This is a genomic window from Nostoc sp. MG11, assembly GCF_014904695.1.
Lineage (GTDB): Bacteria > Cyanobacteriota > Cyanobacteriia > Cyanobacteriales > Nostocaceae > Komarekiella.
In genome coordinates, this window is record NZ_JACXXN010000008.1 from 1 (window position 1) to 57,671 (window position 57,671).

Below are 57,671 nucleotides of genomic sequence, written 5' to 3' on the forward strand. Positions count from 1 at the left end.
CTGATTCCTTCCCGAACTCAGAGGTGAAACGCTGCTGCGGCCACGATAGTTTAGGGGTTGCCCTACGCAAAAATAGCTCGATGCCAGGTTTATTATTGAAATAACAAAGAGCTTCTCTGTGATATTCAGGGAGGTTTTTTGTTTGTGGCAATTTTTAAGTCACAGCATCAGTTTCAACTTCAACTCTTATAAATTTTGTTTTTTATTTTTATGTTTCTATGTCTCTAGGAAGAAACAACTGATATTTGCTGTAGGTGGTCTACCCAGTTTATTAGTTTTGACTTTGATACACTGTCGAGAAGAGGTATAACCTGTTCCCGTTCACTTCCATTGGCTGGTGTGGTGCAGTTTGCTAATGGCATACCATTACCGTCAGTGAGCGTGTGTATCAAAATCCCTTTACCTTTATGACCTATCCAACATCTTCACCGCCACCTTTGCAGGGGAACAAGACCCGTCTACCGCGCCGTAACTCGAGTCGATTAATCCTCTTTCTTCTGCAATACCCAATATTCGTGCTTATAACTTTTCTAACGTTCCATCACTCTCCTAACGCTTTAGCCACCTGTGCGCTGAACTTTTTGATGCCCAGTTTTCTCCCCTGGGAACATCACACCAACGACATCCTGTTATCAGTATATACAGCAAGCTGTTAAGCACATGACGAAACGCAGCGTGTAGCATTCCGCGTTAGCGAAGCTTATCGAAGGTATCGCGCTTTTCTGGTTGTTTAGGGAATATATCTTCAAACAACCTCCATTCTAAGTCCGTTAATCTTTCAAACCGCCCAGCCATACTGTGATACACCCTTATGTTTTGAAAAGCAAATTGTCACATTTCTGGTATTAGTGGGATAGACTCATATTGGTGTGGGGATGAAAGTCGTGTGGGATTAAAAACAGAACCAGGAAGACTAATTACGCTACGTGGTATCAAGCCTATTAGCATAATACAATGGATGCATAGAAAATTTCTATTTATATGGTTTGGTAGAACCACTAACTGGATTTTATTAATTGCTATTGCCTATACTTCTGCTGTGTTAGCTGGTCGTAAATCCCATCAGATGGGTTTAGAAAAATATGTTGGTGCCTGAAAGAATTAAACAGAGAAAGAGACTATATATCCCTACCTTCGGCTGTAAACTACTTTTACAGCGTTTCAAGAGGCAAGACAAGCATTGAAGAAATTATTAAGATTATCAATAATTATTGATAGTTGCACTGAACGCATCGGTCGATTTACTAGTTGGCTGGTGTTAGTAATGGTGATACTTGGTGTGTGGAATGTTGTAGGACGGACGATATCTTGGGCGGATTAGTGGTAACAATTTCACTTCTAATGCTTACATAGAAGCTCAATGGTATATTTTTGATTTAGTTTTCTTGTTGGGAGCAGCTTACACCCTCAAGCATAACGAACACGTCCGTGTTGATATTTTTTACAGTAATTGGTTGCGTCAGCGCCAGGCCCTTGCAGACTTGGTAGGAACGATATTTTTCCTGATTCCATTCTGTATCATAGTGATTATCTTTTCTTGGGATGCGATCGCCGCTTCGTGGCAAATTCGTGAAGCATCATCTGATCCTGGTGGTTTGCCTCGTTATCCTATTAAAGCCATGATCATCATTGGCTTTGTCTTATTAATTTTCCAAGGAATTTCTGAAGCGATCAAAAACTTAGCAATTCTCTTACGAGTAGCGTCTCGTAGAGAAGGCAGATTAGAACCCCAGGAGGAACATGATGACACTAGCTTATGAATGGCTGGGGCCATTAATGTTTGCGGGTGCGTTGGTGTTGCTGTCATTGGGATATCCAGTAGCCTTTTCATTAGGTGGTGTAGCGATCGCATTTGGAATCCTGGGGATTGGACTGGGTATATTTGATCCAGTATTTCTCACTGCTATGCCACAGCGGATTTTTGGCATTATGGCAAACTATACCCTGTTAGCGATCCCTTACTTCATCTTTATGGGGGCAATGCTGGAGAAATCCGGGATAGCAGAGAGGCTGTTAGAAACGATGGGGATTTTGTTTGGACGCTTGCGGGGTGGACTGGCTTTAGCTGTGGTCGCTGGTAGGTGCGTTGTTGGCAGCAACTACTGGTGTAGTAGCGGCGACAGTAGGTAGTGGCCATGGGTTTGATTTCCCTACCGATTATGTTGCGCTACAGCCATAACAAAGAATTAGCCACTGGTGTGATTGCTGCATCGGGAAGTTTGGGACAAATTATCCCGCCGAGTGTGGTGTTGGTGGTACTGGGCGATCAGTTGGGTGTATCGGTGGGTGATTTATTTCTCGGTTCAGTGATTCCCGGTTTGATGATGGCGATCGCTTTTGCTCTACATATGCTGATTGTGGCATTTTTGAAGCCAGATTTAGCACCAGCTTTGCCTGCCGAAGTACGAGAAATTGGTGGTAAAGCCTTGACAAGGCGGGTGATTCAGGTGATGATGCCGCCTTTGATATTGATTTTATTGATACTGGGTAGTATCTTTTTTGGCATTGCCACCCCGACAGAAGCAGGTGCAGTGGGTTGTGCTGGAGCGATCGCTCTTGCTGGTGCTAACCGTAAACTTACCTTAGAATCTTTGCGTCAAGTTTGTGATGCCACCTTGCGAATCACCAGCATGGTGATTTTTATCCTGTTTGGTTCCACAGCCTTTAGTTTAGTCTTCCGGGGATTGAATAGCGACAATTTATGTTTGATGTTCTTGCCAATCTTCCCGGTGGCAAAACTGGTTTTTTGGTTGTTAGCATGGCAGTGGTATTCATTCTCGGCTTTTTCATCGACTTTTTCGAGATCGCCTTTATTGTCATCCCTCTGTTTGTGCCAGTTGCACAGCAATTAGGCATTGACCTGATCTGGTACGGTGTAGTACTGGGAGCAAATTTGCAAACTTCTTTCCTGACGCCTCCCTTTGGTTTTGCCTTGTTTTACTTGCGTGGTGTTGCACCGTCGGAAGTCACCACAGCAGATATCTATCGTGGTGTAATACCGTTTATTCTATTACAACTATTAGTACTGGTATTAATTATTGTTTTCCCTGGTATTGTCAGTTTCTTACCTTCTTTGGCAGGTTGAAAATGTGGGAATGAGCGATCGCTAATGAATAAATTCTTTTAAGTTTCTATGTACGCAACCGGACAGATCAAACTTTGTCTGTATGTGTAACCTGGAGAAAGATGTAAATTTTAATTCTATTCACAAGAGTGGGCATTAAAATGATGCATTTGCTATTTCAGTGTTAGAACCATAAAAAGGCAAGATTAATCTATAGTTAATTTATCTTACTTGATAGACTACCTTGTCGATGATTGATAAGAACTCACAAGGTAATCTATGTTTGATAATCGGCGAAAAAGTTAATTTAAAACTTCCTTGTTTCCAAATAGATAAAATTTCAAAGCCACATAGTCCTAGTCAATAATCTTTGAATTCAAAAAGCTTTTATTTACCCCTTATTAAACTTAAAGTATTTCTTTGGTCTTACGCTAAATACACTAAAAGAAAGAAGTTATTACTTCTAAGAAAATCAATAATATATAAAACACTATTTGCAACCTGTGAAAATTAGACAGTTACCGTTATGTTTACTATTGATGAGTATGTGATACATCAGAAAACTGGGCAAGTAGGGAAAGTAGTTGGTTACGGACACGAAATCATCAATAACGTGTATACCGTAACGCTGAAGGTTCTGGTAACTGAAACTGCTAGTTCTTCAAAAAGAATATGCCTAGTGGAAGATAAAATTTCAGCGTGGAATCGGTGCTCTATAGCTTCAGATCCGCACTCAGTTGTCAACAACAAAGTCTAGTTCTAAAAGAAAATTTTAATGTTAATAAAACTAGCTTTTTTGACATTAAAGTTTATTGCTTTTGAAAGCATAAGTTTAGCAATTTGTTAAACCTCCTTGCCTTAAACCAAAGTTCAACTCTGTCTCTCTCCGGCTCGGAGAGGGACAATTTTCTTTAATAAAAAATGCTACTGCCGATAAAATAATTACAATATGTGGTAGTGTAAACGATCGCAGTTGAATGAGGATATAAATTATGCGATCGCAAAATTAACTTCTTGATTATCCAAATTACTGCTCAGGTGCTACTAGTTGTAACAAAATTTGCAAAGCTCAACTCATTAACGCGATTCCAGTTATACACACTCTGCCGAAACGCTTTCCATTGTTCATAAACTTGTTTAAAAGTTGCGTCTTTGTTGGCATTTTCATTGAATAGCTCAAAGGATATTTTTTGTGCTGCTTGCATAATCTCTGGGCTGTAGGGAGTAAGCTTAGTACCGCCAGCCAACAATCGCGAAAGTGCTTCCCCATTCAAAGCATCATATTCACTGAGCATATTCAAATTAGTCTCTAAAGTCGCTGTCTTAAAAAATTTCCTGGTATTCTTTGGGCAGCCGTTTCCAAGCATTCAAGTTAACTAACACATCTAGAGTTGGCCCTGGTTCCCACCAGCCAGGAAATAGTAGAATTGCGCGGCTTTATTTAGACCGAGTTTCTCGTCATCGTAAGGGCCTACTCACTCGGCTGCATCAATTGCTCCCCGGTCAAGTGCTAAATAAACTTCGCCTCCAGGTAATACTTGCACATTCACCCCCAAACGGGACATCACTTCTCCACCCAATCCGGGAATTCGCATTTTCAACCTTTTGAGGTCAGAAAGAGACTTGATTTCTTTTTTGAACCATCCCCCCATCTGTGCGTCAGTACTGCCGGCAGGAAAATTAATCACGTTGAAGTTAGTATAAATTTTCTGTATAGCTGCTAATCCACCACCATGATAAAGCCAAGCATTTTGCTGTTGGGCATTTAAACCAAAAGGTACGGAGGTGGCGAAAGCTAAGGCCGGATTTTTGCCGATGTAATAGTAGCTGGATGTGTGACCACATTCAACAGTCCCGGCTTGCACAGCATCGAGTACTTGCAATCCTGGTACCAACTCCCCAGCAGCAAATGGCGTAATCTTGAAACGTCCGTTAGTCATTTCCTCAACCCGCTTAGCAATTGTATTCGCACCGATAAAAGTGCCCAAAGACTTGGGCCAGCTGGTCGCCATCCGTCAACAGATATTTGGCAGTCCAGCTTGAACATTAGGAGATGTACTAGTTCGAGTACAAGAAACTAGGGTAGCAGCAGTTGCCGTGGCGATCGCAGCTGTGTTGAGAACCTCTCGGCGTTTCATCATTATTAATTATTTAAAGTAGTTAGGATTTTAAGCTAATACTGCTCCTAACAACACCTTGTAAACTTGATAGAAATTAGTTAACGAGGATAGATGTCATCTAGGCGAAGTCGGAGACGCGACAAAAAGAGTAATGGGTAACGGATATTGAAAATTATCCATCACCCATTATTAAAAGACTATTAACCAACTAATTAGCTTAATTTTTAATTCAAGTTTCGCTTTTTTGTTAACGCCAATGTTTGGGTACTTGAAGATTTTCTGGCAAAATAGTTGTGCGATCGCCAATTGCCAATTCAATCTGCTCTAATTCTAAATGTTCAGATCTGCTCAAGTTTGCTCCTGACAGGTTCGCTTTTTGCAAGAATGCTTCTAGTAGGTTAGTTCCAGTCAGGTTTGCCTCTTGTAGTTTCGCCTCATACAGGTTTGCTTCTTGTAAGTTGGCTTCTTGCAGATTGGCTGTACTGAGTAAGACATTTTCTAGGTTCGCTCCAATCAGTTTTGCCTTTTGCAAGTTACTTCCAATCAAGTTTGCTTCTTGGAGATTGCTACCCTCAAAATTTACTCCGCAGAGGTTAGCATCACAAAGAATTGCTCCTTCTAAATTGGCATTATAAAGAATTGCTCCTTCCAAATTGGCATCATAAAGAGTTGCTCCTTCTAAGTTGGCATCATTGAGGATGGCCTTAGAGAGGTTAGCTTTTCTAAGGATTACTCCTTGCAGATTTGCTTCTGGAAGAATTGCTTTTTGTAGGTTGGCTTCATAGAGAATAGACCCACAAAGATCAACTTCAGATAAGTCTGCCTCAGAGAGGTCTGCTCGTATTAAGTTGACCCATTGTAAGTTAGCTCCTATCAGGATTGCCTTAGAGAGGTTGGCATCCATTAGGTCTGCACCAGTGAGGTCTGTATTACGTAAATCTAGTTTCTGATTTATGGGATCATTTTGTGAATCGCGTCGTCCAATAACAGTCAGCGCTGTTTGAATATCTGTGGGAAGTTTTGATGATTCCTGCGACTCAACCTCGTCTTCATCTTCTTGTCTGACTGGGGCATTCTCTCGGATAAAAGCAGCGAGTATTTCTATAATTGTCCAATGGTCTTTGGGGGAATCTTTAGCGATTCTTTCTAAGGCATAAATAGCGGCGAATCGCGTTTCAATCTTTTCATTCCCCAACTGTTCAATTGCTTTAGAAAATCGCTCTGGAGCAAATTCTTCTAGATTTGGTTGTTTGTAGTTGACGCCTATTGCAATATTTTTATCCCAACCTAGCACCCCATTCAGGTGTTTCGTGAATACACTCTGATCCATGCCCAGAGAGAGTCTAGAGGTAAAGTAAGCATTAATGCTAACGGCTAATCCTCCAAATATTATGGCAATAATTGTTAATAGTTGAGTGACATATTCTATCTTTTGCTGATTTGATACTCCTTGGATATCTGAAAACAATGAGTAAGTTAAAGTTAATGGAAAAATAAATATAACTGAAATAATTAGCAACAAACTTGTGATTTCATTGGTCTTGATCAAGGACATGTGATGAGTCCTCATATCTGACTCCTTAAGTAAGTTAATTTAGGTTTATCCTATGAGGTTAATTCGATATTTGATACCGTACAAACACTGATAAAATCACCCATAAAAAATCTGTTGCATAAATAATTATCTATTGATTCTGAGAAATTATTTCTATAAACAATATGAATTAGACAAGTTCGCAGAGTTAAAAAGCCTTTGATAGCAAATGTGGTAACTAGAAGTAGCAGAACTATCTAAAAAAAGTCTACAAGGTAAGGACTTTAGGAAGTACGGGTATTTCAACCAGTTTGGATATTAAAAAATGTTGAATTAAATACATAGCCTTTCTCGTTTGCCAGCATCACTCAGTGGGCGTACAAAAATGTTGCATCTCTATGAAGAATCTATGTTCCACGCAGTTTAAAACGGTGAGAAGATTTGTATAACTGATCACAAAATACCAGCAATAAATCTTAACAATTACTAGTTACCTAGATTGAAAAGTCGATGAGGTTTAAGTAATTAGCCAGATTAGTGCCAATGTGTTGGAGCTTCAAGATAATCTGGTAGGAAATCAGGCATATTATGAATATTTTTCATCTCGATAACAATTCTGGAGATTTTTGGTAGAAAGTATAGGATTTTGTGAAAACGGTAGAATGCGCCCAAGTAACTAATTGATGCTCAGGTAACTTAACTAGATTGCCGCCAATGTGTTGGTGGTTCCATGTAATCAGGTAGGCGAGTTGTGCGATCGCCAAGTGCCATTGTAATCTGGTGTAATTCTAAGTTTTTAGCTCCTGTCAAAACTGCCCCTTCAAGTTTGACATCCCCAAGGTTTGCACCAGAAAGGTTAGCTCCCATGAGGTTTGAGCGTGTTAGGTTGGCTTGATAGAGGTTTGCCCTCTGGAGATTGGCTCCGATGAAGTTGGCCTGATATAGATCAGCTTCAGTTAGGCTGGCTTCCGAGAGGTTAGCAAAATAGACATCTGTTTGCTTAAGTTTGGCTGCATTCAGATTTGCCCCTGAAAGGTCAGCTCCATTCAGGTTTGCTCCATTCAGGTTTGCTCCAATTAAACCTGTTAGATGCAAGTTGGCTTTACCAAGCTTTGCTCCTTGCAAGTTAGCTAAGAATAGCTTCGCCCCAGAGAGGTTAGCGATTTTCAAAGTTGCTTGTTGCAAGTTAGCTTTATAAAGGTTTGCCCCTTGCAAGTTGGCTGCACGCAGACTTGCTGCTTGCAAGTTGGCTGAACGCAGGTTTGCGCCAGAGAAATCGGTGCGATTGAGATTTGCCCTTTGTAGGTTTGCTCCAATTAGACTGGCTTTTCGCAATTTGGCTTCGTAGAGAATAGACCCAACGAATTTAGCGCCATCAAGGTTTGCTTCAGATAAATCAGCTCCACGCATGTCGGCTGCACTCAGGTCAGAGCCGCGTAAGTCTGCTTGTTGGAAGTTGACTCCTAATAAATCTGCTCGCCTAATGTCTGTATTACGTAAATCAAGTTTCTGATCTTTGGGATCTTCGAGTGAATTACGCCGTCCGATGACAGCTAAGGCTGCTTGAATATCAGTGCGAAGTTTTGGTAATTCTTCATGAAGATTCTGATCTGAATATGGTCTAGGACGTGGCCCACCTCTACGCCTACTTGTGTAGACTGCTGGCGAGTATTCTAGCTGTTGTTGGATCTCCATTGACTGGGTTGATGCATTCTCTCGCACAAAGGCAGTCAGGATTTCCATGATTGTCCAGTGTTCTTTAGGAAAATCCTGAGCAACTCGTTCTAATGCATAAATTGCACCTGTTCGAGTTTCGATTTTCTCATGTCCAAGCTGTGCGATCGCCGCCATAAAACGCTCTGCAACCAGCCTATCTTGATTGAGTTTGGCATTTTGAATGCCAATTTCCAGGTTTTTTTCGGTTGCGATCGCATTTTTATGCATGGATTGGGCACGCTTTGCCGCATAGTAAGCATTAAACATTACTGCCGATGCCAGGAAAACTATTGCAGTAGTTGTTAATGCTTGGTTTCTGTACTGTATTTTTTCCTGTACTGACAATTCCTTAATACTGGACAATGCGAAGAAAATTACAGTCAATGAGAGGGCAAATATAACTGTTATGGCTATTAACCAATTCAACAGAGCGTCTGTCTTATTAGCAGACATGGCAGAAATATTCCTCACAATCCAGAATTATTACTTAGATGTTAGGGTAAAACAGTATATCATTTAGCTGATAATTTTACTACGTCTCAAAAGACTTATTTAAATTTAAGATGGCATCTAATCTACTAGTAGCTTGATATTATTTTTAGTATCTCAATACCTTTCGGCTAAAGGTAAAAGACTGAGATTACCCCTTACCCTTTACCCTTTACCCAGACCACAAAGGAGATAAGAAGTGTTTATGAAGGAAAATATTATTTAGTATCTTACTCAGAGAATTTGGCTTCTCTAAGGTTTGCGCCATTGAATATGGCATTATCAATAATTGCTCCATGCAGGCTAGCTAGATATAAGTTTGCTTGATAAAGATTTGCCCCAGAGAGGTTTGCTTTTTCTAGGTTAGCTGCACTAAGGATTGCTCCCTCTAAATTGGCTCCACAAAGGTTAGCTTCACAAAGGTTAGCTGCGCTAAGGATTGCTCCCTTTAAATTTGCTCCAGAAAGGTTAGCCCCAGAAAGATTAGCTAGGTAAAGATTTGTATCTTCTAGATTAGCGCTATTCAGATTAGCTCCCCTCATGTCAGTATGACTCAAATCAAGTTGCTCATCTTTAGGGTCTTTTTTTGCATCTCTTCTACCAATAACTGTAAGAGCTGCTTGAATATCTGTAGGAACTTTTACTAATGGGTTGCTTATTAATTCTAATTGGATCATGTAAGGAGAATTTTCTCTCACAAAAGTAGTAAGAGTGTCTATGATCAACCAATGGTATTGTGGATGCTTTTGAGCAATTTGTTCTAAATCATGAACTACAGCCAGGCTGGTTTCTATAGTATTATTCCCCAACTGTTCAATTGCTATTTTTAAGCGTTTTTTCGGGGATTGATATTGAGTATTTTTAACCTTTTCCTGAGCAGCAACTATCTTAAGGAATAGTTTTGATAATAGATTGTCATCCTTAAGTAAAATACTTTTCATAAGACAATAAGCATTAATAATTACTGTCAACATATTTACGGTTTTTTAATATAGCGGTGTATGCTATTGTTCCATACAAGATGGATTTATGAACATTAGTAAATATAGCTAATAATGCAACAAATAAAAGAGAAAAATAACTTTTGTTAAGTAGACATAGATAATGCGCGATCGCTAAGCTCATCAGTTATGAGTTGTATTAACTACTCTTCATTCTTCATCGACAAATGAGGCTGATCATGAAAATTTTTATTTATATTTAATTACTGAACTGTATTGAAAATATCCTTGTATCCTGGATTGCAAGCACTAACTCATGAATTCTCTTGTCAAAACCCTGATTAGTATCCATATTTTTTCAATCTTCTGCTTCGTTGTTATCCCGCCTCAGAATCAGTTTTGAATGTCCAGATGCAACAAAATTTACAGCCGATAGTTAAGAACCTAGTGCTGATTGGTGGTGGTCATAGCCATGCCATTGTCCTGAAAATGTTTGGCATGAAACCATTACCTGGAGTACGTTTAACTTTGATTACTGCAACATTAGATACAGCCTACTCTGGAATGTTACCAGGACACATTGCCGGATTTTACAGTCATGATGAATGTCATATAGACTTACAATCCTTAGCAAACTTTGCTCAAGCAGAGTTGTATATTGATACAGTAATAGGTCTTGATTTAAAAAATAACAAAGTTGTTTGTGCTAACAGACCGGCTGTAGATTTTGATGTGTTGTCCATTGATATTGGCAGTATTCCGGCCACAATATCTGTAGAAGGTGCAGCAGAATATGCAATTGCGGCTAAGCCAGTAACGCAACTACTAGAACATTGGGATAAGTTAGTTGAAACTGTCAGTAAAAATCCCCAAGAATCAATTAGTATTGCAATTGTGGGTGGAGGCGCTGGCGGTGTGGAATTGGCGCTATCAATACGAGCTAGATTACATGGGATTTTGGCTCAAACGCAACAATCAAGGTCAAATTTAGAAATTCATTTATTTCAGCGTGGCACAGAATTGATGCCGAAATATCATCAATCAGTACGACATCAAATTCAACAAATTTTAATCGAAAAAGGTATTAAGCTGCATCTTGGGGAAACTGTGTGTAAAGTTACACCAAAAAACCTCACCCCTAACTCTTCTTTGCAAATGGAGAGGAGAAATGGAGAAGTATTTGAGGTTGAGTGTGAATCTGGGTTGACGGTAGAGTGCAATCAAATTTTTTGGGTAACACAAGCATCAGCACCCGAATGGTTAAAAACATCTGGACTCAGAACTGATAAGCAAGGCTTTATTTTGGTCGAGGACACCTTACAATCTCAAACGCATCCACACATATTTGCTGCTGGTGACATAGCCACAATGGTAAATCATCCCCGTCCAAAAGCTGGGGTGTTTGCTGTCCGACAAGGTAAGCCTTTATTTGAGAACTTGCAACGGATTTTATTAGCCCAGTCACTTAAACCCTATAAACCACAGAAAGAATATTTGAGCTTAATTGGTACAGGAGATAAACGAGCGATCGCAACAAAGGGTACTTTTAATTTACCACCCCACAAACTATTGTGGTGTTGGAAAGATTGGATTGACCGTCGCTTCATGAAACGCTTCAGCAACTTACCACAGAGAAAACCAAAGAACCACTCTAGCGCTAGTTACAATAATTTGTGTTGACAAACACTTTGAAATTTTGTCTTTGCATGGTCAAATAAAAATGATTTAATAAAATTCTTGCAAAACGTGTATTGTTACCTCCACTATTAGCTTTTCAAGATGTCTAATCACTACATGACTATTTACCGATGAAAGACTCTATTGCTCGTACAACAGCATTATTATCTACTTGCGCTGTGTTGCTTACAGCCTGTGGTGGCGGTACTCAAACGAGTTCAGCAGGTAATACCGCTAATAATACTACAAATAACACCACAGCCACAACAAGTACATCCAGTGTTGTTCCCATTGGTATTGCCGTTGCCCAAACTAGCAACGTCGCATTATTAGGTCAAGAGCAAGTTGCTGGAGCCAAAATTGCTGAGAAGTATTTTAATGATAAAGGTGGTATCAACGGTACTCCAATTAAACTGGTTTTTCAAGATACAAGTGGTGATGAAGCAGGAGCAATTAACGCTTTCCAAACTTTAATTAATAAAGATAAAGTTATTGGTATTGTAGGCCCAACTTTATCACAGCAAGCTTTTAGCGCTGACCCTGTTGCTGAACGTGCAAAAGTACCAGTAATTGGCCCATCAAATACTGCTAAAAATATTCCAGAAATTGGTGATTACGTTGCTCGTGTTTCTGCACCAGTTTCTATTGTTGCTCCTAATTCAGTCAAAGCCGCGCTGAAGCAGAACCCACAAATTAAACAAGTTGCTGTTTTTTACGCTCAAAATGATGCGTTTAGCAAGTCAGAAACGGAGATTTTCCAGCAAACAGTTAAAAATCAAAAGCTGCAATTAGTGACAGTACAAAAGTTCCAAACTAGTGACACAGACTTTCAAAGCCAAGCTACTAATGCTATTAACGCAAAACCAGATTTAATCATTATTTCTGGCTTAGCGGCTGATGGTGGTAACTTAGTGCGACAACTGCGAGAACTAGGTTATACAGGTTTAATCGTTGGCGGTAATGGTATGAATACCTCAAATATATTGCCAGTTTGTAAAGCACTTTGTGATGGTGTATTGATTGCTCAAGCTTACAGTCCAGAGCATCCGGGTGATATTAATGCTACTTTTCGTAAAGCTTATTTTGACCAATATAAGAAAGAACCACCTCAATTCAGCGCCCAAGCTTTTGCTGCGGTACAAGTGTATGTAGAAGCTCTGAAAGCTATAGATACAAAGAGCAAAATCAATAAATTACCGTTACCAAAATTACGAACAGAATTGAATAAACAGATATTATCTGGAAAATACAACACACCACTAGGTGAAATTAGTTTTACACCAGTTGGAGAGGTAGTACAGAAAGATTTTTACGTAGCCCAAATCAAACTTGATAAAGATAAAATTCAGGGCAGATTCACATTCCTCAAATAGTTTTATATGACTATAAATCTGTTTTTGCAGCAATTATTGAATGGGTTATCCATCGGCAGTATCTACGCGATTTTTGCTTTAGGATATACCTTAGTTTACTCAATTTTGGGCATCATTAATTTAGCTCATGGTGCGATTTTTGCTCTGGGTGCATATTTCACTTATGCACTCATGGGTGGTAACTTTGGGTTTAACGGCTTGCTAGCTAATGCAGCTTTGCCTGTCAAATTACCATTTGCCATATCCTTGATTTTAGGAAGTACCTTAGCGGGATTTGTGGGAGTTGTAATGGAACGCATTGCCTTTCAACCTTTAAGGCGTCAAGGTTCTGACCCTTTGCTGACAGTAGTTTCTAGCTTGGGTGTGGCTGTGGTAATTGTGAACTTAATCCAGTATTTAGTAGGTGCAGAAAGTTATACATTTCCAGCCGATACTTACGGTAATTTGCCACCTGCTATTAACTTTGGTACGCCAGAAAATCCAATTCCCATTCGTAGCGTACAGGTGGTAATTTTTGCTGTATCTGTGGTGTTTGTGGCAATTATTACCTATTTTGTTAATCGTACTAAGTATGGTAAGGCAATGCAGGCGATCGCAGAAGACCCAACTACTGCTAGTTTATTAGGAATTAATACTGATCGCTTTATTATCCTAACATTTTTCATTAGCAGTTTTTTAGCAGGATTAGCTGGGACTTTAGTTGCCTCTAGTGTTAGTATTGCCGGGCCATATTTCGGTATTGCTTTCGGTTTGAGAGGTTTAGCAGTAATTGTCTTAGGTGGTTTAGGTAGTATTCCTGGTGCGGTGCTAGGAGGCTTAGTAATTGGATTAGCAGAGGCTTTCGTACCAAGCGAATACTCTGCCTTTAAAGATGCGGTAGCCTTTGGAATTTTGTTTATTATGCTATTAGTTAGACCCCAAGGTTTGCTAGGACGGCGGTTTATTCAGAAGGTTTAAGGAGACGCAGCGCTATGACAACATTCACAAAACAGAAACTAACTTTTGAGCAGTTTCTTGAACAGTGTCCAGAAGAAGGTTTATATGAACTTGTTGATGGAGAAACTGTAGAAGTCCGTTCAACCAGAAATCATGATGATGTCGCCAATTTTATCTTGTTTGTTTTCAACGATGAAATTAGACGCCTTAGCTTAAGCTATGTAGTTAATAACACAGCAGTATTTAAAACTATTACTGATAAAGGAATAGAGCAAGGACGAAAACCTGATGTAAGTGTCATAGATAAAGATGTATGGCGCTCAAATCGTTCTGCTTACTCTGCACTTGAAAAACCTATCCAATTAGCGATAGAAGTGACATCAACTAATTGGGAAGATGATTACATTGATAAATTGGATGAATATCAACGTTTAGGTATTACAGAATATTGGATTGTCAATTATTTGGCGATTGGCTTAAGAGAGTATTTAGGAAATCCAAAAGTTGCAGCAGTATTTGTATTTCTATTAGATGCTGAGGGAAAATACCAGCGTACACAGTTTGGAGGTTCAGAGCAGATTATATCCCGAACTTTTCCTGAACTGGCGTTGACAGCAGAGCAAATATTAACAGCTTAAGAGTTTATTAAAGCGTAAAATGGCTGATTTTTTTGCAACTTATGGTTCTTTAATTGTCTCTATGGTATTGGGGGCATTGCTTGGTTTATCTCTGTATTTGCCATTGATGACTGGGCAATTATCTTTAGCTAGCCCTGGATTTTACGCTGTTGGTGGGTATGTTGCTGCAATTTTATCTACTACTGTTTTTGCTACCCCTGCTGGTAATTTATTCCCCATTCCCCTGCTGTTATTAGAAATGGTGATTGCAGGTATAGTGTGTGGTTTCTTAGGTATAGCAGTAGGAATCCCAGTGCTGAGATTGCGGGGAATTTATTTAGCGATCGCCACCATTGCTTTTGTGGAGGTTTTGCGAGTAATATCATTAAACCTGGATATTACAGGCGGTGCGATCGGCATACCCAATATTCCTCAACCTTTCGACATTCAAATCAGCTATTTGTGGATTGCTTTACCATTACTTCTTATTAGTATGGTATTATTTTACCGCCTAGAACGCATTCGTGTAGGCAGGGCATTTATAGCTATTCGCGAAGATGAATTAGCTGCGGGCGCAATGGGGATTAATCCTACTTATTACAAAGTTTTGGCTTTTACTCTCGGAGCAATTCTAGCAGGGGTTGTAGGCGCAATTAGTGCCCACTTTCTCAACACTTGGAATGCTCGTCAAGGGACTTTTGATGCCAGTATTATATATTTAACTTTTGTATTGATTGGTGGTTCTAGAACTTTTTTAGGGTCGGTAGTAGGAGGCATGATATTTACCGCTTTGCCAGAAATTTTGCGAAACTTAGCTGATACAGGTGGATTACCTACTTGGTTAGCACAGTTTTTACGAGATGGAAGATTAATTATTTTTGGCTTACTGATAGTAACAGGCACAATTTTTTTCCCCCAAGGATTGGTGACTCCAGATATTTTTAAAAGACGCAAAACTAGAGATAGGCAAAGCAGCAAAAACCAAAATTGAATTATTCATAAACTAATATGCAAAATGTCGTACACCATCCCAGTAGCTAATAATAACACTGTTCTAGAAGCAAAAGCACTGACTCGCCGCTTTGGGGGTCTAGTTGCAGTCAATGATGTATCTTTTACAGTCAATAAACATGAAATTTTGGGACTTATTGGCCCTAATGGTGCAGGAAAAACAACCCTGTTTAATTTGATTACCGCTTTCATTCAACCTTCTAACGGTAAATTACTTTATTACGGTGCGGAATCTCAACTGCATCCTTATCAAGTTGCTGCTTTAGGTATCGCCCGTACCTTCCAAAATATCCGCTTGTTTGGAGAATTATCAGCGTTAGAAAATGTGATCATCGCCCGACATTTACATACAAAAAGTAGTATCCTAACAGGGCTATTAGGATTACCACCAGCACCAAGTGAAGAATCTAAAAGTAGACAGAAAGCTTTAGATTTATTAGATTTAATTGGCTTAAGCGATCGCGCCGAAGAAAAAGCCAGAAATTTTCCCTACGGTGATCAACGTCGCTTAGAAATTGCCCGCGCTTTAGCCCTAGAACCGCAAATCTTACTCCTTGATGAACCTGCTGCGGGTATGAACCCCAACGAAAAACAGCAACTCAGTGAATTTATCCGTAGCCTTCGCGATCGCTTCAATTTAACAATCATCCTCATCGAACACCATGTACCTTTAGTAATGGGTTTATGCGATCGCATTGCTGTATTAGACTTTGGGCAATTGATCGCTTTGGGTAAACCATCGATTGTAAGAAATGACCCAGCTGTAATTGAAGCTTATTTAGGAAATGAATAAACCCACTTTTTTATTAAGCAAATCATCGCAAAGAGAGACTCAAGATAGGTGCGGCGATCGCAACTCCAGCCTAAACTACAGATGTAATACCACTCTGATAGGAACCTTTTGTGAAAGCTAGATGGATAATCACAGCAGTTTCGGCAGCACTGTTTTTTGGCGGTAGCTTATTAACATCACTGCGCGATCCCTGGTTTCAGAACTTACAACGTCCCAACTGGTTGACTTTTGAATTCCTCATTCCATTCATCTGGATTTTCGTTTGGGCTTGTGCCACAATCTCAGCAATCATCGTGTGGGAAAGAAGCTCAAAACGCTCACATCCTTGGTACTTAATGGGTATCTATGCAGCGATCGCCCTGCTAACCTCAGTTTACAGCCCCATTGTAGTTGAATTTCGTAGCCTAACAGGAGGACTGATTGTTGGCGGCCTAGCAACAGTTTTGGTATACATCCTGGCTTTTCTGGTTAAGCCTATTTCTCAAAAAGCCTCCTGGCTGTTTTTGCCCTATGCTCTCTGGGGCCCTATCGGCACTTATCTGACTTGGCTATTAATTCAACTCAATCCGGGCGTATCTTAAGTAAAAAACTTGCATAATCAAATGTTATGGGTATATCTTCAGGCAGCTAAACCTAATGCTTGCAAGCCTTAACATCTATCGTTTGCCAGAGGAAGCAACGATTAGATTTTTCTATGCTTTTGGTGATTTAGCACCCATCATCTAATTCCCACTCTACAGAAACCGCTCTAGAAAAAGAGGAATATATGCAAGGTTTTCGAGTAGGTTCTATTTTCGGATTTGAAATCCGAATCGACTTGTCTTGGCTATTAATAGTCTTCCTCGTCCTATGGACTTTAAGTACAGGTTTATTTCCGGCCAACTATCCAGGGCTTTCCAGTGCCACCTATTTTGGCATGGGACTAGTAGCAACGCTGCTGTTTTTCGCCTCACTGCTTGCTCATGAGCTTTCTCACTCCTTTGTAGCTAGGAATAAAGGCATTCCTGTTGAGGGCATCACTCTATTTATCTTTGGTGGTGTCTCACGCACTCGCATGGAAGCCGAAAATCCCGGCGACGAGTTCCAGATTGCCATAATTGGGCCTCTCACCAGTGTGGTGCTTGCTGCTTTCTTTGGCTTGATTTGGTTTATAGGCAGAAATGCTGGATGGAGTGTTGTAGTTACTGGCGTCACTTCTTACCTCGCTTCTATTAATCTCATCCTCGCCATCTTCAACATGCTACCTGGATTTCCTTTAGATGGTGGTCGCGTCTTTCGCTCAATTCTCTGGAAGTATACTGGTAACAAAAAAAAGGCTACTCAAATCGCTTCTAATGGTGGTAAATGGTTGGCTTATTTACTAATTGCTCTTGGTTTCTGGGAATTATTTGGTTCTGCCCTATTGGGTGGACTTTGGTTGATTTTGATTGGTTGGTTCCTATACAATGCCGCAGAAGCTAGCTACGAAGAAATTTTGGTTCGTACAACTCTTGAAGGAGTAAAAGCACGGGAAATTATGACTCCCTACCCAGAAACGGTAAATGCTGACCTAACGCTACAAGATTTAGTAGATAAATATTTTCTCAGTCGTCGCTATCAGTCTTTTCCAGTGACTCAAGATAGCCATCCTATAGGGATTATTACCTTAAATCAGGTCAAAGATGTCCCGCGAGAAGAATGGGTATATCGTACCGTGAAAGACACGATGATTCCCACAGACAAAGAAGTTACTGCCCGTCCAGAAGAAGAAATGTCTCAGGTATTAGAAAAAATGCAAGAGTCAGGAGTTCGTCGCGTGCTAGTGACTCAAAATAGTTCACTCAAAGGCATCATCACCGCCAATGATGTAGCAAGTTGGTTACAGCGACAGCGAGACTTAGGCAGACAGATGGGATAAATAGATGGACAAAATTATCACCTTGTTGTGTACAAACCTGACCATGCTGAAATACCGCGACAAACAATTTTATGCTGCTTGCAACTAAGTAGATATCATTAAATGTAAAATAAAACTTTTGTTAGTAGTGAGCGATTTATCGCTCTATGTCAAGTTTTGAAATGCTGGAGCCGCTTCATACAAGCTAAATTTTTATACTTAGCAGACTTGCAATCAGCTTAATAACTACTATTTTCTTAAAACAGATTTTTTGAAGTGAATTTGCTCTTAGTAGGTGAGTACTCAGAGCAATTCATTGCTTCTTCAGTCAGAACAATCGAAGGGTTGACTGCACACTTGAGATAATGATTGTTTGAATAAAATTTACAGTTTTTACAAGGAACTTTATCTAAGCCCTTGATAGTAAAAACCATTTTGTTGTCTAAAAATGTCCTGATTTTTCGCAAAGCAATAAAAAAAATTACCCAACCAAAAATAAAACCAAGAGGAGACAAAGATATTACTACATCGTGGATAGTTAATTCATTCGGTTGTGTTTGCTCCCTTTTGACTTCATTCTGGCTTAATTGATGCAAATTTCTCTGGTTTATTACATTTCTTTTTAGGGTTTGATCAACATACATATTATTTACCTTTGGTTATACATTTTTGTCGCTTTAATTTTGGTTTGGTCAAGAAAATAAGTGGTAATTTTGGAAAATAAATATATAACATATTAATAATTTCCCATAATTACAATTTTGCACAGAATCTAATTTTTTCGTTTATAATCTTTAGGTACTTTCCAAGCAACTAAACTTAGCAAAATATTCACAGTGCTAGATTTTACTTTATCTCATTCCAAATTATAAAATCACCATGTCATAGATATACATATTAAGAAAGATGGGTAATTTAAGTATGTCGATAGATTAAGTGTATTAGACTGTCTTTTAATTTACTCAAAGACACTAGAGTAAATTTTCGGAGGTTGATATTCACAAGCTTTTAATTATAGGTTTAGCAAAATAAAACTTTAGGCATATCTGCCAAGAGTTTTGCTTAGTTAGTTACAGATATATATCTAAGGGAATAGATTATAATATACGAGATTATTGGCTAAATTATGTTAAAATATATAAGCATTTTCAGATTAATTGATGCTTATTAAGTAGCTAGGCGTAAAAAAATTAAAGTTTGTAGTAAGGACTTTAGTCCTAATCATCCTTGTTTTGAGCGATGAATCGCTTACTACGAACTAAGATGTTTTTATATTTAATTATACCTACCTATTTAACCAAATATATGTCACTTTTCAATCATATTTATTATCTAAGCTGAATCTAAAGTTAAAGTATCATTGAACTATCTAATCATATAGATAAATAGGTTGAGGAGTTATTATGTTTGGTATACTCCTGACTTTGTTAATTAACAGTATTAGCTTTTTGATTATTTCTAGATTAGATCTCTTGCAAAAGTCAAACAGTTAGGCATGTCATTCTGTTCGCGTAGCGTTCCCGCAGGGTAAGGAACGCAGTGGAGAGTACCCCTACGCAAAAGCCAAGCTACGCCTTGGTTCCGCTCAGAATGAATCTCACAGGTGTTTCGCTCCGCTCAACATGACATTTTAAGCATTTATGCAAGAGGTCTATTACTTTGGGAATTGAAATTGATAGTTTTGGATAAACGGCAATTTCTACTGCTGTTTTCGGCCTTTTAAATGCGATTTTGCTTTTCATACCCGCTTTTTTTGATCTACCTTCATTCTACTTAACACTGGATTTATTTTTCTTGATTATAAATCCAGGATTTTTTGCATTAACGACTTATTTAGTAGAGAATTTTCGTTTAAGATGAGGCTTAAACAATTACCTGTGACTGTTTTGGAAAAGCGTATGATCGCACTACGGCTAAGAGATTCTTCCTTCCGCTTTGCTCCACTCAGAATGACAAAGTATACCATTATCTAGCTTTTCAGAGATCCTCTGAGAGTCATAACACATAGTTATGTAAATAAAACGAGTAACAACTTAATTTTAAGCAAGATAGTTGATATTTATGTGTAAATTATATTTATGAACGCTTCCCCCTACTCATCTTCGCGTTTAATCAAAAATTTATCTCTGATTGAAAACTCACTCAATGGTTGATATGGCAATGGATTTTCAGCAGATAAAAATTTTCTTAGTTGATAACAGCCCAGAAGATTTACATTCTTTATCAGGTATCCTCCAACATCAAGGTTATCAGGTTCAAAAACTCATTTCGGGGCAGATGGCAATTAGCACTGTGCTAAATTTTCTCCCTGATTTGATTTTGCTTAATATGATCATGCCAGAAATGGATGGTTATGAAGTTTATCAACATTTAAAAGCTAACCAGAAAACTCAAGATATTCCGATAATTTTTCTGAACAATTTAGATGAAATAGCTAAACAAGTAAATATTTTTGAATTAGATACTGTTGAATATATTACTAAACCATTACAGGCTCAAGAAGTTTTACTACGCATACATAATCAACTCACTGTCCAAAAGTTGAAAAAACAGTTAAAAGAACAAAATGCCCAACTGCAAAGGGAGATTCAAGAGCGGCAAAGAGTTGCATTTGAGTTGAATACTCGCAACAAACAAATAGAATCAATTTTAACAGATATTAGCAGTTGCCAACTCGGCGAGGAAGCTCTGCAAAAACAACTTGACCGCAGCCATCTGCCCAGAGAAATTAATTATAAAATTCCATTGCTCAAAGATGGTACTACTCTTGATTTGATGGTGGCGATCGCCTTACGCAATCAAGAGGGTTTAGTTGGTAACATCACAGAACACCAACAGGTAGAACAAGCCCTACAACAAAGTACCATTAAGCTCCGCAACCATAACCTAGCGCTAACGCAATTGGCAAAAAAGCAGGTGCTTTATCAGGGCGACTTGAAAGCAGCTTTGAGTGAAATCACAGAAGCAGGTGCTAAAACTGTTGGAGTTGAGCGAGCCAGTATTTGGCTATATGACAAAAGAGGTATTAATCTCCAGTGCCTAGATCTATTTGAACAGAGTTGCAACCAACATAGCGAAGGATTTTATCTCTTAGCGGCAGACTATCCAGCGTATTTTCAAGCTTTACAGCAAGACCAACTAATCACCGTAGATGATGTATACACCGATCCCAGAACCAAAGAATTTTCTGAGTCTTATTTGACTCCATTAAGTATCATTTCTCTGCTCGATACTCCCATCAGAGTGGGGGGAAAGACTGTAGGAGTTTTGTGCCTGGAAGAGGTAGGTGTTACTCATCATTGGACGCTAGAAGACCAGAATTTTGCTCGTTCCTCAAGCAATTTAGTATCTTTGGTGCTGGAAGCATGCTCACACCAACGCGCAGAAGCAGCACGACGCGCTTCTGAAGAAAAATTAGCATCGGCTTTTAGATCATCTCCTGACCCGATTTCCCTGTCCACTTTCCCAGGAACATGCTACACCGAAGTTAACGATAGCTTCTGTCGGTTTTTTGGTTACTCTCGTGCTCAAGTCATCGGTCGCACCCATAAAGAATTGGATATTTGGGTAAATCGAGAGCAGTGTGCTGTGCTGACCCAAATCCTCCAACAGACCAAAGCCATTCGCAACCATGAGGTTGATTTTCGCACCTCCAATGGAGAGATCAAAACAACGCTGCTGAGTGCAGAAATGATCGAGATTGATGGGCAACAATATGTACTAGGTACAGCTAAAGACATCACTGAGCGCAAGCAGGCTGAAAATGAAAGCCGTTTACTGCTGTTGACAACCCAAGCCATTACTCGCGCCATAGATCTAAACAGTGCTTTAACCCTAGTCTTGCGGTTAATTTGTCATACCATCAGCTGGGATTTTGGCGAAGCATGGATACCTAGTGCAGATGGCACTGTTTTAGAACATAGTTTGGGTTGGTACGGTGAACAAGATAGTTTAGAAGAATTTTGCCGCCAAAGCCAAAATGTCAAATTTCCTCCAGGGGTGGGGCTACCAGGACGAGTTTGGCAGACTATGAAACCAGAATGGATAGAGGATGTTTCTCAAGTTACAAAGCCAACTTTTTTGCGATCGCCACAAGCCACAAAAGTAGGATTAAAAGCTGGTTTTGGCGTTCCCATACTGTCTGGGAACCAAGTATTGGCTATTTTGGTGTTTTTTAAACGCAGCTCAGTTCCAATAGATAAACGCTTGCTGATGTTAGTAGGTGCTGTTGCTGTCCAGTTAGGTGGGATGATTAAGCGCAAACAGGTAGAAGCCGCCCATAAACAAAGCGAAGAACGTTTGCATCTCGCCTTAGAAGCTAGCGATTTGGGGTTGTGGGATTGGAATATCCGCACTGGCAAAATCTATCGTGACTGGCGGTGGATAAAAATGCTGGGGTACGCAGAACATGAAGTTGAGGAAAATCAGCAAGCCTTTGAGCAACTGGTACATCCAGAAGACTGTCCCGCAGTCAATTCAGCCTTAAACGCCCATCTCCAAGGTGCTAGCCCCATTTATGAAGTGGAATTTCGGATGCGCTGCTCCTCTGGTGAGTGGAAGTGGATTCAGTCTCGCGGTCAGATTTTTGAACGCGATGATCGGGGTAAGCCTTTGCGAATGACAGGTACACACAAAGACATCACCGATCGCAAAACCCTAGAACGAGAACTGGCGCTAAGAGAGGCCCGCCTCAATGCCTTTTTCAGCAGTGCTCCTGTGCGTATGAACATTTTAGATAATCAACTGCGGTTTGTGCAGATCAACGAACTACTGGCGCAGATTAATGGAAAACCCCAAAAAGATCATATCGGCAAAACTATCCATGAAGTCTTACCCAACATTGCATCTTTAGTCGAACCAATCTATCAACAAGTTATGTTGACTGGTCAACCCATTCTCAATCGGCAATTGAGCGGCAAATCACCCAATCAACCGGATATTATCCGCCACTTCCTAATTTCTTATTTTCCGATTCCCGGTGAGGATAATCGCCCCTCTGGTGTGGGTACAGTGATGGTAGAAATTAGCGAACTGCAAGCAGCCTTGCGCGAACGTAAACGCGTCGAAAAAGAACTGCGCTTAGCCAACGAACGCCTACAATATCTGCTTACCTCTAGTGCTGTAGTCATTTATAGCTGCAAAACATCAGGAGATTTCGGCACTACTTTTATCAGTGAGAACATTAAGGCAATGGTTGGCTACGAAGCCCAGGAATTTCTCAATAATTCTAGTTTCTGGCTCCACCGCATTCACCCAGAAGATGTTGAACTTGTCTTAGGAAAATTATCGGAGCTTTATGAGCATGAGTACAGTTCCTACGAATATCGGTGGTTACACGCCGATGGAACTTATCACTGGTTCTACGACCAGGTGAGGTTAATCCGTGATGAAGTGGGTAATCCTATGGAGTGCGTTGGTTATTGGGCAGACATCAACGATCGCAAGCTGGCAGAATTAGCTTTACAGTCCAGTCAGCAGCGATATCAACTTTTAGCAGAAGCCTCACCAGTTTGCATATTCCACGCTGATCCTGATGGCAATTGCTTCTATTTGAATCAGCGCTGTACTGAAGTTATTGGACTTTCCGAAGCAGATTCTCTGGGAAAAGGTTGGGTAAATGCTATACATCCAGAAGACCGCGATCGCATACTTCAATCAGGATATGAAGCAGCAACAATCAGAAAAGCACCATTTAAATTTGAGCATCGCTTTTTGCATCCTGATGGCACAGTTGTCTGGGTAATTACTCAAGCTTTACCAGAAATTGGCGATGATCAGGAAATTAAAGGTTACATCGGTACAGTAACAGATATTACCGAGAGAAAACTGGCTGAAGAAGCTTTGCGTGAAAGTGCAGAACGAGAAAAAGCGATCGCCCAAGTAATTCAAAGGATGCGCCAGACCTTGGATTTAGAAACTATATTTGCTGCTACAACCCAAGAATTACGCCAAGTACTTAATTGCGATCGGGTCGTCGTTTATCGTTTCAATCCTTACTGGAGTGGGGAATTTGTCTCTGAGTCAGTGGGGAATGGTTGGATTTCTTTGATAGAAGAACACAACAATGACCCTAATCTCACAGAAGGTATTTTAGAAGATGGTTGTTGCGTAGCGAAAATTTTGAATAACGCAAATAACCAAGAGCAAAATTCTGACCTGCAAATAACCCAAAGTAGTATATTCACACAAGGTACAAGTTTCTGCTGTGTCCCAGACATTTACAAAGCTGGGTTTCATCCTTGTTACATCAATCTCTTAGAGCGCTTTCAGGCAAAAGCTTATATTATTGTCCCCATCTTATGTGGTAATCAACTTTGGGGTTTACTGGCAAGTTATCAAAATTCTGGTTCCCGCCAATGGAAACCAGGAGAAATCAACATCGTAGTTCAAATTGGCAATCAGTTGGGAGTTGCATTGCAACAAGCACAATTACTCGCAAAAACGCAAAGACAATCACAAGTATTACAAGAAACTGTTATAGCTGCTGATGCTGCTAACCGCGCCAAAAGCGAATTTCTTGCCAACATGAGCCACGAACTACGTACGCCACTCAATGCCATCCTCGGTTTTACCCAAGTGATGAGCCATGAGCATTCTCTATCCACAGAACATCAGCAAAACTTAGCAATCATCAATCGTGCTGGCGAACATCTGCTTAACTTAATCAACGACATTCTAGAAATGTCAAAAATCGAAGCTGGGAGAATAACATTGAATGTCAATAATTTTGACTTCATTCGCCTCTTAGAAAACCTCGAAGAGATGTTACACTTCCGTGCTAACTCCAAAGGATTACATTTAGTATTTGAATACACTTCAAACCTTCCTAGGTACATGCAAGCTGACGCAAGTAAACTACGTCAAGTCTTGCTCAATCTACTAGGAAATGCGATCAAATTTACCGAAACTGGAAGGGTAACATTGCGAGTGGAAATGAAAGAGCAAGGAGGACAACAGGAGAGGGAAGCAATTCAAGATTATTCTTCCACTCCTCCACTACCTCATCTCTTCTTCGAGATACAAGACACCGGCCCCGGTATTGCTCCCCAAGAAATTGACTTATTGTTTGAAGCTTTTGGGCAAACTGAAACCGGCAGAAAATCCCAACAGGGAACGGGACTGGGTTTAGCAATTAGCCGCAAATACGTGCAACTAATGGGAGGAGATATTATCGTCACCAGCACAGTAGGTGAGGGAAGTAAATTTACTTTTGATATTCCAATTAGTCTAGCTTTAGCTAGCGAAATTCAGACTCAACAAACTCAACGCCAAATTATTGGTTTAGCACCAGAGCAAAAAGAATATCGCATCTTGGTGGTTGATGATGTTACAGACAGTCGTTTATTCGTAGTTAAACTATTAACATCTATTGGCTTTGTAACCCAGGAAGCTGCAAATGGCATCGAAGCGATCGCTCTTTGGCAGAAATGGCAACCACACCTGATTTTAATGGATATGCGGATGCCTGTTATGGATGGCTACGAAGCCACAAAAATTATTAAATCTAGAGAAAAAGGAAATAGTGAAGAATTACAACGTGCCAATACCATCATTATTGCCTTAACTGCCAATGCTTTTGAAGAACAGCGAGAGGCAATGATGAAAGTAGGTTGTGATGATTTTATTAACAAGCCTTTCCGAGAAGAACAACTACTAGAAAAATTGAGCGAATATCTAGGTTTACAATATATTTATTCCCAAGATAGTCATCAAATATCTAATCCAAAGCCACAAGAAGAACCAATTTTGAATTCTACAGATTTAGTTCCTCTGTTATCTCAAATGTCATCTGAATGGCTAACAAAGATGTATAATGCCGCCGCCCAATGCAGCGATTATTTAATTTTAGAATTGATTAAGCAAATACCCTCAGAAAATACTGTATTGAACAACTATTTAATAGATTTAACTCATAACTTTCAGTTTGAGAAAATTATGGAGTTAACTAGAGCATCGATTCAGTAATCGCAAAAACCCGATTTCTTTTCGGTAAAACGACCAATTATCATTGACTGTAGAGACGTTGCATTGCAACGTCTCTACGAAATAATCGGTTTTTCTCGCCCCTATCTTAAATACTGAATCGGTGTTCTAGTATAATCATTAGCAAATGAGTCTTTGATACTCGTAGATGACTATTACAAATACACAGGTAAAACAATTTGTGATGGATGAGTTGCTCCACAGCTTACTGTCACAGTAATAATTTGAGCATTTAATAAACTATCACTACTAATAACTGCACCATTACCATTCATCGCGTATGCCGGAAAACATGCGGCACTCAAACTCAGACGTAAGGCGTTTCCCTTAGCAATTCGTACACAAGTTGCTTGGAATTGAATTTTTCTAGAAACATTATTCACCCCATCAGGGCAATGCATATAACCTTGAGTCAAATTGAACACACGCCCATCGGGATAAATCTCTGATAGCACTGCACATAAATCATAACTGGGTTGATCGGCACTACTCCAGATTTCCAGCGTCACATTCCCCGCCAAATGCAAGTCTTCTATTAATGCTTCACTAGTATAAGTTAAGACATCAGAACGGCAATCAATGTGCGATCGCTCAAATACACCAGCCGGAATTGCTGCATGACCACCTACAGCCGGAACTGGTCGCCAAGGATCATGAACCAATACGTCAGTAGTGCTGAGTGTTGAGATTTCAGTGCTAAGGGTTCCTGAATCTTCTCGGATGCTGGCGAGTCCGGTAGTTGACAAAAAATAGGATTTCTGGTTTTGTGTAGGTAAGTTAGGGAAAGTGCGCCAAAAATTACTTCCCATTTCAAACAAGCAAACAGGCGCTTCCTGAAGTAGTCCTGTATCCATACCTTTGAGTAACTGATCAAACCAGCGAATTTGCATCTTATCTACAGGACTCCCCGCCTTTGTACCAAAATCAATATCGCCAACTTTGCGCCCCCAAGGCAAATGCGCCCAGGGCCCGACTAACAAATGTTGTGGTTTAGTGCTGCGGGCTGCCATATCCTGATATAAATGCAGAGTTCCGCGCAGGTAGGTATCAAACCATCCCCCGATGTGGAACATGGGTAAATCAACAGCTTGCAAGTGGCTTTTGGGCGAAAGTTGTTCCCAATATGCATCTGGTTGGGGATGTGCTAACCACTCATGATAAAATGATTCAGGCGCAAAATTATTCAGTATTTCTGGATTATTTAAAGGCAGATTGCGAGACGCAGCAAATAATGCTTGATAAGCTGTTTTATTGCCTTGCAAACGTGCAGTTTCAGTAGCTAATTGAATTGCCCAAGCGAGATTAGTTTGCAAACAGAATGCGCCTCCTTCATAAGCCCAATCTGTATACAAATCATAACCAATCATAGCAGGGCAAATTGTTGTAAGGGCGCTGGGTTTGGCAGCTGCGGCATATAGCTGAGTCATTCCCTGATAGGAAAAGCCATACATACCAACTTTGCCATTACTACCAAGTAGTTTCGCCGCCCAGTTTACAGTATCTTCGCCATCAGCAATTTCACTAATAAATAACTTGAATTCACCTTCAGATGTGCCGCGTCCTCGAACATCTTGAATTACCACAATGTAACCGTGGGCAGCATACCAAGTAGGATGAGCATAGACAACAGTAGAAGCGATCGCACGTCCATAGGGTTGTCGCATTAATAATACAGGAAACTCACCATCTGTATCAGGGCGATAGATATCTGCATCCAGGCGTACTCCATCACGAGTGTACATTGAGGCAGTTTGTTTAGGAAGGATTTTGAGCATGAAATATGATAATCTTGGGCTTATTGCTGGCGCTTGCGCTTATGGGACTGCCAAAGTTTATCGCAACCCCAAATTAAGATTCCTATAGCGAAGCCAAAAAGTAAACTGTAGGTGATCGCAGCTGTAAAGCGATTCGTCACCGGAGTGTGCAAAACTTTGAGAATGGGGTCATCTTGTACCAAACTGTAACTAGATGCCATTATTCCCCCAGCGCCGATGCCAATACCTACTGCCAAAATGGTAATTTGTAAATTGCGATCGCTTTTTGCTCTGTCTATCTCCACACGTCCTTGGATGGAGACGATCGCTTTATCTAGTAAGCTGGAACCATGAGTAAAATAGCCTAACTCTGCTTTTATTTGTTCTTGGAAATCAGGACTATTTTCTAAGCTAAATTTTTCTAAAAAGCTAATATCTTCATCTTTGACAATACCGCGAATTTGTTGCAGTCTGTCAGTATAATTTCGTCCATTGATGGCTATTGTATTTTGATATGATTCCAAATATCGCAGGAAATTGGCATAGTCTAAGGCTATTTGGGGAAGAGTTTTTAATTTACCGCTTAATTTATCTAATTTTTCGTTATTTAATAACTGAGTATCATCAATTTGTTTGAAATTATTAATTTCCGCTTCGATTTTTTGATATTCTTTATTTGTATCTTCATAAACTTCCCGGCTTTTTTGGAAGGCTTTTACTGCTTTGGCGCGAAAGAAAAATAAATCTAATAATTGTTCTTGATAATCATTAAACTTTTCTTCAGCTTCTCGGTGGCTGAAGAACCAAACTAAAACATGGCGGTAATTAGTTAATTGGTTAAACAGTCCGTATTCAAAAATCGGGCTGCCAAATAAAGTAGCTGAACGTGTAAATGGCGGAATTGGGTAGCTGTTGGGAAAGAAAGCTTGGAGACATTCATCAGCTAAATTTTTCAAAGCTTTTTGGTCTTGGGGGTCGTGTTCTGATGACGCCCTCTCCCCTTGAATGCGGTTTCTGTAAGCTTCGCCCAGGTTGTTTTGCGTCGTTGCCCAATCTATGGGAAAGCGATCCTGGGTAAAAACGGTGAGTGCGATTTCATAACCTGTGATGGCAATTTCCAAATTATTCCTCCGGTTTCCCAAGGGAAAATCCTGCATCAGGTTACTGAAATTGATGATATTTCCTACAGTGTTTCGTGCTGTGTCTATTTCTAAGTCTGATAGAGTTGCCATTGCCCAACTGCGTAAAACTTGGGCAAAGTTCATGTCTAGCTTCTCTCGGTTCGCTTCCAGCAGTGGGTGGATCACCTTCGCATCGCTGTTGCTGTCTGCTGTAGCTTTGAGTACCTGCAATAAAAACTCAAGCTGGGAGTTAGATATAGGCGCTGTGTTTGCGTCTGTGTTGCTTTTAGACGAGGATAATCCTAGCTTTTGTGTTATTTGACGGCGAATTGCCTGTAAAACATTCCACAGCATTGGTATTATCCTAATTTCCAGCACTTTCGGCATTCATGGATGTATTCTTCACTTTACAAGCCTATAATTCCGCAAATTAGCATAAATTGTATCTTGTTTGACACAAGGCAGTTTGCTTGTGTCATGTTTAGATATTCATGAATGAGGCTTTGATACTCGTTAATCCACCTTTGAACTCCGTTAATCCACCTTTGAACTCCGTTAATCCACCTTTGAACTCCGTTAATCCACTTCTGAACTCCGTTAATCCACCTTTGAACTCCGTTCATCCACTTCTGAACTCCGTTAATCCACCTTTGAACTCCGTTCATCCCCGAACGACTCGAAGTTGCAGCTACAAAAACAAAGTCCGCCTGCGCGGACTACTAGGGAAAATCAATTAAATATGCTCAAAATATGATACGTAGTGCGTTAGGGCGTGTTTTCAAACTATTCGTTTAGCCTCCTGACTTTTTAGATCCTCCTAAATCCCCCTTAAAAAGGGGGACTTTGATAAGCTTTTGCCCCCCTTAAAAAGGGGGGTTGGGGGGATCTAAGACTTTGAAAACACGTTCTAGCTTACGGCGTAACATACCCTACTAATTTCAAATATCTTCAACAAGGCATCAAAGCATCTAATCTCCCCAGCACCGCCATATCTTCCGCATCTAACTCCACTGGTGTCCCACTGCGAATTAATTCCGAAAAATCTTCATTAGGAACCATCACAGTTAGCGTATACAAACGATTGGAACCTGTATTTCTAATTAAATGAGTACCAGTGGGAGGCACTAACAAACTATCTCCCGTTTTGATTTGGGCAATCTTGCCGTCACACATAGCTATTCCTTCCCCTTTGAGGACAAAAAACATTTCCACCGCCCATTGATGACGATTTGGCGGTGTTTGTCCACCAACATCAAAAATTTCTATACAGCAAGTCAAGGAAGTATTAGCGTTTGTCGAATCGAAGATAATTGCTAAGCGATTAGAGTCGTGAGGACTGATGCGGTATACTTGGTAATCTTTGGGAGATTTGATAACAGGAATTACACAACGAGTAGAGTGCATTTATTTATCTCCTCCTGTTGATTCAGGATTATTCAGAGCTGTTAATATTGCTTGTGAATCAGTGACAAAACCAAAGCATTGTTTCACGTTATATAGTGTCGCCAGCCAACAATATTCGGGAGAAGTTGTAGCTGTGCAGTCTTTAACTAAAACGCAATCATATCCTAAGAAGTTGGCGTCACATAGCGTAGTAAGCACACATTGGTCAGCATTGACACCAGCAAAAAATAGTGTCGTTTTTCCTAGGTTTCGCAGAATACTATCTAAAGGAGTATCCCAAAAGCCACTCATGCGGTATTTATCCACACGAATATCTTCCGGTAGCTGTTCTAGTTCGTCTACAACCGCCGCCGCCCAACTACCTGCCAAAAGTACCCTAGCACCATTACTAGGTAGCGGATCGCCCAATCCCACACCGTGACCTGTGGGGTTGTAGACGTGACGGGAGGCGGCACTGATATTGAGTAAGTCGGGACGATTTCCCCAATTGACCCAAATTACGGGGACACCAGCGTCACGCACCTCAGGAAGTAAGCTGTTTAAAGCATCGATGGGCTTTCGCGCCGGAGTTACATCCACGCCGATATGCGCTAACCAACCATCAGGGTGACAGAAGTCATTTTGCATATCGATGACAAGAATGGCAGCTTTTGCCAAATCTAGGCGCAAGGTTTTAGTTTCTGTTGATAAGATAACGGGTTGTGGGGTCTTGTGAGGACGAGTAATATCTGCGATCGCATGATTCACAGTCCAAGCATTTGGTGCAACTCCCAATGTCCGAAAAGCCATATTCATAAAATTGCAACACCCAACACCTTTTTTATTTTGTAACTTGAAATTCTGTTGAGCGTTCAATTACTTAATCAAGGTTAAAATCGTGATCACCATCCAGAATGTTTTAATTGCCACCGATAACAGTTATGCAACCGTAGATTTACAGGTTGTGGACGGGAAGATTGCCGCTATTGCAGCCGATTTAGATGTTGTCGGTACTGCCTTTGATGGTAACAATAAACTGTTGCTTCCTGGCTTCTTTAACGCTCACACCCACTCATCAGAGATGTGGCAACGCGGGATCATGTCAGCCTTGCCTTTAGAATTATGGCTGGCGGAACTGTATGATTTTGCACCTCTGGATTTAGAAAAGGTTTATCTCAGCGCCTTGGGAACTGCGGTGGAAACCCTACTTTCTGGCGGTACGAGTGTGGTAGATCATCTGGTGTTAATTCCAGGACAAGAGTTAGAAACCATCGCCACTGCAACTCGCGCTTACAGAGAAGTTGGGATTCGTGCCTTTATCGCCCCGCTAATTCAAGATGAATCTCTCACAGCAGGGATGCCATCTGGGGAATCAGCACAAACTCACGAGCCTTATTTTCGCTCAACTGTGGCCACACTGGAAATCATCGAAGAGGCGGTGAGACAATTTCATCGCCCGGATGAAGGTGTAAATATTTTAGTCGCACCAACAGGAATTCAGTTGTGTACTGATGCTTTATTTGAGGGATGTATTGAGTTAAGCTCACGCTATAATCTTTGTCGTCACTCTCATTTACTGGAAACCAGAGCACAGGAAAAACTTGCCGAAGAAAAATACGGTTGTACTGCTGTTGAACATCTTAAAAGAATCGGGTACTTGAGCGATCGCACAACACTAGCTCATTGTGTCCACTTAAATGATGCTGATATTGCCATCCTTGCAGAAACTCAATCTACAGTCGTTCACAATCCTTTGAGTAATCTGCGTTTAGGCAGTGGCATCGCCCCAATTTTAAAATACCGCCAAGCTGGTGTAAACGTGACTTTTGGCTGTGATGGCGCTTCCAGCAATGATTCCCAAGACTTACTAGAAGCCATCAAAATTGGTTCCATCTTGCACAACGTTACAGACTCAGATTATCAGCATTGGATTACACCCCGGCAAGCTGTAGAAATGGCATCCTTGGGAGGCGCGAAGGGATTGAATATAGCAGATAAACTCGGTTCCCTCACTCCAGGCAAACAAGCCGATTTAGTACTTTATGACCTCACAAATTTATCTTTATTACCCCGTACAGATCCCATTGGTTTATTAGTTTTAGGGCGTCCTACTAATGTTGTGAATAGTGCTTGGGTCAATGGCAAGCAAGTTATTGCTGATGGGAAATTGACAACAATTAACGTTGATGAATTGCGGCAAGAACTATTTAACCGCAGTCAATGGGAAACCAAGCGCAAATCTCAAACCGTGGCACAAATTGAAGCACATTATCGCACAGTCATGGGGTTGCGAAACACAAAGAAACACGGTTGAATCCCCTCATGCCGTGTTATTCCTCTATTTGATATGTTGACCGCACTTTTGCAGTAAAGTGTGCAAAAAAGATTATTACACGTAATTTTCACGCTAAAAGATGCAAACATCAACTTATTAGACTGCAACAGTTTATTCAACCGCACTTTCGCGGTCTATCTAGCACTCGAAAAAATGCATTTTCTACCGCATAAATGCGGTCTAGTTACACATATTATGTGATTAGATTACACTGTTGGAGAAGACGAACACAAGCTCTCTGTGTCAAGGTTGCTAGCCACCGCTCAACTGAACCGTTGTAATGCCGTTGAACATCTGGAAATAATAGGTTATTTAAGCGATCGCACTTCTGTTAAGCTCATCTATGGGTCTTCAAAGAATGCATCTCCAACTGCACATCTTGAGGCAGTGTAGGATGATGGATAGGAGGACACAATGAACATATCTATCATCGACGAGCTAATCCAGCAACTAAAAGGGATGCCGCAACACTTGCAATGGCAAGTACTCGAATTTGCTCGAATACTAGTGAAATCTCAAGTTCGAGGTACTCCAGGACAACAATTACTACGTTTTGCAGGTTCAATACCACCCGATGATCTCCAGTTAATGCGTAAGGCAATTGAGCAAGGTTGTGAGCAGGTTGATACCAATGAGTGGTAGATACTTACTGGATACCAACATCATCATTGCTCTGTTTGCAGATGAAGCGGTAATCAAAAATAACCTTGCTCAAGCTGATGAGGTTTTTATTTCAAGTATTGCAATCGGGGAGTTATGTTATGGCGCAACAAAATCGGGACGACCTCAAGAGAATCTAGCAAGAGTTGATGAGTTAGTTGCTAACAGCACTGTGCTTGTGTGTGATGCCGAAACCGCTCATTAATATAGTGAGGTCAAAAACAAGCTAAGGCTCAGAGGGCGTCCATTGCCTGAGAATGATATTTGGATTGCAGCTCTGGCATTGCAGTATGAGTTGACCTTAGTAACACGCGATGCCCATTTCCAGGAAGTTGAGAATTTGCAAATAGTAGCTTGGTGAGTACTGTTGCCTAACAACCGTGTTGCAGTGGTTAACGGTAAAAACGAAATTGCTTACCGCTGCTGACCTTTAACGGTTGCACTGCCGTTGAACATCTTATAAAGAATCGGATACTTGAGCGATCGCACAACACTAGCAGATTGTGTCTAGTTGAATGATGCTGAGGTTTATTAATTTTACCAAGAAAGGCAGAGGGCAGGAGGCAGAAGGCAGAAGGGAATTTTGATTCCTGCCCTCTGCCCACGACTGAAAGGAGTAAGGGTATAAAGCCCCCACTGAACTCTCGTTCAGTGGCCCCAAGTCAGGAGGGGTCGGAATCCCTTTCTGACTTGTTCCTTCTGCCCTCTGCCCTTTGCCTTCTGCCTTCTTCAAACTCTGTTGTAAAACACAAATAAACGCAGAGTTAGATAATAATTACTCCTCTATGAGAAAGTTAAATCAATAAATTTCATTTCCTTAAATTAGGAAGAAAAACATGAGCTATCGGATCAAACGACAAGACTATGCGGCAATGTTCGGCCCGACTGTTGGCGATCGCATCCGCCTTGCTGATACAGAATTATTTATTGAAGTTGAAAGAGACTACACTACTTATGGCGAAGAGGTAAAATTCGGCGGCGGTAAGGTGATCCGAGATGGTATGGGACAATCTCCCATCATTAATGGTGACGATAAAGATAACGCTGTAGATACGGTAATCACCAACGCCTTGATTCTCGACTGGTGGGGCATCGTTAAAGCTGATATCGGCATTAAAGGCGGGAAAATTTTTAAAATCGGGAAAGCAGGCAATCCCAATATTCAAGACAACGTTGATATTATCATCGGCCCAGGCACAGAGATTATAGCCGGAGAAGGCAGAATCGTCACAGCCGGAGCCATTGACACCCACATTCACTTTATTTGTCCCCAGCAAATCGAAACCGCGATCGCCTCTGGAACTACAACCATGATTGGCGGTGGTACAGGTCCGGCGGCTGGTACTACCGCCACCACTTGCACCCCTGGCCCTTGGCACATTCACCGGATGTTACAAGCGGCTGATGCTTTTCCTGTAAACATCGGTTTCTTGGGTAAAGGTAATAGTAGTGTACGTGATGGTTTAGTCCAACAAGTTGCGGCTGGAGTCATCGGTTTGAAGCTGCATGAAGACTGGGGAACTACGCCAGAGGCTATTCGTACCTGTCTTAGCGTTGCTGACGAATATGATGTACAAGTTGCTATTCACACTGACACGCTTAACGAAGCAGGATTTGTGGAAAAAACAGTTGCAGCTTTTGAAGAACGTGTGATTCACACTTTCCACACCGAGGGTGCAGGTGGTGGACATGCGCCTGATATTTTGAAAGTCTGCCAATATGATTATGTTTTACCCGCTTCTACGAATCCCACTCGCCCCTACACCATCAATACCTTAGCTGAACACAAGGATATGTTGATGGTGTGCCATCACCTTGATCCCAATATTGAGGAAGATGTCAAATTTGCCGATTCTAGAATTCGCCCACAAACGATCGCAGCTGAGGATATTTTGCACGATCTAGGCGTAATTAGCATTATGGCTTCCGATTCCCAAGCAATGGGCAGAGTCGGGGAAGTCATTCTGCGGACTTGGCAAACTGCTCATAAGATGAAAGTCCAGAGAGGGCCGTTATCTCCTGAGAAAAGTTCCTCAAACAATGATAACTTTAGGTCTAAGCGCTATATTGCAAAATACACGATTAATCCTGCGATCGCTCATGGAATTGCTGATTACGTCGGTTCCATTGAAGAAGGGAAATTAGCTGATTTGTGTTTATGGAAACCTGCCTTTTTTGGCGTAAAACCAGAGCTTGTTATTAAAGGAGGAATGATTGTTTGGGCGCAAATGGGTGACCCTAATGCCAGTATTCCCACCCCCGAACCCGTTTATATGCGTCCAATGTTTGGCGCTTTTAGCGGAGCAATTGGCGCTACCTCTATTACATTTCTTTCTCAAGAAGCTTTAAATAAAGGTATACCTGAACAGCTTGGCTTAACCACTCGAACCGAAGCTGTTTCCCATACCCGTGACGTGAGGAAAAAGGATTTGAAACACAACGATGCTACACCACACATTGAAGTTAATCCCGAAACCTACGAAGTCAGAGCCGATGGGGAATTGTTAACTTGTGAACCTGCTTCTAATTTACCTATGACCCAGCGCTACTTCTTGTTTTAATTGATTTGTTAGTAGTGAAATAATTCTGTCTAAATAACCAAAAATCCAAAATCAATATGACAAGTGCATCTTACATTTTTCTGGCTGGAGCAAGTCGCGGCGTTGGTAGAGAAATTGCCACATATTTAACAGCACAATCGCTAAAAGTAAAAGCACTTCTGAGAACAGAAGCTAGTGCTGCTGAACTTGAAGCAATAGGTATTCAGGTAGTTTTGGGAGATGCCTTGAATGTTGGTGATGTAGAACGTGCAATACTGACAGAACCTATCCACGCGGTTATTAGTACACTTGGCGGCTTACCTACAGACGCTCAAAGACCAGATTACTTTGGTAATAAAAATCTAATCGATGCAGCTCTCAAAGCTGGAGCGAAAAAATTTATTCTTGTATCTTCAATTGGTACTGGTAATAGTGCCGTTGCTGTGCCTCCCCAAGTTTTGCAAACATTGGGGCCTGTTTTAGCCGAGAAAGACAAAGCTGAACAATATTTAATTGCGAGTGGACTAACCTACACAATCATTCGTCCTGGCGGACTAAAATCTGATCCAGCAACGGGTAATGGCATTTTAAGTGAAGATCCACGCATTATTGGTACTATTAATCGTGCAGATGTCGCGCAGTTAGTTTGCCGATGTTTAAATTCTGATCGTGCTAACAATAAAGTTTTGTCAGCAGTGGATCGAAATATGCTATTTGGGCAATCAGAGCTTCCAGAATTTAATTTGGATTAATTAGATAAGAGTACAGAACTTACGCACTCAGATCCCCCAACCCCCTTAGAAAGGGGGCTTTAGACGTTCCCCCCCCTTTTTAAGGGGGGTTAGGGGGGATCAGGGTTTCAGGCTTCAGTGCGTAAGTCCTAGAGTAGAGACGCGATTGATCGCGTCTGTACAAAAGTCAAGAGTAGGACTGGCATTGTAATGACTACAAGCTTGCTGTAAGCTTGCGATCGCCACACGGCAAATTCAGATGGTAGTTTAACGTTACACTCATAGATTGCAATACATAACTTTATACCCTCATGACTGGAGAGCGACACCTTGGGAATAGAACTACGCAGTTTCGTATTTCTCGACAGCCTGCAACCTCAACATGCAGCATATATAGGAACAGTAGCCCAAGGTTTTTTACCATTACCAGGAGATACATCGTTGTGGATTGAAATCTCTCCTGGCATCGAAATTAATAAAATTACTGATGTAGCCCTCAAATCTGCTTCTGTTCGTCCAGGAGTACAGGTAGTCGAACGCCTGTATGGTCTATTAGAAGTTCATTCTGCCTCTCAAGGAGAAACGCGAGCTGCTGGTCAAGCGATTTTGGAGACATTAGGAGTTAGAAAAGAAGAGTGTTTAAAACCGCGTGTGGTTTCCACCCAGATTATCCGCAACATTGATGCTTACCAAACACAACTCATCAATCGCACACGCCGGGGACAGCTATTATTAGCAGGACAAACACTATATGTATTAGAAGTTGAACCTGCTGCTTACGCCGCACTAGCTGCGAATGAAGCGGAGAAAGCAGCATCGATTAATATTCTTGAAGTTCAAGCTGTAGGCAGTTTTGGACGGCTTTACTTAGGTGGACAAGAACGGGATATTCTTGCAGGTGCGGCGGGAGCGTTAGCGGCGATTGAAAATGTAGCTGGACGGGTTGCTCAGAGTGGACGTCAGGAGTAAAGGATAAAAAATGGCAAATCGAGAGCATCTGGCTTTACTCAAAGCAGGTGCAGTCAAATGGATTGAGTGGAGACAGAAAAATCCCCAGATTGAACCAGACCTTAGTGCTGCAAACCTGCAAGGTAATAATCTTAGAGGTGCAAACCTCCAAGGGAGCAACTTGAACAGAGCAGATTTAGGTAATGCTTTACTTGTGCGAGCAAACCTCAGCTGTGCTGATCTCAGCAGCGCTAACCTCTACAAAGCAATCCTGATTGAAGCTAACCTGAGTGCAGCTAACTTCAGTATTGCTAACTTGAGCGGCGCTACACTTATACAGGCAGATCTCAGTCATGCCAATCTGATTGGAGCCGACTTGAGTGAGGCAAATCTAATAAAATCTGTGATTACTGATGCTAACTTGATTGGCACTGATTTGAGAGGCGCTAATTTAAGAGATGCTGATTTAGGCGCAGCAAAGCTTCATCGGACTAACCTCAGTTTTGCAAACCTAGTCACAGCTAACTTGATTGCGGCGAACTTGAGCGAAGCAAACCTTTACGAAGTTGAAGCAATGGGGGCCTACCTTTACAAAACTGATCTGTACAAAGCTAATCTGAGTAAAGCTCACTTCAGTGGTGCATATTTGTTACGAGCTAACCTGAGTGAGGCTAACTTGACCGATGCTAACTTAGCATGGAGTAACCTCACCGGAGCTAACTTAGCAGGAGCTAACTTAGCAGGAGCGAACCTTAGAGGAGCGAACATCAGAGGAGCGAACCTTAGCGGCGTAAATCTTCAAAAGACAATTATGCCGGACTCTTCAAGGCACGATTAATTAACCAGAACCCTTTCCAGGTGTAATGTATTTTTCTTAACATCTTAGTATCTTAGTGTCTTAGTGGTTAATTAAACTTACCGCCGACTGCGAAAACCCTGTCTTCCATTAACTGGGTCAAAGAGTACATCGTATTTATCAAAAAATCCGATTCCAGTATTTACCAATATAGGAAGTTCTGCCTGTGGTGAGATACTCAAATTCCAGCGGTTAAATCCGTCGCGGGTTCCTGGTGTCAAATTGTAATCAAAAATGCCATTAATTGCTACTTTCAGAGCATTTGCCGAGCGTAATCCTCCTGGTTTGAGTTTACCTGCTGTGGCAGCTGACTTGAACTCAGTCAAACCATTAATAGTTGCAGTATCAGCAATCATTCTGCCATTACAAGAATTTTTAGCAGAACTCCCAGCAATAGTTAAACAAACTTTGCTCAGTCGAGAGTCCCATCTCTTACCGGGTACACCATTAAGTTCTGGTTGTTGACTCCAAGAAGCCATTTTGAAACCTGCTTGATTTTCAGCAGTTAAACCGAGAATTAGGCTGCCATTGTTGTTACTACCACCATTTCCAATTACGATAAATCCGTTACTCAGATTGCCTGGTAATTTTCTCAACGGGTTATAAAGAAGTGATTTTTCAAAATAGTTGACACCGACAATCCCCGAAAATGGCGCACCACTCTTTGCTGAACATTTAGGTTTTTGGGCAGTACATTGGCGACTAGTAACAACCTGTACGGGAACAGGTTCGGTGGTGGGAATCAAACTAAACCGGACATTAGCATAAACTAATTCTCCCTCCAGGATAGTACCATCACTTAATATCTCCTTGATATTTTGCCCTGTTCTGCGGATAGGGGTATTACCTAAAAACTCTTTGGGAACTCGCAGCCCTGCTGACCCTGTATCTAATAAAATACGTCTTTGCTGACCACCTGCGGTAGCCACTTCCAGAAAATAGCCGCGAACACGTTGACCGAGGGAAGGTTTTGAATATAAAGGTAAGGAAATGGTCTTAAAAGTTGGCTTGCGAGGCGTATTTTGAGAGATGTCGCGCAACGCTGAATTTGGGAAAAGAGCCGCAAATGCTGACTGTCGTTGCGCTGCTGGCTCAGGCGCAATATTCCAAAGGCTTTCGTAGTAGAAAAAGCCGATACCTAAACCGCGTTGATGGGTTGCTTGTACCTGGGATTGAATTTGTTGTATCGAAACTGGGCGATTTCGTAACCCGGCCATAATACCGATACCAGTTGGAATAATTTGTTGTGTTTCTAAAATTTCTGGACGGGTAATTTGAGCGATAAAACTTTCTAAATCATTACGGTACACCTGCATAACTAACTCATCGACAATACCCAACCGTACCCAGTTGAGCCAGTCTTGCAGTTGCAACTTATAGGCGAAATCATAGTAGTTGGGAGAAACTGAGAAGATGGCATTCGGTTTTCGAGCTTTCACAGTTTGGTGGAGGTCTACCATGAATGCAGTAATTTTATCTGCCCGCCATTTTATCCATGCTTGGGCTTGGGGATTGGGTGGTGGAGGATTCCCAGTTTCTTGAGTATATAGACTAATCGTGTACTTATCGTAGCCAAAATCCACAGGTAAACTCATGTGGTCGTCAAATTGAACGCCATCAGCATCGTATTTAGTGATAACTTCTGTGACGAGTTCGGTGATAAACTTTTGTACTTCGGGGTGAAAGGGATTCAGCCACGCTACTTCACCCGCAGCACTAATTGAAGTTTGAGTCCCATCTGGCTTTTGTGTTAGCCAATCTGGATGCTGCGATGCGAGTTCCGAAGTTAGAGGAACCATGAAACCAAATTCAAACCAGGGTATTGCTAGTAGCCCTTGTCTGCGGGCTTGGGTGATGATGTCTGCAATTACATCTTGTCCATCTGTTCCTTTAAAGAAAAAAGGGATACCCATTTTTTGCGTGACGGCGCTGGGGTATTGTGTATAACCATCGTTCCATACTACAGGATAAACAGTATTAAAGTTTAACTGCCGCAGTTGGCTCATGGCTGCTTGCACCTGTAAACGATTTCTAAAAACGCTAAAATCGTTACCACTTAGCCATACCCCCCGAATTTCCTGACGAAGTTGAGGCGGCATTTGGGCAACAACAGGGGTAAGGTTGTTAAGTAGCAATACTGTAACAAATGATATCAAACATAATAATGGCAGCATACGCTTTCTCAAAAACCACCAACCTTGATGAATAAAAGGCGATGTCTGGCGATCAGCTTTTCTACGTTCGCGCAGCGTGTCGCAGACAGACGCTACGCGTAGTTTGCTTAAACCTAAGAGTACGCGTCTATGCACAGGCTTAAATAGTAAGTTAGTTAGAGTCGCATTAATTTCTATGCTTTTTTCCCAAAACTGAGTTGTCATTACTTCTGTTTACTAAATGAGATTAATTGGTTATACTTCATTGCATATAAACGTTAAATTACTACACCAGGAAAACTCATATAGTAATTTAACTGCAATATAGGTGACGCAGTTATAGAGTTAGTAGTGCCAAATAAAAATATTGCAAATGTAACCTGTAATAAATTCTCGCTCTCTAATGTACTAACTTAGAGGATTGTGTGGCAAAAATAAAGCCTAAAATATCTGAAAATTGTGCGATCACAAAACAAAGATATCTCTAATTTCAACATGGAATAAAACTCAACATGACATTTTCAGACTTTTGCTCACATATTTTATATAAATTAATATAAATTACATTTGAAAAACCTTACGACCTATGACTTTTTCATACCGTTAAAAATGAATTATTAATTTAAACTTGATACAAAGTTGAATTATATTCATTTAAAAAATAAAAAATTATTTTTTCTACGACAAAAACATTAAGCTGATCATCACTGTTGAAGTTTAATAAGTTTTTCCAGCTTGAATTAGGTGATCCTTGTGTTTTTTGTTTCTATGCTGAACTTTGGAATTGAGAACGCGTTATTATAGCAGAATTATAATACTTATGCAATTTCTGAAACTATAACAAAATCAAATCATTTTTAAGTTTGATTTTACCATTCACCTTTCGGTAGATTTAGACAAAATTATAACAATGTATATTTGGATGGAGTAACACATAACTTGCTACAAAACCTCATGCCAAATAAGTAATTTTAATATCGATAGATAAAATCCTCATTAAGTTCAAGTTAATTTGTTCTTTAAGTTCTTCGTAAGCCATGACATCCCCTGAGCCTCAAACTGATCTTGGAGAAAATATTCCACAAACCTCATTTGAGCCACCTCCTAGAAAACGGCGGTGGCTTTGGTTATTGTTAGCTGTACTACTAGTGTTTGGGGGCGGAGCAGCTATAGTATGGCGTTTACTGAATCCGACAGATTCGGCACCTGCAACTGCTAATGCTCAACCTCCAGGGGTAAGGGTAAAGCTATCGACAGTACAAACTGGCACAATTGAGGAAAGTTCAGATTTTATTGCTAGCCTAGAATCCCGGCGCTCTGTCAGCCTCCAGCCCAGAATTCAGGGTCAAGTCACCCAAATATTTGTCAGATCAGGAGATCCGGTTGCAGCAGGAGCAGCAATTATCCAAGTAGATCCCAGAGAGCAACAAGCTGCACTCAGTGGGATTAATGCTGCGGCTCAAGCATCTGTGGCTCAGTTGGAGAATGCTCGCGCTACACTCAAATCCCTGGAAGCAGAGCGACTATCCAACGTTGCTGATGTACAGTTGAACCAGCAAGATTACAAAAGATACTCTGACCTGGCAGACCAAGGAGCCGTATCTCGACAGACTAGCGAGCAATATGCTAACAGGCTCGCCACAGCTAAAGCTCAACTCGGTGCAATTGATTCTCGAATTCAAGCACAAAGAGCCACAATATTACAGGCTGAAAAAGCCTTATTGCAAGCTGATGCAAATACCAGAGGACAACAAGTCCAACTCCAGTACTACAAAATTACCGCTCCCTTTGATGGCACAGTTGGTGACATCCCAGTGAAAGTTGGTGATTTTGTTAATACTTCTACACAATTAGCTACCATCACTCAAAACCGGCCTTTAGAAGTTCAAATCTCTGTGCCACTAGAACGGGGATCGCAATTGCGTAAAGGAATGCCAGTAGAGATCATGAATGCCCAAGGACAAAGCCTGGGTACTAGTCGAGTCTTTTTCATTGCTCCTAACGTCAGCGACAATACGCAATCAATCCAGATCAAAGCACTTTTCAGCAACTCTAAAGGCCAGCTACGTGCAGATCAATTAGTACGGGCTAGAGTGATCTGGAATCAGCGGTCTGGAGTCTTAATCCCAACGACAGCAATAACTCGTGTAGCTGGGGAAACTTTTGCTTATGTAGTTCAAACAGAAAAATCTCCCGAAGGTGTGTCTCAACAAGTAGCTCGACAAAAGCGGGTGAAGCTAGGCGATATCAGAGGTAATAATTACCAAGTTCTTGAAGGATTACAGCCAGAAGAAAAAATTGTTATCTCAGGCTTGCTTAATCTTAGGGATGGTGTTCCAATCGTTCCAGAATCTTAGAAATGGGTATTGGGACTGGGGAGCCAGTCGCGTGCGGAGGCATCCTCCGTTGAGCGAACTGGCGTGACTGGGGAAGAGTTTCCCAATACCTAAATATCCAATCTTTAAGACCCAATACTTAAATACCCAACAACCAATACAACACCCAATCCCTAATACCTAATCCCCAATACCTAATACCCAATACCCATGTTTGTTGACTTCTTTATTAAGCGACCTGTATTTACGAGTGTCTGTGCCATCATCATTCTGCTGGTAGGAGCAATCAGTATTCCAACATTGCCCACAGATCAATATCCAGAGATCAGCCCGACTCAAATTAATGTTACTGCTAACTATGTCGGTGCCACTGCTGAAGTTGTAGAAAATACGGTTACGACTATCTTAGAGCGGCAAATTAACGGCGTTGAGGGCATGAAGTATATGACCTCAAGTAGCAGTAACAATGGCACAAGTACGATTACAGTCACATTTGATGCATCGCGAGATAAAGATATTGCAGCGGTCGATGTGCAAAATCGTGTGTCTCTAGCCGAACCGCTGTTACCAGAAGTTGTGCAGCGAACGGGAGTCGTTGTTAATAAGCAATCTAACAACATTCTTTTGGCGATCGGGCTTTACTCAGATAACAAAGACTACGACAATGTATTTCTAAGTAATTACGTTGACCTATACGTAGTAGATGCCCTCAAAAGAATCAAGGGTGTGGGTGACGTACAGATTTTTGGTGAACGTCGCTATGCTATGCGTCTGTGGCTCGACCCCAACCGCCTTGCTAGTCGTAACCTCACTGCCCAGGATGTGATCGATGCACTCGATGAACAAAACTTACAGGTGGGTGCTGGGCAAATCGGGCAGCAGCCAACATCGCCAGAGCAGATGTATCAAATAGATTTGCAAGCTCTTGGTCGGTTGAGTGAGGCAACTGAATTTGCTGACATGGTGATCAAGACCGGTGAGGATGGCGCACTGATCAAGTTGAAAGATGTGGGTCGGACGGAACTAGGAGCGGAAAATTACAGCACTTTCTTGCGATTTAAAGGCAATGAGGGTGTGGGTATGGGGATATTTCCCACTCCGGGGAGTAATGCTTTGGACGTTGCTAAAGCAGTGAAAGCTGAAATGGTACGACTGAGGCAGAGTTTTCCGCCGGGAATGGAGTATGAAGTAGCTTTTGATACAACACTCTTTGTAGAAGCGTCTCTAGCAGAAGTGGTCAAGACGTTGATAGAAGCGATCGCTCTTGTGGTCTTGGTAATTTATATCTTCTTACAAGACTGGCGCACCACATTGATTCCCGTGATTGTCGTTCCCTTAACTTTGGTTGGCACTTTTGCCTTTATCAAAGTTTTCGGATTTTCCATCAACACCCTAACTATGTTTGGTTTAACCTTGGCAACTGGGTTAGTAGTTGATGACGCAGTAATCATAGTCGAAAATATCTCTCGCTTAATTGAAGATGAGGGTATGTCGCCCCGTCAGGCTGCTTCTGAGTCAATGAAGGAACTGTTTGGAGCAGTAATTGCGACTTCCTTAGTGCTAATGGCTGTATTTGTCCCCGTCGCCTTCTTCCCAGGATCTACAGGACAGATATATAAGCAATTTGCTCTAACAATCGCCTTTTCGACGGCGATTTCTACCTTTTTGGCGATTACTCTAACTCCTTCCCTCTCAGCTCTACTGCTGCGGCGAGGACAAAGATCACGTGGTTGGTTGGGCTGGATTTTTGAACGAATTAACAGGTTTATTGATTGGACACGTAAGGGGTATGAGCGATCGCTCTACCGTCTGAACCGTGTAAAAGCGATCATTGTGCTGCTATTTGTATTGTCTTTGGGGTTTACAGGCTGGCTTTACACTCGCGTACCCACAGCATTTATCCCCGATGATGACCAAGGCTATTTCATCACCATTATTCAAGGTCCAGAAGGGGTTTCGCTTAACTACACCAGCAAAGTCATGGCTCAGGTAGAAAAAGAAATCCTGAAATTGCCTGAAGTTACGGGTACTTTCGCCATCGGTGGTTTTGGTTTTAGTGGCAACTCGGCCAACAGTGGGGCGATTTTTACGACGCTCAAACCTTGGGGCGATCGCCACGAACCAGGGCAGTCAGCGCAGGCTATCATTGGCAAGTTGACAGGAGTACTATCGGCAATTCCCGAAGCGAGAATTTTCCCAGTTAATCCGCCATCTATTCAGGGTTTAGGCAGTTTTGGCGGTTTCCAATTTCAACTACAAGACAGAAGAGGTAACAGCGGCTTAGATAACCTGTTGCAAACTATGGGTCAGTTGTTAGAGCGCGGTAATCAGACACCAGGATTGCAAGCTGTATTTAGCACTTTTAGTGCAAATACGCCTCAGATATTGATTGAAGTAGACCGCAACAAAGCCAAATCTTTGCAAGTAGATATAGACGATATCTTTAATACCCTACAGAGTTACTTGGGTTCGCGGTATGTCAACGACTTTAATTTACTACAGCGGACTTACCGGGTGTATGTCCAAGCAGATGCTCAGTTCCGCTCCAACCCAGAGGATATCGGTAAACTATACGTTCGCTCTGCCAACAATCAGATGATTGCCTTGAGTAATTTGGTAAAACTTACTCCTGCTACCGGAGCGCAAACGATTAATCACTTCAACTTGTTCCGCTCAATTGAAATTAATGGCTCTGCGGCTCCTGGTTACAGTTCTGGACAAGCAACCACAGCAATGGAGCAATTAGCAAAAGAGGTTTTACCAGCAAGTATGGGTTACGAATGGGCGGGAATTACCGCTGAAGAAAAGCAGTCTGGAGGTTTAGCGCCCTTAATTTTTGGATTGGGACTTGTCTTCGTCTTTCTCGTGCTGGCTGCTCAGTATGAGAACTATGTTGACCCACTGATTATTATGTTTTCAGTTCCCCTAGCCATCTTGGGGGCATTATTGGCGCAGTCGATGCGTGGTCTAGCCAACGATGTATTTTGCCAGGTTGGTCTGGTGATGTTGATTGGTCTGGCAAGTAAAAATGCCATTTTGATTGTAGAATTTGCCAACCAACTACGGGAACAAGGTCTTTCGCTGACCAAAGCCGCAATACAAGCATCACAAGAACGCTTGCGACCCATTCTCATGACTTCCTTATCTTTTATTTTGGGTGTTTGGCCATTGGTAAATCCTGAAGGCGCAGGAGCAGCCAGTAGAAAATCTCTTGGTACAGCCGTGGCTGGCGGGATGATTGTCTCAACTTTCTTGAGTCTATTTATCGTACCAATTCTGTATATCGTAATTGGGAACATTCGCGATCGCATGAGTCCACGTCGTCAGCCTCAGCAGCTAGATTCTAGTCATGATGACAAAGTTCCTTCTGCCACCAGCCATCGGTAAAAAGGCAGGGGAGCAGGGAGCAGGGGGAGATAATTCTTGACTCAGGACTCAGCACTATTTTACTCAGGTGTATCTATGGCACAATTAACTGGAAAAGTTGCAATTATTACTGGTGCATCGCGGGGAATTGGACGAGCGATCGCCCTCAAATTAGCTAGTAATGGTGCGTCTGTTGTCGTTAACTATGCGGGTAATGCAAACAAAGCGCAGGAAGTTGTTGCAGAAATTGAAAAGCTGGGAGTAAAGGCAATTGCTATACAAGCTGATGTGAGCAAAGTAGCTGATATTCAACGGTTGTTTGAGCAAACAATTCACCACTTTGGTAAAGTTGATATTTTGGTAAACAATGCCGGAATTGCGACTTATCAGCCAATTACTCAAGTTACAGAAGCAGATTTCGACAAAATTTTTGCAATTAATGTCAAAGGTACTTATTTTGCTTGCCAACAAGCCGCGCAACATATGGCAGAAGGGGGAAGGATTATCAACTTTTCTTCATCCACCACAGCGATGATGCTGCCAACTTATAGCGCCTATGTAGCAACTAAAGGTGCTGTTGAACAAATTACGCGGGTACTAGCTAAAGAAGTGGGAGCAAAGGGTATTACAGTTAATTTTGTTTCTCCTGGCCCCACCGATACAGAACTGTTTCGAGAAGGCAAAACCCAAGAACAAATCGACCGTTTAGCTCAAATGGCGGCGTTTGGCAAACTAGGAGACGTGCAAGAAATCGCCAACGTAGTAGCGTTTCTCGCTAGTGACGCAGCCCGATGGATAATTGGGCAAAACATGCGTGTGAATGGTGGAATCGCGTGAGTTCATGGGTATTGGGCATTGGGCATTGGAAGCTTTGAGGTTCCAAGGTGGATAAATCCAGTTCTAACTCTCCTCTGCCCCTGCTCCCTGCCCCCTGCCCCCAATCATCTTAAAGAGGTATCAAAATGCCTACTATTGCCAAGAACAACGATGTAATTACCGTCATAATTATCTTCGCAGTCGAACCTGAACGTCAGCAGGAACTAGTTGATACCATTGTGGAATTTCTAGAAACAGGGGTAAAACATCAACCAGGTTTCGTCTCATCCAGCATCCACAAAAGTATAGATGGTGTACGGGTAATGAACTATGCTCAGTGGAAAACCTTGGAAGACTATCAAGCATTTGTGAATAATTCCGAAACCCAAAAGCTAGGAGCAAAGGTTTTCCAATTCCAAATCCACGAGTCGCATATCTACGAAGTCGTCGTTTCCTTACCAGATGATGCCACACTCAAAATTACTAAAGGTGGTTTGATTCACCTTGCAGAATTTCGGGTAAAGCCAGAAAACCAGCAACGCTTAGTGGAATTGGAAAGAGAATACCTACCAGTTGGATTGCAAAATCCAGGACTTCTATCTGGTAATTTTCACCGTTCGTTGGATGGGGTACACAATGTAAATTATGGTCAGTGGCGTAGCTTTGCAGATTTTGAGGAACTATTGAAAGATCCAAAGTATGCAACTTTAGGTGAATATTGGCAAGGTCTGGCAGAAAACGAATTTCATCTCTACGAGGTTGTATTTACTGAACCTGCTGATTGATTAAAACATAAGCGATCGCTTTTTATAATACATCTTCATCGTCGTTTATTACAAGTTCAAGGGAAGTTTCAAGATTAACATCGTCGCTAACTATTTTCTATTGTGAAGATCAACTAAGCGCTCTTTTTTGCCAATAAACGCGAAGCTTATAGGTAGATACTTCGCGTTGTTGCTTATTAATATACAGGGTAATTTTCATGAATTCATTAAAAGAAAACAATCAATTTGAGCGCCCCAAACCAGTTTACCAACAGAGCTAGTGACGAAGGGGATTAGCGACAACCAAAATAGCAGATGCAGATTAGCTCTAAGCTTCTGGTACTTGATATGCTAGGGTTACACTTTTCTTTAAGCAACTCCATACCCGGTATAGGGACGCTTATATGGCGGATGTAACCCCAGAATAATATCTTCCTTTGTCACACCCATCTCTACTAATTCTTGTGCAATATCTACATCTGTCATATTGCGTTGAATCCAAATCTTGCCATCTTTGATGTCTAAATGCATGACACAGTTATAAACTCGCTTAAGTCCCTCCCAGCCAACTTCCAAAAGCTGGTAGTGGTCATGTTCTGTATCAAACACAAGCTGAGACTCAATGTCTGAACTGCCACTATCAAAAGTAGCGTGAGACGTTAACAGTTGCCGGATGCTCTGGCGGTACTGCTCTACTCTTTCCATTCGACAATTACCTCCTGAAGTGGATCATAGCTCACCAACTTTACTTGATAAAGCTTGACAGCTTCCTGAGTGAATCGCTCTTGAAAAAACGACTCAAACGTATCAACGGGAACCGCTAAATATAATGTTCTATCTGGTTCACTCATCTGTAATGCAAGGCGATAGTTCAAAAACTGCCCCAGTGCTGAGTGAAAGTCTGTGATAACCGAGCTATTAAGAAAGCTTTTGACTTCAACTGCAATTTTTCGCCCCGCTTTATCAGCTGCAAGGACTTTTTCTGCTGCTAAGTCAATCTCAAACTTTACACGCGCGATCCTGATTTTTAGCGGATCTGCTGTAATCACCCACTGCTCTTTTAGAAGTGCTTGTTTTACAGCATCATGGAATAGGTCTTTGGCAGCCATTTCTCCTCACATTGAAGCGATCGCAAAGCAACATATTTACTCGCTTGCCAACTTCCGTCGCAATTCTCGAATGGCGGTGCTAGTATTACGCTCATAGGCAATTTGCAAACACTCCACGACTACCTTTGACACATTAATATTCGGGAAATAGCGGCTGCTGGTTTCAACAGTGTAGCGATCGCCCTGTAATCTATAAATCATCAACTGGTTTCTCCACAACCAAACTTCTGGTACTCGATAGGGTAAATAATCATTCACATCCGTGTAGCTTGTTATGTCTATCTCTACTACTAAATCAGGTGATGGATCAACGCTCCAATTGATGCGATTTTTACCTGCGATCGCCTTCCAGTTCTCAATATAAAAACAGTAGTCTGGTTCAATACCACTTGCCTGTGGTAGTTCCAATGTAATTGGGGTAAATGCTTCGTATTCCTGTCCCAAATGATCGAGCAAAACTTTGACTACATGTGCAATTATACTTACTTTACGTCCATGTTCTGGGAGCGGTGCTATCAAAAGAATCTCTCCATCTCGATACTTGATGCGAGGAGATGAGCGATCGCCCAGTTGTTCATTCAGTGCTTGATAGTCTTGCCAACTTCCGGGTAAGCGTACTACCGCTCCTGGAGGCAAATGAATTGTATCTGGTGTAACAACAGCAAACATATAATTAGCACCTCCACTCCACTGTAATACTTTAAAAATCAGTTGCCGCGACTAAAAAATACAGCAGCCAGGATAATTAAACCCAAAAGTGCTAACGGAACCCAGAGATTAGGCACATCAGACAAACTCATATTTAATTACGAATTATGAATTATGAATTATGAATTATTTTAAACCGATGCCTCCTTTAGCGAATTCTTCAACAGTTTTTTGTGAGAATTCATGAGTTGCGATCGCCTGCAACATTGCTAAAGGTAAAGTTAGATGATGCGCTCCAGCTTGTAGCGATTCTGCTGCTTCTTGGGGAGATTTGATACTAGCTGCCAGGATTTCTGTATCGCTACCTTTAAGTACACTAGCCATATCCCGCACTAAGGCAATACCGTCACCTAATAACCGAGTAGCGCGATTTACATAAGCTATAGCAATCTTAGCCCCTGCCTCCCGTGCTACTGCTGCTTGTGCTGCACTGTATATCGCTGTCACCGAACAAGTAATCTCTGGTGATAGACTCGCTACTACTTCAAACCCTATCGGTGTTGCGGGAATCTTTAATATTGTTTGCGAACCAATAATTTCAAAAGCTTTCCTACCTTCAGCCAGCATCTCATCTTTATTAGATGCCATAAGTTGATAGTATAGCGGCCCAGATGTCAAGGTAACTAATTTTTTGAGCGTAGTTTCTGGTGGGGTATCGCTTTGAGCCAAAAGCGTGGGATTGGTTGTAATGCCCTTTACCCAACTCCAAAGCTTAACAGCTTCAGCATCAGATGCGATCGCTGAGTCCAGATATAATGCCATAATTTTTCCTCCAGTAAATTACCCGACATTCCCAGTACCTAATCTCCAATCCTCAGTCCCTTTTACGAGATAATTCCTTTTATACAGCAGCCTGCGCGGAGAAACCAGGATGACATCTCCAGAAACGGTTATATGGCTACAAGAGCGCTCGACTTTAGGAATTCTCTCACCTACGGTGTTGAATGCGATCGCCGAAGTCATTGAAGAACAAGTTGTACCAGCCCAAAGCAACTTAGTTAGTGAAGGCACTCCTCCAGAAGCGCTTTATATTCTCATCCAAGGTCAACTTGAAAGCAGTAGCACCAATCAAACCAACCCAGCTTTAGCTTGTGGATTCCTCCCAGGAGCAGTAATTCACCTCAAAGAACTGCTGTTGGATGAATCAACTCCATTTACAATTACCGCCTTAACAGAGTGTCATTTGTGGGTTGTACCCGCTGATAAATTTCGCGCTTTTGCTATCCAATACCCCGAAATTAATCAAGCTTTTTCCCGCCAATTAGCTCAAGAATTGGCTCAGGTAACATCTGCTTTAAGCTATGAACAAGAACGTTCCCTTGCTTTACGACCATATTTAGTTACCAAAGCACAACGGGGAATTGTCGGTACAAGTCGCTATGCTGTACGTTTACGAGAGCAAATTAGAGAAGCTGCTGCTGACCGCAAATCAGTAGATATCTTCGGGGAACCAGGGCTAGAAAAAGACAATATAGCTGCTCTCATCCACTTTGGTTCTCCAAAAAGGCGAGAACCAATTATTAAAGTTAATTGTGGTATTCTCCAAACTAACGGTGCAGATTTATTCGGTCGTTTTGGCGGCAAACCAGGACTGTTGGAATGGCTAGGGGAAGGTACTCTAGTTTTTAATAACATCCAAGAATTACCAAGCGAGTTATTACCTGCTGTGACACAGTTGCTAAAAACTGGCACATATACTCCCGTTACTCGTTCCGGAGAGCCAACCGCTCAACCTCGCCCTAGCAAAGCACGTATTCTGATTGTTTCAGAAAAAACTCAGCCGACAATTGAACGTTGTGTTGGTCATGTTATTAAAGTGCCGCCATTACGGGTACGGAAAGCTGACATTCAAACTCAGGTAGAATATTACACTAGTCTTTACACACAGGCTAGAGGTATTTCTAAACCACACATTACCCCAGAAGCTTTACGCCGCTTACAATCCTACGATTTTCCTGGCAATCTCAAAGAGTTGAAAAATCTAGTAGAACGGGCAATAGTCCAAGCGCAGGGTGCTAGTGAATTAACAGAAGAAATCTTTTGGTCAGCCGACACTAAAAAAAAGCAATTCCGGGTGAATCTTTTAAATGCCTATCCCCGTTTACGAAAGTTTCTGCGTAGTCCGTGGTGGCCCGATCGCATTAATTATGGTTTTACCGCAGCTGCTTTTGCGATCATTGTCGTAGTGTTATTTGTTGGGCCTCAAACACGCGATCGCAATTTCGTTTTAAATCTATTTTGGGCTTGGTGGTGGCCTTTTTTCCTATTTCTCTTTCCCTTTTTGGGTCGTGTGTGGTGTTCTGTCTGTCCCTTCATGATTTACGGGGAAATTACCCAAAAGTTATCTCTATGGTTGTTTCCTAGACAACTCAAACGCTGGCCGAGACAACAAGCTGAGAAATGGGGCGGATGGTTTATGTTTGGGCTGTTCACCCTAATTTTCTTGTGGGAAGAACTCTGGAAATTAGAAAATACTGCCTACCTTTCCGCTTGTTTACTGTTATTAATTACCGCTGGGGCAATGATTTTCTCTGCCATTTTTGAGCGGCGGTTTTGGTGTCGGTATCTTTGCCCCATTGGCGGGATGAATGGTTTATTTGCCAAACTTTCAATGACGGAACTTCGAGCGCAGCAAGGGATTTGTTCTGCCAGTTGTACCACGTATCAGTGCTATAAAGGTGGGCCGCAAAAGGGCGAAGGGATGGAAACAAATGGATGTCCCTTGTATTCTCACCCAGCTCAGTTGCAAGATAACAGAGATTGCGTACTATGTATGACTTGTCTGAAAGCTTGTCCGCATCGTTCCGTCGAGTTCAATTTGCGTCCCCCTGGTATTGAACTGTGGACGACTCATGTACCCCGCACCTATGAAGTGGCATTATTGTTTTTACTTTTGGGCGGTGTATATCTGCATCGTTTGCCAGAGTTGCAATCTTGGTTAGGGTTACAAGTAGATTTAACTCAGTTTTGGCAGCACTTGGGATTGTCGCTGCTAGTGTTAATTATCCCAACAGCAGCTACTTTTGCAGCGTACGGCTTGCTTAGATTGTTTAATTTTCAACGTAAACCTCGACCATTTGTAGAGCTTGCCTATGGCTATCTGCCATTAGTTTTGGGAGGTAACTTAGCTCACTATCTGCGTTTAGGCTTGGGTGAAGGTGGACGAATTTTACCTGTGACTTTTGCTACTTTTGGTTTAAATGGTGAGCAGTTACCAATATTAATAGCACACCCAGCTGTGATTGCCTTTTTGCAAGGTGCAACCCTGATTTTCTCAGTGCTGCTGACAATATTATTAACGCAAAAAATAGTACGACAACCACTTAGAACAATGCTTTGGCAGCATTTAGTAGCTATTGGACTAGGAGCTAGTATGTGGGCAATTATTGTGTTGTAATATTCCCTTTTCAACAGAAGGATACTGCTACTCTAATGTAGTGAACCAGGTTTCTAAATCCGCGATCGCCTGAAAATCTAACAATGCCTCACCAAGATTTTCTAATTGTTCTAAGGAAAGAGTTTCAATGCGCGATCGCACCTCTTGAGGTAATTCTCCCACCCGTCGAGTTAGCTGTCGGAGAATGAGCAATTGCCCTTCTGCTTTTCGTCCTTCTTGCCGTCCTTCTTGCCGTCCTTCTTGCCGTCCTCGTTGTTCTCCGCGTTGTTCCCCTTCAGCGAGAATTTCTTGATAAATCACTGACTCGCGCATCATGCCCTCCCGAAATAGTTGTCGAATCAAGTCTTTATTGTATTTTAACCCCGCTAAGATTTGGGTGTAACTGGAAATTTCTGGTCGTTGTTTTGGCTCAAGTTGATTAACTTTTCCCACAACTCGTTGCAACAAAGCTTGAGGTTGCGTGGTTGCTGCCAGTGGTGCTAGTGGTAACAAAGCTGGATCATTGAGGAATAATTCGGGATTTTCTTGCCACATGGAAATCACACGATATTCATGATGAGTAGTTTCGACTGTAAAAGCAGTTTCAATTACTGTTTCTGGTGCGGGGGGAAGCAATAATACGACAACTTGCGTTACTGGTAGACGATACAAACGATACAAGCGTACCCAGTAATCTAGCATCCGTAAGGGTAGCGGTGGTGTGGATTCTAGTTTGGTTTGAAATTCCAGGTGAAGAATGCGTCCTTGTAGCTGTAAGAACGTCACATAGTCAGCGCGAATAGGTTCAATACTCAATTCGGTTTTGAGGACTTTGACACTTGTTTGCTGTGTACCCAAAACCCAACTAGCAAAACTTTCTGGATATTTTTCGGACAGTAGTTTGCAGAGATTATCAAAGGACATTAATGGTCGGCAACAATGGAACGAGGCATTGTTATTATCTCGTGCAGTGGTCTGAGGATGCGATCGCATCCTCGGTCGAAGAAACTCAGTATTACGCCCTCAGCTTTCTTGGTCACTACTCAGATTTTTATCACAGCCCAAGTATGGCGTCTACCGATATCTCGCCTAAAAATAAATAGAACCCGCAGGGTGCGGCGGCTACCCTACGGGTTCTGCGTTCGTGGAGCGTCCCGTAGGGCAGGAGTACCGTCGAACTGAACTTCTTCCAAGGGGAGCCACTGCGGTCTTCTGCCTTCTCTACGAGAGGCTGACGCTCGAGGACTCGCTACCGCTTCGCTAATGCCAACGCGTAGCGGCGACCATAGGAGAAGGGTACCAAGTGGGATGAGACGCCAAGGGGGAAGCGTAACTGAGCATTGCTGAATCATTGCTCAGTAATGTTTTGGTGAGATTAGGCGCTACCTGTAAAGGCAACTTCTGGAAATTTCAACTGAGCTTCCGCCATCGGGCGGTTTCTGCCTTCTTCTTGCCAGTAGTTAATCACTTCTGTCGCTTTGTTGAGTAACTCGACGCGATCTAGGTCACTAATCCAGTGTTTGGATTCGAGTTCCTTCTTTAACTCTTCCCAGGCATCATTTCTCGGCCAGAAAAAGTATTTAGTCAAAGGACTTGTGCCTTTGCCCACTACTTGATCGACTGCTAAGGCGACGTTTTCGTCTAACCACAAAATTTTCAAAATAAACTTGGTCAATCACACCTCCGGGAATTTCCGGGCATTACTTACTAGGATAGCGATCGCTTATTTTAACGCAATACCTTACCAAATGACTAAACAGTAATTGGATGGGCATTGGGTATGGAGTCATGGGAACTATTAATCAATAGTTTTAAGAGCAGCTGATTTAAACTGACTTAGGCTCACGGTTTTCCAGCAAGATTACAGGTATTGGACTGGTTTCTAAGACTGCTTGTGATACTGAGCCAATCAGCACTTGTTCCCAAGGTTGATGTCCCCGCTTTCCCATAACGATCGCAGTGGCATGATTTTCCTGAGCAATACGAATAATCTCCTCTGAAACAGCGCCAGTCATAGTAGTCAAAAACTCATATCTGATATCAGACAGCAACCGTTTAGCTTGTTCGTTTATTTGTTCTACAGCTTGTTGGTTCGAGGTGTTAATTACATGTAAAACAATCACTTCGCCATTACTACGTCGTGCCAAATCTGCAACTTTGGTTAAAACTTCTGTTGTTATAGATGTATCCACCGCTGCTAGCAACAAGGTACGAGCAGTAACCGTGACTTTGGTGGGGTCAACTTCTCCTTTTGTGAGTAATTTAGGAGCAAAAGTCATAGTTGCCCAAGCCCCTAAAGGTGCAGTGATTAAAATTGAAAGAGCTGCGATCGCTAAAATTATCTCTCCTCCTGCAATGCCTTGAGAGAGGGGAATTGCACCAATGGCAGCTTGGACTGTGGCTTTAGCAGAGTTTCCTGGTAATAAAAACAGTCTTTCGCGCCAATTCCAATTACTACCCAGAGTCGAAAGATACCAGCCTATCATTCGACCGATGAATAAACCAATCGCCAGAATTAAAATGCCAGGTAACAGAATTTTATCCAATACTTGTAGTTGAATAGTTGCTCCTAATAAGACAAATAAAAAAATCTCGGCTACTATCCATAAACTGTCAAATCCAATACGCAATCTTCGAGCTAAAGGAGCATCTAATTCAATTAAGAAAAACCCCATAGCCATTGCTGCTAAATAACCAGAAAAGTAAGGTACAGCGTGAGCAACAATTACTAGCAATAAGGCTAAACCTGCGGCAATCAAAGTATCTTGAACAGCGTTCTGCGTCCAGTTTTGTTTTGTTAATAGCAAAACTAGCAAACGGGCTGCTAAATAGCCAAACAAAACTCCTAACAAAATTTGCATAATGATTTGTAACGGAAGTAATTGTAGAGCAGTTAAAGTGAATCCCCCAGGTAGAAAAATCTGCTCAACACCTCCGTCACTCAAGAAACTCAGCAAGAGGCTGAAAACTAGCAATAGCAAAACATCAGATAAGGCACTCCCAGTTAAAATTGCATCAGGAATACCTTTTGTGACACCCCAGCCTAAACTTTTAAGTCTGAGCATTCCAGGGACGATTACAGCGGGAGATTCAGCGCCAATCACGCAGCCTAAGAGCAATCCAGTGGGAAAGTTTAAACGGAAAATTAACATAGAAGCGATCGCAATTGCGATCGCTTCTGTTATCGCTGGCAAAAATCCCAAGCGTAGGGCCACAGTTCCTTGTTGAGATAGCTTTTGCCGATCTAGCCCTAGTCCAGCTTTCATCAAGATAATCATCACCGCCAAAGTTCTTAACTCATCAGCAGCACCTAGCACATCCTGACTAATGACATTACGCACTTGCGGCCCAAGAATAATCCCAACTAAAATCATGCCAATTAAAGGCGGAGCGCCCAAACGACGGGCAAGTTGACCGACAAAAAAGCCCATCATCAAAATCCACAACACACTGGCTAACATCCCATAACTCCTGGAAGTGCAATTTGTAGACAGATACTTTCTACAGGGGAGTTAAATGATGCTTTTAAGCCAAGCCCTACCCTCCTGCTGTAATTCAGGAAAGTAGGAGCCATCAGCCTCCCAGATCAGACTGGGATAGCGGTTTTGGCGAGCTCCATCGCCATTAATCGTCTTTAATTCAACAATACCATTTTTGCTGTTGATTAATATCTCTGGTATTAGCAGTTGAGTTCGGTAAAAAGCCTATCAAAATATACGATATAAATAATATTAGGTAAATAATGTATACCATTGGCGGTATTTATTGTATGCTGCCATCATCAGAAAATAATTACCAGCCTGTTAAAAATTCTCAAACAAAACTAGATCAGTTTTTAGTTTGTGGGCTAGGAAGTTTGGGTCAGCATTGTGTTGCCATACTGAAAGAATATGGTGCTGTTGTCAATGCTATTGATCAAGAAGAACCCAAAAACTGGCAGGTACCGAATTTATTAGATCTATTAGAACAGTTACTAATCGGTGATTGCCGTCAAACCAGTATTTTAGAACAAGCCAATATTAGTCAGTGCCGAACTATACTTTTAGTTACTGGTAATGAACGGGTGAATATAGAAGCTGCCTTTGCCGCACGGCTTTTAAATCCCCAAGTTCGTCTTGTTGTACGTTCTGATAAACAAAATCTCAATGAGCTTTTAAGTCAGAATCTTGGCAATTTTATTGCCTTTGAGCCGAATCAAATTTCCGCTTCTGGCTTTGCTATTGCAGCCCTTGGAGATGAGAATCTCGGATGTTTTCAACTTGAAGGACATCAACTTCGGGTAGTAAAGCATCAGGTTAAGCCGAGTGATCAATGGAGCAATAAATGGCATGTATGTGAACTAAATACTTTATGTCGTAGAGTATTAAATCACACTAACAATCCATCTTGCTTGCCTCAAGAATTCCATCAGTGGGAACCAGAAGCTAGATTACAGCCAGGGGATATTGTTATATATCTTGAAGTTACAGAGCAGCTTCAAGTCAAACAACTTGCAACTCAGTCTAGATACAATTGGCAGCAGTTATGGCAAGAGATTGTATTAGGCAGAGCATGGAAGACTTTAAAACAGAAAATAGCATATCTT

The 57,671-nt window shown here is 41.6% G+C and carries 40 protein-coding genes, 4 pseudogenes and 1 riboswitch (1 of these 45 running past the window's edge); of the genes and pseudogenes, 27 read left to right on the plus strand and 17 right to left on the minus strand.

Annotation, left to right across the window (positions count from 1 at the left end):
- Nucleotides 1-886: 886 nt before the first annotated feature.
- The 3 genes and pseudogenes from HCR01_RS40780 to HCR01_RS13935 all read left to right on the plus strand — a co-directional run bounded on the left by HCR01_RS40780 (nucleotide 887) and on the right by HCR01_RS13935 (nucleotide 3,085).
- Nucleotides 887-1,096, plus strand: a complete 210-nt coding sequence (locus HCR01_RS40780; RefSeq protein ID WP_193196997.1) for a hypothetical protein — start codon at nucleotides 887-889, stop codon at nucleotides 1,094-1,096.
- 84 nt (nucleotides 1,097-1,180) lie between these two features.
- Nucleotides 1,181-1,760 (plus strand): annotated as a pseudogene (locus HCR01_RS13930) (TRAP transporter small permease subunit).
- Nucleotides 1,744-3,085, plus strand: a pseudogene (locus HCR01_RS13935) (TRAP transporter large permease). The pseudogenes HCR01_RS13930 and HCR01_RS13935 overlap by 17 nt, the downstream one beginning before the upstream one ends.
- Nucleotides 3,086-4,098: 1,013 nt before the next feature.
- Here the strand turns inward: HCR01_RS13935 and HCR01_RS13940 are convergent.
- The 4 genes and pseudogenes from HCR01_RS13940 to HCR01_RS13955 form a co-directional block, all read right to left on the minus strand.
- Nucleotides 4,099-5,202 (minus strand): annotated as a pseudogene (locus tag HCR01_RS13940) (TRAP transporter substrate-binding protein).
- Between the two features lie 229 nt (nucleotides 5,203-5,431).
- Complete coding sequence (locus tag HCR01_RS13945) at nucleotides 5,432-6,739, minus strand: pentapeptide repeat-containing protein (RefSeq protein WP_193196768.1); 1,308 nt, start codon at nucleotides 6,737-6,739, stop codon at nucleotides 5,432-5,434.
- A 675-nt stretch (nucleotides 6,740-7,414) separates the two neighbouring features.
- Nucleotides 7,415-8,887, minus strand: a complete 1,473-nt coding sequence (locus tag HCR01_RS13950; RefSeq protein WP_193196769.1) for a pentapeptide repeat-containing protein — start codon at nucleotides 8,885-8,887, stop codon at nucleotides 7,415-7,417.
- 266 nt (nucleotides 8,888-9,153) lie between these two features.
- Entirely contained in the window at nucleotides 9,154-9,897 is a 744-nt protein-coding gene (locus HCR01_RS13955) for a pentapeptide repeat-containing protein (RefSeq protein WP_193196770.1), read from the minus strand.
- A 378-nt stretch (nucleotides 9,898-10,275) separates the two neighbouring features.
- Between HCR01_RS13955 and HCR01_RS13960 the strand changes: the two genes are divergently transcribed.
- The 8 genes from HCR01_RS13960 to HCR01_RS13995 all read left to right on the plus strand — a co-directional run bounded on the left by HCR01_RS13960 (nucleotide 10,276) and on the right by HCR01_RS13995 (nucleotide 18,168).
- Nucleotides 10,276-11,544 carry an FAD-dependent oxidoreductase gene (locus tag HCR01_RS13960; RefSeq protein WP_193196771.1) on the plus strand — a complete coding sequence of 423 codons (1,269 nt, stop codon included), beginning with the start codon at nucleotides 10,276-10,278 and terminating at the stop codon, nucleotides 11,542-11,544.
- 128 nt (nucleotides 11,545-11,672) lie between these two features.
- Complete coding sequence (locus tag HCR01_RS13965; protein WP_193196772.1) at nucleotides 11,673-12,914, plus strand: ABC transporter substrate-binding protein; 1,242 nt, start codon at nucleotides 11,673-11,675, stop codon at nucleotides 12,912-12,914.
- 6 nt (nucleotides 12,915-12,920) lie between these two features.
- On the plus strand, nucleotides 12,921-13,871 hold the full coding sequence (locus HCR01_RS13970) for a branched-chain amino acid ABC transporter permease (RefSeq protein WP_193196773.1): 951 nt from the start codon (nucleotides 12,921-12,923) through the stop codon (nucleotides 13,869-13,871).
- A gap of 14 nt (nucleotides 13,872-13,885) precedes the next feature.
- Entirely contained in the window at nucleotides 13,886-14,488 is a 603-nt protein-coding gene (locus HCR01_RS13975; RefSeq protein WP_193196774.1) for a Uma2 family endonuclease, read from the plus strand.
- A gap of 19 nt (nucleotides 14,489-14,507) precedes the next feature.
- Entirely contained in the window at nucleotides 14,508-15,458 is a 951-nt protein-coding gene (locus HCR01_RS13980; RefSeq protein ID WP_193196775.1) for a branched-chain amino acid ABC transporter permease, read from the plus strand.
- Between the two features lie 24 nt (nucleotides 15,459-15,482).
- Nucleotides 15,483-16,271 carry an ABC transporter ATP-binding protein gene (locus HCR01_RS13985; RefSeq protein WP_193196776.1) on the plus strand — a complete coding sequence of 263 codons (789 nt, stop codon included), beginning with the start codon at nucleotides 15,483-15,485 and terminating at the stop codon, nucleotides 16,269-16,271.
- Nucleotides 16,272-16,381: 110 nt separating this feature from the next.
- The gene (locus HCR01_RS13990) at nucleotides 16,382-16,852 is read left to right on the plus strand and encodes a TspO/MBR family protein (protein WP_193196777.1); all 471 of its coding nucleotides are present in this window, start codon (nucleotides 16,382-16,384) and stop codon (nucleotides 16,850-16,852) included.
- A 185-nt stretch (nucleotides 16,853-17,037) separates the two neighbouring features.
- Nucleotides 17,038-18,168, plus strand: coding sequence for a site-2 protease family protein (locus tag HCR01_RS13995; RefSeq protein ID WP_193196778.1), 1,131 nt, complete (start codon nucleotides 17,038-17,040; stop codon nucleotides 18,166-18,168).
- Nucleotides 18,169-18,404: 236 nt separating this feature from the next.
- Here the strand turns inward: HCR01_RS13995 and HCR01_RS14000 are convergent, their stop codons facing one another.
- On the minus strand, nucleotides 18,405-18,791 hold the full coding sequence (locus HCR01_RS14000; RefSeq protein ID WP_193196779.1) for a hypothetical protein: 387 nt from the start codon (nucleotides 18,789-18,791) through the stop codon (nucleotides 18,405-18,407).
- Nucleotides 18,792-19,842: 1,051 nt separating this feature from the next.
- Here HCR01_RS14000 and HCR01_RS38645 point away from each other — a divergent pair.
- Both HCR01_RS38645 and HCR01_RS14010 read left to right on the plus strand, forming a co-directional pair.
- Nucleotides 19,843-20,007, plus strand: a complete 165-nt coding sequence (locus tag HCR01_RS38645) for a phage holin family protein (RefSeq protein ID WP_320073117.1) — start codon at nucleotides 19,843-19,845, stop codon at nucleotides 20,005-20,007.
- Between the two features lie 285 nt (nucleotides 20,008-20,292).
- A complete protein-coding gene (locus tag HCR01_RS14010) occupies nucleotides 20,293-26,112 on the plus strand; it encodes a PAS domain S-box protein (protein ID WP_193196780.1) in 5,820 nt (1,939 codons plus the stop codon).
- 173 nt (nucleotides 26,113-26,285) lie between these two features.
- Here the strand turns inward: HCR01_RS14010 and HCR01_RS14015 are convergent, their stop codons facing one another.
- The 4 genes from HCR01_RS14015 to HCR01_RS14030 all read right to left on the minus strand — a co-directional run bounded on the left by HCR01_RS14015 (nucleotide 26,286) and on the right by HCR01_RS14030 (nucleotide 31,204).
- A complete protein-coding gene (locus HCR01_RS14015; RefSeq protein ID WP_193196781.1) occupies nucleotides 26,286-27,905 on the minus strand; it encodes a CocE/NonD family hydrolase in 1,620 nt (539 codons plus the stop codon).
- A gap of 20 nt (nucleotides 27,906-27,925) precedes the next feature.
- Nucleotides 27,926-29,359, minus strand: a complete 1,434-nt coding sequence (locus HCR01_RS14020; protein ID WP_193196782.1) for a hypothetical protein — start codon at nucleotides 29,357-29,359, stop codon at nucleotides 27,926-27,928.
- Nucleotides 29,360-29,953: 594 nt separating this feature from the next.
- A complete protein-coding gene (locus HCR01_RS14025; protein ID WP_193196783.1) occupies nucleotides 29,954-30,409 on the minus strand; it encodes a cupin domain-containing protein in 456 nt (151 codons plus the stop codon).
- Nucleotides 30,410-31,204 (minus strand): cysteine hydrolase family protein, encoded by a 795-nt coding sequence (locus tag HCR01_RS14030; RefSeq protein WP_193196784.1) that lies wholly within the window; start codon nucleotides 31,202-31,204, stop codon nucleotides 30,410-30,412.
- Nucleotides 31,205-31,283: 79 nt separating this feature from the next.
- Between HCR01_RS14030 and HCR01_RS14035 the strand changes: the two genes are divergently transcribed.
- From HCR01_RS14035 to HCR01_RS14065, 7 genes and pseudogenes are all read left to right on the plus strand, one after another.
- Nucleotides 31,284-32,702, plus strand: a complete 1,419-nt coding sequence (locus tag HCR01_RS14035) for an amidohydrolase (protein WP_193196984.1) — start codon at nucleotides 31,284-31,286, stop codon at nucleotides 32,700-32,702.
- Between the two features lie 435 nt (nucleotides 32,703-33,137).
- Nucleotides 33,138-33,365 (plus strand): hypothetical protein, encoded by a 228-nt coding sequence (locus HCR01_RS14040; RefSeq protein WP_193196785.1) that lies wholly within the window; start codon nucleotides 33,138-33,140, stop codon nucleotides 33,363-33,365.
- Nucleotides 33,355-33,744, plus strand: a pseudogene (locus tag HCR01_RS14045) (type II toxin-antitoxin system VapC family toxin). Before HCR01_RS14040 ends, HCR01_RS14045 begins: the two are co-directional and overlap by 11 nt.
- Before the next feature lie 475 nt (nucleotides 33,745-34,219).
- The gene (ureC, locus tag HCR01_RS14050; protein WP_193196786.1) at nucleotides 34,220-35,944 is read left to right on the plus strand and encodes an urease subunit alpha; all 1,725 of its coding nucleotides are present in this window, start codon (nucleotides 34,220-34,222) and stop codon (nucleotides 35,942-35,944) included.
- 56 nt (nucleotides 35,945-36,000) lie between these two features.
- Nucleotides 36,001-36,675, plus strand: coding sequence for an SDR family oxidoreductase (locus HCR01_RS14055; protein ID WP_193196787.1), 675 nt, complete (start codon nucleotides 36,001-36,003; stop codon nucleotides 36,673-36,675).
- A gap of 309 nt (nucleotides 36,676-36,984) precedes the next feature.
- Nucleotides 36,985-37,623: a hypothetical protein gene (locus HCR01_RS14060; protein WP_193196788.1), complete on the plus strand. Its 639-nt coding sequence runs from the start codon at nucleotides 36,985-36,987 to the stop codon at nucleotides 37,621-37,623.
- A gap of 10 nt (nucleotides 37,624-37,633) precedes the next feature.
- Nucleotides 37,634-38,440 carry a pentapeptide repeat-containing protein gene (locus tag HCR01_RS14065; protein WP_193196789.1) on the plus strand — a complete coding sequence of 269 codons (807 nt, stop codon included), beginning with the start codon at nucleotides 37,634-37,636 and terminating at the stop codon, nucleotides 38,438-38,440.
- 77 nt (nucleotides 38,441-38,517) lie between these two features.
- Here the strand turns inward: HCR01_RS14065 and HCR01_RS14070 are convergent, their stop codons facing one another.
- Nucleotides 38,518-40,836: a glycoside hydrolase family 10 protein gene (locus HCR01_RS14070; RefSeq protein WP_226889336.1), complete on the minus strand. Its 2,319-nt coding sequence runs from the start codon at nucleotides 40,834-40,836 to the stop codon at nucleotides 38,518-38,520.
- Nucleotides 40,837-41,648: 812 nt separating this feature from the next.
- Between HCR01_RS14070 and HCR01_RS14075 the strand changes: the two genes are divergently transcribed.
- The 4 genes from HCR01_RS14075 to HCR01_RS14090 all read left to right on the plus strand — a co-directional run bounded on the left by HCR01_RS14075 (nucleotide 41,649) and on the right by HCR01_RS14090 (nucleotide 47,914).
- Complete coding sequence (locus tag HCR01_RS14075) at nucleotides 41,649-42,968, plus strand: efflux RND transporter periplasmic adaptor subunit (protein WP_193196790.1); 1,320 nt, start codon at nucleotides 41,649-41,651, stop codon at nucleotides 42,966-42,968.
- A gap of 189 nt (nucleotides 42,969-43,157) precedes the next feature.
- Nucleotides 43,158-46,334 (plus strand): efflux RND transporter permease subunit, encoded by a 3,177-nt coding sequence (locus HCR01_RS14080; RefSeq protein WP_193196791.1) that lies wholly within the window; start codon nucleotides 43,158-43,160, stop codon nucleotides 46,332-46,334.
- A 75-nt stretch (nucleotides 46,335-46,409) separates the two neighbouring features.
- Nucleotides 46,410-47,150: an SDR family oxidoreductase gene (locus HCR01_RS14085; protein ID WP_193196792.1), complete on the plus strand. Its 741-nt coding sequence runs from the start codon at nucleotides 46,410-46,412 to the stop codon at nucleotides 47,148-47,150.
- A 125-nt stretch (nucleotides 47,151-47,275) separates the two neighbouring features.
- Nucleotides 47,276-47,914, plus strand: a complete 639-nt coding sequence (locus HCR01_RS14090) for an antibiotic biosynthesis monooxygenase family protein (protein WP_193196793.1) — start codon at nucleotides 47,276-47,278, stop codon at nucleotides 47,912-47,914.
- 348 nt (nucleotides 47,915-48,262) lie between these two features.
- On the opposite strand, the gene HCR01_RS14095 is transcribed toward HCR01_RS14090, so the two are convergent.
- The 4 genes from HCR01_RS14095 to HCR01_RS14110 form a co-directional block, all read right to left on the minus strand.
- Nucleotides 48,263-48,598 (minus strand): XisI protein, encoded by a 336-nt coding sequence (locus HCR01_RS14095; protein WP_193196794.1) that lies wholly within the window; start codon nucleotides 48,596-48,598, stop codon nucleotides 48,263-48,265.
- Nucleotides 48,586-49,002, minus strand: a complete 417-nt coding sequence (locus HCR01_RS14100; protein ID WP_193196795.1) for a XisH family protein — start codon at nucleotides 49,000-49,002, stop codon at nucleotides 48,586-48,588. Before HCR01_RS14100 ends, HCR01_RS14095 begins: the two co-directional genes overlap by 13 nt.
- A 36-nt stretch (nucleotides 49,003-49,038) precedes the next feature.
- Nucleotides 49,039-49,671 (minus strand): Uma2 family endonuclease, encoded by a 633-nt coding sequence (locus HCR01_RS14105; RefSeq protein WP_193196796.1) that lies wholly within the window; start codon nucleotides 49,669-49,671, stop codon nucleotides 49,039-49,041.
- 165 nt (nucleotides 49,672-49,836) lie between these two features.
- Nucleotides 49,837-50,472, minus strand: coding sequence for a transaldolase family protein (locus HCR01_RS14110; protein ID WP_193196797.1), 636 nt, complete (start codon nucleotides 50,470-50,472; stop codon nucleotides 49,837-49,839).
- Nucleotides 50,473-50,581: 109 nt separating this feature from the next.
- Between HCR01_RS14110 and HCR01_RS14115 the strand changes: the two genes are divergently transcribed.
- Nucleotides 50,582-53,107, plus strand: coding sequence for a cyclic nucleotide-binding domain-containing protein (locus HCR01_RS14115; RefSeq protein ID WP_193196798.1), 2,526 nt, complete (start codon nucleotides 50,582-50,584; stop codon nucleotides 53,105-53,107).
- 27 nt (nucleotides 53,108-53,134) lie between these two features.
- Here the strand turns inward: HCR01_RS14115 and HCR01_RS14120 are convergent, their stop codons facing one another.
- Nucleotides 53,135-54,010 carry a DUF4351 domain-containing protein gene (locus tag HCR01_RS14120; protein ID WP_193196799.1) on the minus strand — a complete coding sequence of 292 codons (876 nt, stop codon included), beginning with the start codon at nucleotides 54,008-54,010 and terminating at the stop codon, nucleotides 53,135-53,137.
- 2 nt (nucleotides 54,011-54,012) lie between these two features.
- Between HCR01_RS14120 and HCR01_RS14125 the strand changes: the two genes are divergently transcribed.
- A complete protein-coding gene (locus HCR01_RS14125) occupies nucleotides 54,013-54,189 on the plus strand; it encodes a hypothetical protein (RefSeq protein ID WP_226889337.1) in 177 nt (58 codons plus the stop codon).
- Between the two features lie 272 nt (nucleotides 54,190-54,461).
- Here HCR01_RS14125 and HCR01_RS14130 read toward each other — a convergent pair whose 3' ends face one another.
- A complete protein-coding gene (locus HCR01_RS14130) occupies nucleotides 54,462-54,761 on the minus strand; it encodes a 30S ribosomal protein PSRP-3 (protein WP_045870192.1) in 300 nt (99 codons plus the stop codon).
- A 151-nt stretch (nucleotides 54,762-54,912) separates the two neighbouring features.
- Nucleotides 54,913-56,547, minus strand: coding sequence for a cation:proton antiporter (locus tag HCR01_RS14135; protein WP_193196801.1), 1,635 nt, complete (start codon nucleotides 56,545-56,547; stop codon nucleotides 54,913-54,915).
- 96 nt (nucleotides 56,548-56,643) lie between these two features.
- A riboswitch (Fluoride riboswitch) is annotated at nucleotides 56,644-56,718 on the minus strand.
- 110 nt (nucleotides 56,719-56,828) lie between these two features.
- Between HCR01_RS14135 and HCR01_RS14140 the strand changes: the two genes are divergently transcribed.
- On the plus strand, nucleotides 56,829-57,671 hold the 5' end (the start) of the coding sequence (locus HCR01_RS14140; RefSeq protein WP_226889338.1) for a potassium channel family protein. It continues 1,257 nt past the right edge of the window; 843 of the gene's 2,100 nt are visible here — the first part of the coding sequence; the start codon lies at nucleotides 56,829-56,831; the stop codon falls past the right edge of the window.

Bases quoted from the DNA above. Each gene is read 5' to 3' on its own strand.
- HCR01_RS13945 (WP_193196768.1), bottom strand. From the start codon at position 6,739: ATGTCCTTGATCAAGACCAATGAAATCACAAGTTTGTTGCTAATTATT.
- HCR01_RS13950 (WP_193196769.1), bottom strand. From the start codon at position 8,887: ATGTCTGCTAATAAGACAGACGCTCTGTTGAATTGGTTAATAGCCATA.
- HCR01_RS13955 (WP_193196770.1), bottom strand. From the start codon at position 9,897: ATGTTGACAGTAATTATTAATGCTTATTGTCTTATGAAAAGTATTTTA.
- HCR01_RS13960 (WP_193196771.1), top strand. From the start codon at position 10,276: ATGCAACAAAATTTACAGCCGATAGTTAAGAACCTAGTGCTGATTGGT.
- HCR01_RS13965 (WP_193196772.1), top strand. From the start codon at position 11,673: ATGAAAGACTCTATTGCTCGTACAACAGCATTATTATCTACTTGCGCT.
- HCR01_RS13970 (WP_193196773.1), top strand. From the start codon at position 12,921: ATGACTATAAATCTGTTTTTGCAGCAATTATTGAATGGGTTATCCATC.
- HCR01_RS13975 (WP_193196774.1), top strand. From the start codon at position 13,886: ATGACAACATTCACAAAACAGAAACTAACTTTTGAGCAGTTTCTTGAA.
- HCR01_RS13980 (WP_193196775.1), top strand. From the start codon at position 14,508: ATGGCTGATTTTTTTGCAACTTATGGTTCTTTAATTGTCTCTATGGTA.
- HCR01_RS13985 (WP_193196776.1), top strand. From the start codon at position 15,483: ATGTCGTACACCATCCCAGTAGCTAATAATAACACTGTTCTAGAAGCA.
- HCR01_RS13995 (WP_193196778.1), top strand. From the start codon at position 17,038: ATGCAAGGTTTTCGAGTAGGTTCTATTTTCGGATTTGAAATCCGAATC.
- HCR01_RS14000 (WP_193196779.1), bottom strand. From the start codon at position 18,791: ATGTATGTTGATCAAACCCTAAAAAGAAATGTAATAAACCAGAGAAAT.
- HCR01_RS14010 (WP_193196780.1), top strand. From the start codon at position 20,293: ATGGTTGATATGGCAATGGATTTTCAGCAGATAAAAATTTTCTTAGTT.
- HCR01_RS14015 (WP_193196781.1), bottom strand. From the start codon at position 27,905: ATGCTCAAAATCCTTCCTAAACAAACTGCCTCAATGTACACTCGTGAT.
- HCR01_RS14020 (WP_193196782.1), bottom strand. From the start codon at position 29,359: ATGCTGTGGAATGTTTTACAGGCAATTCGCCGTCAAATAACACAAAAG.
- HCR01_RS14025 (WP_193196783.1), bottom strand. From the start codon at position 30,409: ATGCACTCTACTCGTTGTGTAATTCCTGTTATCAAATCTCCCAAAGAT.
- HCR01_RS14030 (WP_193196784.1), bottom strand. From the start codon at position 31,204: ATGAATATGGCTTTTCGGACATTGGGAGTTGCACCAAATGCTTGGACT.
- HCR01_RS14040 (WP_193196785.1), top strand. From the start codon at position 33,138: ATGAACATATCTATCATCGACGAGCTAATCCAGCAACTAAAAGGGATG.
- ureC (WP_193196786.1), top strand. From the start codon at position 34,220: ATGAGCTATCGGATCAAACGACAAGACTATGCGGCAATGTTCGGCCCG.
- HCR01_RS14055 (WP_193196787.1), top strand. From the start codon at position 36,001: ATGACAAGTGCATCTTACATTTTTCTGGCTGGAGCAAGTCGCGGCGTT.
- HCR01_RS14065 (WP_193196789.1), top strand. From the start codon at position 37,634: ATGGCAAATCGAGAGCATCTGGCTTTACTCAAAGCAGGTGCAGTCAAA.
- HCR01_RS14070 (WP_226889336.1), bottom strand. From the start codon at position 40,836: ATGACAACTCAGTTTTGGGAAAAAAGCATAGAAATTAATGCGACTCTA.
- HCR01_RS14075 (WP_193196790.1), top strand. From the start codon at position 41,649: ATGACATCCCCTGAGCCTCAAACTGATCTTGGAGAAAATATTCCACAA.
- HCR01_RS14080 (WP_193196791.1), top strand. From the start codon at position 43,158: ATGTTTGTTGACTTCTTTATTAAGCGACCTGTATTTACGAGTGTCTGT.
- HCR01_RS14085 (WP_193196792.1), top strand. From the start codon at position 46,410: ATGGCACAATTAACTGGAAAAGTTGCAATTATTACTGGTGCATCGCGG.
- HCR01_RS14090 (WP_193196793.1), top strand. From the start codon at position 47,276: ATGCCTACTATTGCCAAGAACAACGATGTAATTACCGTCATAATTATC.
- HCR01_RS14095 (WP_193196794.1), bottom strand. From the start codon at position 48,598: ATGGAAAGAGTAGAGCAGTACCGCCAGAGCATCCGGCAACTGTTAACG.
- HCR01_RS14100 (WP_193196795.1), bottom strand. From the start codon at position 49,002: ATGGCTGCCAAAGACCTATTCCATGATGCTGTAAAACAAGCACTTCTA.
- HCR01_RS14105 (WP_193196796.1), bottom strand. From the start codon at position 49,671: ATGTTTGCTGTTGTTACACCAGATACAATTCATTTGCCTCCAGGAGCG.
- HCR01_RS14110 (WP_193196797.1), bottom strand. From the start codon at position 50,472: ATGGCATTATATCTGGACTCAGCGATCGCATCTGATGCTGAAGCTGTT.
- HCR01_RS14115 (WP_193196798.1), top strand. From the start codon at position 50,582: ATGACATCTCCAGAAACGGTTATATGGCTACAAGAGCGCTCGACTTTA.
- HCR01_RS14120 (WP_193196799.1), bottom strand. From the start codon at position 54,010: ATGTCCTTTGATAATCTCTGCAAACTACTGTCCGAAAAATATCCAGAA.
- HCR01_RS14125 (WP_226889337.1), top strand. From the start codon at position 54,013: ATGGTCGGCAACAATGGAACGAGGCATTGTTATTATCTCGTGCAGTGG.
- HCR01_RS14135 (WP_193196801.1), bottom strand. From the start codon at position 56,547: ATGTTAGCCAGTGTGTTGTGGATTTTGATGATGGGCTTTTTTGTCGGT.